The following is a 57,671-nucleotide window of genomic DNA, read 5'->3' on the forward strand; positions in this document are numbered from 1 at the left end:
AAACTAAGAATTATAAAATTCAAACAATGTCCATTCTTAGGGCATTAGGAGTAATTCCGGTTTGTTTTTTAAAGTAATTGGTAAAATAAGCGGGTTCTTCAAAACCTAATCCGTAGGCGATTTCAGCTACATTCCAGTCTGTATGTTTCAGTAAAGCATTGGCTTCCTGAATAATCCTTCCGGTAATCTGCTGACTGGTTGTTTTCCCTGTGATTTCTTTTACAGAACGGTTTAAGGAATTCACATGTATAGAAAGACTCTGAGCATAATCGTTGGGGGTTTTTAATTTTAAAAAGGCTTCAGGACTGTCGATCGGAAATTGTCTCTCCAGAAGTTCCATAAATAAGGAAGCAACCCGCTGTGAGGCATTCTGATAGGGTTCAAAACTTTCTGCCGGCTGCATTCTCATGGTTTCATGAATCATCAGATGAAGGTAAGCTCTCAGCATATCATATTTGTGAATATAATCCGACTGAATCTCCGTCATCATTTTCGTATAAATATCAGAAAGTATCCTCTGCTGTTCTTCATCCACAAAGAAAACCGGAGTTCCTCCAATCTTGAAAAGCGGAGAATCCTGCAGGTTTCCCATACGGCTTCCGTTATGCAAAAACTGATCGGTAAACAAACAAAACCAACCTTTCTGATCTTCATCATCTGCTTCCCAGGAATAAGGAATAATAGGATTTGAAAACAATAAAGCAGGCCGGTCTACTTTAATCCATTTATCTGCATAATGGAGTTTTCCCTTTCCTATGATCAGTGAAATCTTATAATAATCTCTCCTGCTGTAGGGAGTCAACGGAGAGCAGTATTCCCGTGAAAATACATTGAAGTGCCCCATTCTGCTGACCCCAATACACTGTGATGCCAGATTGGGAGCATTTCTTTCATAAAAACCTTTGATTGATTCGTGTGATTCCATGAATCAAAATTATAAAATTCAAACAAATTAATCAATAAAAACAATTCTGTTTGAAAAAATAAAATGACTGACAAAGATGCCAGCCATTTGAAAGTGAATATATAGTTGATAATAATTTTAATCCCAATCGTCGTCGTCATGACCATAACCACGGCCGTGATGTTTAGACTGTTTTTTATAGTATTTCTCCTGATTTTTATAATATTTCTCCTGTTGTTTACGATATTTTTTATAATCGTTTTTATTTCTGCCATAAACAATCACAGGATTTTGACCTCTGTAATATTTCTTTTTAAAAATGATATATTTTTCTCTACCTAGAATTCTTTCCAACTCCGAATAACGGTCGTTTCTCCATCTTCCCGGCTCTACCACATACACTCTGTTCCACGTGTTGTAATCACGATATCGGTCATTGAGTACATAAATCTGGTTTGCCTGTGTTGTAGACAGTAACAGATCGGCAACAACTCTTTGCCAGTTAACATCCGAAATACTCCTTCTGTAATCGTTATAGTAATCTGACTGGGCATAGCTCAAGCTAAATGTTCCAACCAAAAATACTGTTATAAGTAACTTTTTCATTTCATTCCCCTTTTAAATTAAACATAATGGCATAGTCAATTAAAGTGCCAAATCTCAATTGTAAATACTAATATTTGTTAAGAAAAATCATAAACAACTGATTATCTTTGAAATATTTTATACATTTTAATGAAATTATTACCTATTAATCATCCTGAAATGATAATCAGAATACAATTTTATTAAACAAAGGATTTTAGTAAACAAATGACAATCAGTAAATTGTAATTAAATTTTGAATTTTAAAGAATAAATATTGTAAGTTTGGGCTAAAGCCAATGGATGGATCATTTATTGTAGAATGGGTTAAAACCCACCTCTATTGAATTTTAGCGACAACATCTTTTATCTTTTATCTTTTATCTTTTATCTTTTATCTTTTATCTTTTATCTTTTAATCATTATGTTATAAATTTCGTTAAGATTTCTGAAAACTATTATTTCATATTATTTAATTTCGTAATTTTAGTGGAGAGAATGTTTTTTGGGAAATTCTCCAAATTATTTTTTATCAACCAAATCTTACATTATCATGGAAAATATAAAGTTTCAGGTATCACCATATCAGGATGAATTGCAGCTACTTATTGATGGAAAAAAGGCAGGTTATATGTCCATAGAAGTTGATGGAAGACTGCTTATTGTGTATTATACGAAACTTGATGAAGAGCGTGAGGGTAAAGGATACGCCAAACTGTTACTGGATGAGCTGGTACGCTACGCAGAGGAAAAAGATTTGCTTGTAGACCCGGAATGTGATTTTGTGCGACAACAGTTTGAAAACCACCCTGTAAGATATAAAGATATCTGGCATGCCTGATCAATCTTCCCACCAGGCTGTAAATTGCTGTTCATGCTGATTCAGATCTACTACCTCTCCAATCATCGGAGTGAGGATATTCAATCCTTTTTCTTTTCCAAGAGCAGTTATCTTTTGTAAAGGTTCATTCCATGGGTGAAGCGCGAGTGCAAATTTTGCTGCATGAACAGGGATGATACGCTCGGCTTTAAGATCAATACCAGCCTGAATAACATCTTCCGGCAGCGTATGAATATACCTCCATGCTTCTCCATACTGTCCGTTCTCAAGAATAGCATAATCAAAAGGCCCGTATTGTTCGCCGATAGTTTTAAAATGGCTATCATATCCACTGTCTCCACCTAAGAAAATTTTCTTTGTTGGTGTTATCAAAACATAGGAACTCCATAGCGTATCATTCTGTCTGATTCTTCTGCCTGAAAAATGTCTGGCGGGAGTAAAGACAATCTTTATATTATTCTTCAACCTCACTTCAGTTCCCCATTCTTCTTCAATAAGCGAATTTTCAGCATAACCCCATCTTTCTAAATGTGCTCCCACTCCCAAAGGCAAAATAGCCATTTCCGTTCTGTCTTTGATCGATTTTACAGTCGGGTAATCCAGATGGTCAAAATGATCGTGGGTTATTACCAGATAATCAATATTGGGAATATCTTCAGGTTTAAAGATGTCTGATCCTTTGAATGCTTTGTTAAAATATTTAAAAGGTGAACCATATAAACTCAACACAGGATCAATCAGGAAGGAAATACCATCGGTCTGTAGATAATAAGATGAATGCCCCAACCAGATAAATATATCCTGATTTTTGTCTCTGTTTTTTAAATCGGTATGAAGGGATTGAATTTCTTTAAAAGGTTTCAAGAGCGGATCTTTTTTTCCTAAAAAGAAATCGTAAGTCACTTTCGACATTTTGTAGCCTTCTGTAATAGATGGGGTATGGCTAATATTCTGAAACTGTCTTTTTTTATAGAGTTTTGACTGTTTTATACGCTTCAGCCGCTTTCCTTTTGGCACCCCGCCAAACGCCTTCATATTGATCACTATAAAAAAGGTAACTGTCAGAACAGCCACTGTCGTAATAATCCAATAAATCATCTATAGAAAATAAATATCAAATGTATTGACTTTTGCCTTTAAATGAAAATTTATTCAGTTTTAGTACATTTTTTAACTAAATTTATCATGTATTTTGGAAAATTTATTATTCATTTAAGTCATGATTAAATTTAAACTTTCTATTTTAGCATCCTAAAAACTCAGATCTATTGAAAAATTATTCGGTAATATTTCTTCTCGCAATACTTTCGTCTTGTGCCTCTATAAAAAAACACAACGAACAGCGGGCCTCATGTATTCCACCGGAGCAACTCAAAGAGGATGTGAACTTTGCTTATTCAAAATTACAGCAAATGCATCCTCAATTATACTGGTATATTCCCAAGAAGGAATTGGATCATAAATTTGATAGTCTTAAACAGACTCTCACCGAATCTCTTACTCCTCTTCAGTTTTATTTTAAACTTCAGCCTGTCATTGCGGGAATCCGGGAAGGGCATCTTTCATTGAGAATTCCCAGAAAAAAGTTTAACAAAAGAGAATTTAAAAGACTGGAACATCAGAAAGGAATGTTCAGCCGTCTCGAATATTATATATCAGGCGATCAGATGTATATTATTCAAAACAGAGATTCTATTGAGCATATACAACCCGGAACTGAAATTTTATCAATTAATAATGTTCCTGTATCAGATTATATAAAGAAGTACAGAAGTCTGATCAGCAGTGATGGTGATAATACAACTTTCCACCCCTATTTTTTAAAAGACCTTTTCTTTAATTTTTATACTGCAGAGAACGGTTTGGGGAGTAAAGCAACTCTTGAAACACTTTATCAGGGAGAAAAACGAACGTATACTTTAAGCAGGGAAATAAAATCTGATTCCGATCTTGAAAAGGATAAGGAAATGAAGAAAAAGACGCTTGAAAAGAAACTGAACGATTATGTAGTTTCAAGTAATTCTTATAACAGAAGTTTTAAATTCCTGGATAAAGACAGCACTATCGCTTATATAAAGGTACAGAGTTTCTCCCGAGATTATTCTGATGAATTTTATAAAAAAACCTTTGCCAAGATCAATGAGGCCAAAGCTCCCTACCTCATCATAGATGTCCGAAATAACTATGGAGGTTCTCTCTATGAGATCAATAACCTGTACTCCTATTTAGCGGATGCACCTTTTACCCTGATCAAACCTTCCCAGGTAACGTCAAGGGATATTCCACTGCGTACAAATTATTTCAGAAAAAGCAATGCTTTAGAATATGCTCTTAAAAGTATTGCCTATCCAAGTTATTTCTTCGCGCAGGCTTTCAGTACGTATAAAAAAGACGGAAAAGTTTTCTATAAAATGAAAGCTGATAAACCTACAAAACCTAATAAACAGGCTTTCCACGGAAAAGTTTTTGTATTGATCAACGGAGGAAGCTTCTCAGCATCTTCTATTATTACTGCCAAGCTTAAGAATGATAAAAGGGCAACTCTTGTAGGTGAAGAAACCGGTGGCGCTAACGATGGAACTGTTGCAGGTTTCTATTCTTATCAGAAACTTCCTAATTCTAAAATCAGGTTCCCAATCGGATTACTTCTGGTGCAGCCTAATATCAAATTCTCAGACTCTCGGAAAGGTGTTGTTCCCGATGTAGTAGTAACTGAAAGCATGCAGGATATTATTGACAAAAAAGATCCACAACTGGATTGGATAAAAAATGAAATTGCTAAGGAAAAAGACAATAAGGGACAATAATTTATAAAGGTTCGGCGGGCTTTCAGCCCGCCGAACTCTTTTCTATCTTTTCAACTCTTCCAAAAGATTTTCAATATGCTGCATATATCTTCCGTAATACCGGTGAAACCAGAATTTTCCGGCCAGGTAGAGTAAAAATAATCCTCCAATCACAGAACCTATTAAGATCACTGCAATTTTCAGTTCACTCAAAGGTTTTGGCCACGGGATAAATTCCAGAACAATAAGAATCTCACATACCAGAAACGGTGCAAAACTGATGTAGTATGAAAGATAATATTGTTTATTCAGATTCAGCTGCATCACCAGATCTTTCAGAGAATCGTAGGTCTTAGGTGTAGGATTACTGATTTCGTTATACAGTTTAAAGAACTTACTGAAAAAGAAAACGGTAACAATAAGCATGGAAGCAATTAAAACCGTTATATATAATTGCAATTTAAAAGGCCTGCAGACTGAGCAAACCAGAAAAGCAAAAACAAAAATCCCTATTACCCACCAGAATTCCACACGCATATTTTTACGTATTTTTTCAAGGGGAAGATTCAGTTTATTTCTTTGTTCTATACTTATTTCAGGAGTTTCCTCCATAATATCTTCATTCCAGGTATTTTTCAATTCATCGATATTCATTGGATTACTGATTTTAATGTTTGTTGGTTTTTATTTGGCTTAAGATATCTTTAAGTTTGTTTTTTGAGCGGTTCATTTTCACTCTTACATTTCCTTCAGAAATTCCCATCTGCTCTGCAATCTGTTTTCCTGAAAAATTTTCCAGATAGTAGAATATAAAGGCTTTATCAATAGGATTGAGTTGATGAATAGCCTTATACATTTCAGCCAGACGCTCTTCTTTCCGGTAATCATAATCTTCCTGTACAATGATATGATTGGAAAAATCTTCATGGGCAATAAAGCTTCTTCTTTTTTCTGATTTAAGGAAGATAATGGCCGTATTCAAAGCGATCCTGTACAGCCATGTTGAAAATTCGCTTTCCCCTCTGAAACCAGGAAATGCTTTCCAGAGCTGATAGGTAATCTCCTGAAAAAGATCATCCCGATCATCCTTTTCAGTCATGTACATTTTAGAAATCTTAAATAGGATTCCTTTATGCTGTTCAATTTGACTTATAAACTCTTGTTCTAATGAGGTCATGATTTGTTACTCTATAGAGTTAGTTTTCGTTTTAAAAAATTGTTACAGTATTTTCTACAAAAAAAACAGACCGAAAATACATGAAATAGCTCCTGTTGGATTTTAAGTCTTTAAAGATATTTTCCTTACTATTCTGAACAGTTAGTAGAAAAACAATTATAATGTACATAAAAAAAGAACCTTATGTTTCCATATCAGGTTCTTTGTATATAATATAAAGTTCAGTTTCTATTTAAAAATCTAAGAAGTCATCTTTTTCAAGATAATGGTTTAGGGCATCAATAAGTTGAGATGAAGTGATGCCTGCATACTGCCGAAAAGCAAGATCCACCACATCCTGAATATTCTCATCAGAACACATATAGCTCAGTTTATTTTGAAAAACAAAATCGGGTAAGATTTCGTTATCATTTTCACCAATATCCAAAGGATCACCGATAAAAATTTTCATTTCCGGTTCAAATTCATCTTTTGAAGAGTATACCGCATAATTATAATCAGGATCAAAGGATGTCTTCCGATCCTGTTTATTCTTTACAAGCTCAAGAAATTCCTCTATGGGATATACTTGATTTTTGATCTCATCCATATTACATTTTTTACCTCAACGTCTTTAAAGATAGGAAATAAAAGAAAATAGAGCAATTTCTAATTCAACTGGTCTAAAGCTTTCTGCAGTGCTCCTATATCAAGAAAATGAAATTTGGCGCCAACCACGATAATTATTAAAAGTACTGCTGTCAAAAATAAAATGATAAAAATATACATTGAAACAAACCATATAACGGTATTCAGAATATTTCCTTTGATACCCATTTTATTCATGAAAAATTTCTGTGAACGCTCAAACCATGTTTTTTTCTTTTCAGGTCTGGGACTTACCTCAATCTCATTCAGTTCATCTACCAGACGTACCACATCATCAATATACCTTCCGTACATATAATAGATCCAGTATTTTATGATAAAAGCAATCAGGAGCAGAGTGATCAGAAGGCTGATTCCGAAAATAGCCAGATTATATTCCATCTCAAAATGGAAATTAATTCTGATCAGGGAGAGAAGAAACCCAAGAGTAATATAGGACACATAATAGGCTATATAAATTTCTTTCGATATGAGAAGCTGGGTTTTAAGATTGAACAAATCATAATTTGTATTGATGCTATTCTTTTGAAGCAGCTTATACAGTTTCAGAAAACGGGAATAAAAATAGACGATAATAACAATGGTCAGGATGGTGACAAATGCAGATATGATTTTAATATTAGAATCTGAAGAAGCAAACGGAAAATTGGTTAAAAGTAAAGGCAGCGTTACAATCATCAGCCAGAACTCTGTTTTCATATTTACTTTGAGCATCTGTAACGGGGAATGTATTTCCTTCTGTTTTTCAAGAGAAATTTCAGGAGACTCCTGTCCTGTATCTTTATTCCAAAGTTCTTTAAAGTTTTCTAACTCCATCGTTTTATCTTTTAATGAGAACCTGTACTTTGTTTGGTAATGATCTCTTTCAGCTTCTCTTTTGCCCTTTTCAGCTTTACCCTTGTATTGATTTCGGTAATTCCTAACTGAACGGCAATTTCTTTTCCCGAAAAACCCTCCAAAAAGAAAAATATAAGCGCTTTATCAATAGGGCTCAGCTGATGAATGGCTTCATACATCCGTTTCATATTCACATCATCCGTATCATTATAAGGTTCCTGCCGGGCACTCAGCCCATCTACATTCTGATTCTGTATAAAACTACGTTTTTTTTCACTTCGCAGGAAAACAATTGCTGTGTTTAACGCAGTTCTGTACAGCCATGTGGAGAAATCACTCCTCTTTTGAAAATCACCGTATGATTTCCAGGCCTGGTAGATGATCTCCTGATAGAGGTCATTCTGATCGTCCTTATTATCCATATACATTTTAGAGATCTTAAAAACAACACCTTTGTGCTTTTCAATTTTCTCTAAAAATTCTTTTTCCGGTGAAGACATGATTTACACACTGATCCTTAGTTGATATTTCTAAAAAACATCATCTTATTATAACACAAAACTCTAATTTCTGGCATTAAGTTAAAAAAATCCTCAACAAATAAAGAAATTTATTGAGGATTTTTATTTATGTTAAATACAATAGGATCAGAAAATATAATCTGTGCTTAAAAAATTGGAATCATGTTCTCTGACAATCGTGTTGAGTAATTCTTTATTGGAGTCTGTAAGTTTTGCGGCTACCAGAGACCGGATTGAGAATGAACGGAGTGCATCAAAAACAGAAAGCGTTCCTTCTGCACTGTCTTTTCTTCCGGTAAACGGAAAGACATCCGGACCTCTTTGTGCCTGGCAGTTGATATTGACACGGCTTACGAGGTTCACGAATGGATCAATCAGCCTTGCTACTTCCTGAGGATCTTCACTGAAAATACTTACCTGCATCCCGTGTGAAGCATTCACCTGATACTCTATAGGCTCTTCTATGTCTTCAAATGGAACAACAGGAATCACCGGACCAAACTGCTCCTCATGATACAGTTTCATCTCACTGTTTACCGGATAAACTACCGCCGGAAAAACAAAAGATTCATCCGTATAGCCTCCATCTTTATTTAAAACAGTTGCTCCTTTCTGTAAAGCATCATCAATACATTCTTTCAGGTAAGGAGGTTTGTTGACTTCCGGAAGTGGAGTTACTTTTACGTCTTTTTCCCATGGCAATCCTGGTTTCAGAGCAGAAACCGCAGCACTTAGTTTTTCTGTAAATTCTAAAGCAATCTCTTTCTGAACAAATATCAGCTTCAGTGCTGTGCATCGCTGTCCGTTGAAAGAAAGTGCACCTAAAATACATTCGCTCACAGCTACGTCTAAATTTGCATTTTTGGTCACAATAGCTGCATTTTTGGCATCCAGACTCAGAATGGCTCTTAAACGATTCACTTTCGGATGCAGCTTTTTCAATCCGTTAGCCACTTTACTTGATCCGATGAAGGCCAGAACATTCACTTTTCCGCTTTCCATGATTGGCGTGATAATTTCTGATCCTTTTCCATATAATGTGTTTACAGTTCCTTTCGGGAATGCTTCTTTAAAAGCGTTTAATAAAGGATAATGAGCCAGTACACCGTGTTTCGGAAGTTTAAACAGAATGGTGTTTCCCATGATCAAGGCAGGAATCAGTGTGGTAAAAATTTCATTCAGAGGATAATTGAATGGCCCCATACTTAAAACCACTCCAAGTGGTGCTCTTCTGATCTGTGCAATGGTACCTTCTGCCTGTTGAAAGCGGGAAGATTCTCTGTCCAGATCCTTCAGGGCATCAATGGTCTGGTTGATATAATCTACGGTACGGTCAAATTCTTTGGTGGAGTCTGCAAGCGTTTTTCCAATTTCCCACATCAGTAATTTAATGATCAGATCCCTTTGCTGGATCATCAGGTACACGAATTTCTGCATACATTTAATGCGTCCTTCCACAGACATGGTAGGCCATTCCCCAAGACCGTTATCATAGGCTTTTACACAGGCTTCAAGGACATCCATGGCTTCCTTCGGGCCAATATTCGGGATACTTCCCAAAAGTTTTCTTTCTAATCCGTTTTCTGTAGGAATACATACCGGGGAATAAATTTCGGTGACATCTCCGTTCCATTCTACCAGTTCACCATTCAACAAATAAGTTCTCTGGTGGATCACCGGAACTTTATACTCTTCCGGAATTTCATTTTCACTCTTAAAAATGTGATGGAATGATGCTGTATTTTCTGAACTCATAAATCTTTCTATTTTTTTATGTGATAAGCTTCTCCTTCTAAGGAGGTTTTTGTAATATAAAGGTAGAAGTAAAATGTTTTGAAAAAAACAATCTGACAATAGATTTGATCTATTTGAATTAAAATTAATCTCAGCTCCTGAAAAAAGAATAATTTAGCTGAAAAATAAAATTTCATGTTTTCAAAATTAGTTTTCAGTACCCTGTTATTCTTTTCTGCAATAGGCTTTGCACAAAAATCTAAAGCAATCAATACAGTTTTAATGGGAGGAAAAGAAGTACATACTTATACAAAATTACCGGCGCTGAATAAGCCAGCTCCTAAATTTACCCTTACAGATGTGAATATGAATGATCAGACACTGGAATCTTACAAAGGAAAGAATGTGATCTTAAATATCTTTCCCAGTGTAGATACAGGTGTTTGTTCAGCTTCCGTACATCATTTTAATGAAGAGGCAGGGAACCTTCCCAATACAGTAGTCCTTTGTATTTCCAAAGATCTTCCGTTTGCACAGAAAAGATTCTGCGGTGCTGAAGGAATTAAAAATGTAGTGATGCTTTCAGATTTCCGTTCAGACTTTGGGTGGAACTATGGAGTGGAACTGGTAGATTCTGCCATGAAAGGTCTTCTGAGCCGAGCTGTTGTGGTAATAGATCCTTCAGGAAAGATCATCTATGAAGAGCAGGTGGCAGATATTTCTCATGAACCGAATTATGAAGCGGCAATTGCAGCGGTGAAATAATATATATTTATTTGGATATAACACAGGCTCCGGCGATCTTCGATCGCCGGAGTTTTTATTTCTTTCTTTTCTTTTTAGTAGTAATCACTACTACTCCGCCTTTGGCTTTTTCACCAAACTTTGCAGATGCAGAAGCCCCCTTCAGTATATTCATAGTTTTTATAAGATTAGGATCCAGTGTTTTTACTTTTTCATAATCGCTTATTTTTCCATCTACAATATACATAGGCTGATAGATTACTCCGCTTGAAGGAGCCCCACCAATACGTATACTGTTATTATCTTTAGGAGGCTCCCCAACAGATAATCCCGGCAATTTTGTAATGAGTTCTTTTCTTTCCTTTTCTTTGCTGTCTAATAAAGCATTAGCCGGTATTACTGAAACTGAGCCAAGCAATTTTCTGTCTCTCTGAGTACTGAAAACAATTTCCTGTACTTCTTCGGTCTTTAGGGTATCACAGGTTTTATTTTGCTGTGCATGCACACTTACAATTCCTCCCGTTGTCAGCATGGCACCTACCGCAAATTTCACAAAAAGAGAATTGATGTAAGAATAACTCAGATCTCTGTTGAGCTGTGACGGATTAAAATTCCCGCAGATCTCTTCCGAAGTCCCGGAAAAAAAATCTATAATATCATCATCCGGAGCTTTCCTGAAGTCTCGTACTGTTTTGGAACAAACAGCACAGAATCTTCCTTTTTCATCAGGGGTCATTGTATTCCAGTTTTCATGACAGGGTTTGGGTATTGTGATTTTCATAGGATCTCTTTTCTTCTAAAGATGTACTAATGACAGAAAAGGTTGGAAAGAGTTGTGAAATTTTCTAATATTTTAATTTTGTTGAAAAATCGTAAAGCTTTTTCAAATTTTTAATCTCTATTAAGATTCCTGCGGAATGACAAAGAGGACGCTAAAAAGTTTTCCGATAATTGTGTGAGTAAGATTGATCCTTTAAAAACACATTAAAATATACACCATGTTTGCCATTCAGAGCGAAACAAAGTGAAGCGTGGAATCTAAAACTACTTGATAAAGCAGAGATTCCTGCGGAATGACAAACTGTGTGGATAATCTAAGCGCTCTTTTGTCTTTCCGAAGGAATCTAAACTCTTATTGCAACAAGAAACAAAAAACCTGCTTTACAGCAGGTTTTCTTTATATCTAAAATATTTTACAGTAAATTTTCATCTACAAGGTTCGGAAGAGTCACTTTCAGATTAGGTTCGGCTTCCATCGCTCTTTTAATAGCGAAAACAGCGCCTTCATTTCTTGCCCAGCTTCTTCTTGAGATTCCATTGTTTACGTCCCAGAAAAGCATAGACTTCAATCTTCTATCGGCATCATCGCTTCCGTCCAACAGCATTCCGAAACCACCGTTGATCACTTCTCCCCAGCCTACTCCACCACCATTGTGAATGGAAACCCAGGTTGCCCCACGGAAACTGTCACCAATCACATTGTGAATGGCCATATCCGCAGTAAATCTTGATCCGTCATAGATATTGGAAGTTTCTCTGTAAGGAGAATCTGTACCCGAAACATCATGATGGTCTCTTCCTAAAACCACAGGTCCTATTTCTCCGTTTTTAATGGCTTTATTGAAGGCTTCTGCAATTTTCATTCTTCCTTCAGCATCTGCATAAAGGATTCTCGCCTGTGAACCTACTACCAGTTTATTTTCCTGTGCTCCCTTGATCCACTGGATGTTGTCTTTCATCTGCTGCTGGATCTCTTCAGGAGAGTTTTTTACCATTTCTTCCAATACTGCACATGCAATATTATCCGTTTTCTGAAGATCTTCCGGATTTCCACTGGAACATACCCAACGGAACGGTCCGAAACCATAATCAAAGCACATAGGTCCCATGATATCCTGTACATAACTCGGATATTTGAATTCTCTTCCCAATGTCGGATTTTCTGCCATTACATCAGCTCCGGCTCTGGAAGCTTCCAATAAAAAGGCATTTCCATAATCGAAAAAGTAGGTTCCTTTTGCTGTATGTTTGTTTATGGCTGCCGCATGTCTTCTTAATGTTTCCTGAACTTTTTCTTTGAATAACTCAGGATTTTCAGCCATCATAATATTAGATTCTTCGAATGTTTGGCCTACCGGATAGTAACCACCAGCCCATGGATTGTGAAGTGAAGTCTGATCTGAACCGATGTCAATTCTTAAATCTTCCTGATCGAATTTCTCCCAAACATCAACAATATTTCCAAGGTAAGCCAAAGAAACGGTTTCTTTGTCAGCCTGTGCTTCCCTTACTCTTTTCACCAATGAATCAAGATCTTCATAGATCTCATTCACCCATTTCTGATCATGACGGATTTTGGTGATTTTCGGGTTTACTTCTGCACATACAGTAATGCAACCAGCAATATTACCAGCTTTTGGCTGAGCTCCACTCATTCCTCCTAATCCTGAAGTCACGAAAAGCCCTCCTTTAGGGTCTTTTTTTATTTTTCTGAAAGCATTCAACGCTGTAATGGTTGTCCCGTGAACAATTCCCTGCGGGCCAATATACATATAACTTCCTGCCGTCATCTGTCCGTATTGAGTAACACCCAATGCATTGAACTTCTCCCAATCATCCGATTTTGAATAGTTCGGGATCATCATTCCATTGGTTACAACCACTCTTGGTGCGTCTTTATGAGACGGGAACAGCCCCATTGGGTGTCCTGAATACATCACCAATGTCTGCTCGTTGCTCATTTCCGAAAGATATTTCATGGTCAGCAGATACTGAGCCCAGTTGGAGAATACAGCTCCGTTTCCACCGTAAGTGATCAATTCATGAGGATGCTGTGCTACTGCATAATCCAGGTTATTCTGAATCATCAGCATGATCGCTTTTGCCTGCTCAGATTGTCCCGGATAATCTGTGATAGGTCTCGCCTTCATTTCATAGTCCGGACGGAAGCGGTACATATAAATTCTTCCGTAATCTTCCAGTTCCTGCTTAAATTCAGGAATCAGTTCTGCATGAAACTGAGGATCAAAATAACGTAGTGCATTCTTCAATGCCAGTTTTTTCTCTTCCTCCCCCAGGATTTCTTTACGCTTTGGAGCATGGTTGATATTGGTCTCGTATGGTTTTGGTTGTGGCAGCTGATTAGGAATCCCCTGCTGTATCTGTTCTTGAAATGTCATATTGCTATTTAAAGGTCTATGTTGAAACAATGTTTGAAGTTTTAAAGATATTCAAATTAGAAAATATAGGCAAGTGAAAGGATGAAAATGGCTTCAGCTTATGGTTTATACAAAATTATCGAATCCGGATATTAATCACAATCTCCTATTAAATACTATATTTGAATAAACGAACTTCAATTCCCCTCCTCCGGAGGGGTGGATTTCAAAGTGCGAGCTTTGAAAGACGGGGTGGTTTAAAACACAACAATGAAAGAAATCCTCACCATCATCAACGGAATTCCGATCCGCAGGAATTTCGTTGAGAACCTGTCCTACAACCCCTATTTAAAAATATTATTAAAAGAAAAACGTAAAGCCCGGATCTTGGGTGAAGTGATCTTTTGGAGAAAAGTCCGTGCTAAAAATTTTCATACAATTGATTTTGACAGACAAAGAATTATTGGAAATTATATTGTTGATTTCTATGTAAAAAATTTGGGTCTTATCATTGAGATTGACGGTTCAAGCCATGATAAGAAAGAAGTTTATGATGGGATAAGGGAGGAATATCTTGAGTCATTAGGACTGCTTATTTTCAGAATTACAGATTTTGATGTGAGGAATCATCTGAGTGTGGTGATGAAGGAGCTGGAGGATTTTATTGTGCTGTACTATGGAACCACCCCGTCTTCAAAAATTCTTTGAATTTTGAATCCACCCCTCCAAGAGAGGGGAATTGTCTTACTAAAAGAAGTCGTTATTCAACATAAAAAACCTCACTGAAATTCAGCAAGGCTAGTCTGTTATCATCAAAGTTTAGGTTAAAACATCATCATTTTCTTCTTCATGGTCATCTTCATTATCGCTGAGACTCCAGTAGTTGTTCTCTTCATCTTCTTCCCCTATTTCTTCCATTTCATCATCGTCATCGGCTCCTGGAATATCTAAGCCTTTATCTATTTTATCCTCATCAAAATCTTCATCTAAAATAGGATTGCCGTCTCCATCAAGCGAAATATGCTTTTCTCTCTTAAATATATCTTCATTAGGGTTATAATCCATCTGTTCTAACCTCTTGTTCTGTTGATTAATATTTTTCTCTGGTGCCATGATGTTTAAGATTTTAGGTTTATATAATCAGAACAAAAATAATTCCAAGTTATAATGAATGGGCAGAATAAACGTCAGGATTTGCACAATACGGCATTTTTTCATTTTTCGAAAAAGCGATGATATTTCCTGCAGCCAGTCTTGCCATCCCGTTTCGGGCTTCAATAGTGGCAGAACCAATGTGTGGCAAGATACAAACACTTGAAAGTTCAAGAATAGGATCGTCTGTTGACATAGGTTCCGGGTTGGTAACATCAAGACCCGCTCCCCAGATTTTCTGATCAACCAACGCCTGGTACAAATCTTTCTGATTGTGGAAACCACCTCTGGCGGTATTGATGAAAATAGCATCCGGCTTCATCTGTTCAAATATAGACTCATTGAATAATTCTTTATGTTCAGGAGTAAAATTGGCATGAACACTCAATACATCCGAGTTTTTGATCAGCTCTTCAAAAGAAACATAAGCTGCTCCCAATTCCTGTTCCGCTTCTTCATTATGATGACGGTTGTGATAAATGATATTCATTCCAAAAGCTTTCTTAGATTTCTCAGCCATTTCATAACCGATACGACCAAGTCCAAAAATCCCCAGGGTTTTCCCATAAAGCTCCTGTCCTAAGGCATGCAAAGGATCAAATGTACCCCAGCTTCCATCTTTTACTTTCCGGAAATTGAAGCTTGCTCTTCTCGCTACGGACTGCATGAGTAAAAAAGCAACGTCTGAAGTTGCCCTGCTCAAAACATCAGGAGTATTGCCCACCGGAATATTCCTTTGGGTAGCTTCTTTGATATCTACATGATCAAACCCCACAGAATATAAAGCAATGGCTTTCACATTGGGGCAGGCTTCAAAGAAATTCTTGTCATATTTAAATTCTGCGCCAATACTTAAAATAGTATCGGTATTTTTACAGTAATTCAGCCATTCTTTATAAGAAAGGTTTTCTTTTTCAGCAACTGTAATTTCCAGTCCTGCTTCTTCCAGCATTTTAATTCCTGTTTCGGGAATTTTTTTATTGATAAAGACTTTCATCGTTATGGATTAATGATTCTAAATAAAAAACCTCACTCGCAAAAAGTAAGGTTCCTGAACTTTAATATTAAAAATTATTTCTTTTCATATGAACGGTCATTGTTCTTCTCCCAGGCTTCAGAAGCAATTTCCTGAATTTCTGTCCAAACTTCTTTCGCAGATTTCTGAGCTTGTGTCATAAATCCCTGTTTGGTCGCTTCCTGATTCCTGCTTTTCATGTCATGAATGTAATCTTTTACCTGCTGGGAATAACTTTCTGCGTTATATCCCGGATTATTATTCAGGTTTTTCTGAAGATTACTAAAATCATGTGATGCTTTGAATCTGTTCGTATCCATAATAATAGATTTTAGTGATTGGGTTCTCATATGAGTCCAATTTTCATTCCGAAATGAGTTAAAATATTTTAAATTTTGGCTAAGCCGATAGAATGTATGTTGATAAAAAAACGGACTCCCTTCGTCTCCGCTCAGGATGATAGTCCGTTCCTATTGATAAGATTGGTATTCGATGGAACTGGTCTCAAACACCAGTTCTTCTACCAATTCCGTTATTATTGGTTGGTATTTCCAAGCATCGGCACAAATTTATAAGCCCCGAATTCTTCTTTTTCAAATTCTGTAGGGCCTACTTTTGTAAATCGGTATAAAACCTGTTCATCTGTTGGGCCCAATGGAATCACCATTATTCCTCCGACATTCAGTTGTTTCAAAAGTTCTGTCGGTAATGTGGAAGCTCCACACGTTACGATTATTTTATCAAAAGGAGCAAAAGTAGGAAGCCCGGCAAAACCATCTCCAAAACTTTGGAATTTTGGAAACAAATGAAGCTCTCTGAGCTTCTTTTTAGAAAAATCAAACAGATCTTTCTGTCTTTCAACGGTGTATACATGAGCTTTCATCGCCATCAGAACAGCAGTCTGGTATCCACATCCTGTTCCGATTTCCAGTATTTTTTCACCTGGTTTCACCTTCAACAGTTCAGACTGTTCTGCTACCGTGGAAGGATGGGAAATGGTTTGATGTGCGAGAATGGGAAATGCTCTGTCTTCATAGGCAAAGTCTTCAAAAATACTTTCGATAAAAAGGTGTCTCGGAACTTCACTCATCGCCCGAAGTACATTTTCATCCGAAATTCCAATTCTCTGTCGAAGATATTCAACTAAAATCTTTCTTTTTCCTTTATGTACAAACGAATCCTGCATTTGACAAAAGTAAGAAATTAGAAATTAGATTTTACAAATTGGAGAAAAGAATTATCCACAAAAAAGGAGCAATCAAAAAAATGACTGCTTTATTTTTGTTTCTTAATTCCATTTTATAGGATAAGGTCCGTAAAACGCGCTAAAGGTATTATCAGCACATCTTTTTCTGACGAAAAAGTTATAGTTCTGGGTTTTACTTAGTCCTGTATAGATGGCTTTTTGACCTGCAATTGTTAACTGTCCACTCGCAGGAGGTGCCGAACTTATCGTTAAAACAGTTTCATATGCAGAAACACCATCATTATCCCAGGATACTGTAGCATCAAAAGTAGAAGAAAGCGTGGAGGAAGTCGTTTTGGTATACGTTGCATACGCTGGCTGTACACAAGTTGTCGTACTACTTGCCAAAACAGTAATAGGTCCCGCCCAGTTGCTCCGGCCATTGTCTATTCCGCAGTTTTTTCTTACGTAAAGGTCATATTTATTATTCTTATACAATGGAAGACTATAGGAATTCTTATAGGTTACAACTGTGGTTCCATTTCCTAAAGTAAAACCTTGCTCTCCATACTGTATTTCATAATATCCTTCGCCCTGGCTAATCATATTCCAGGAAAGCTGGTTACTTCCTTTTTCAAATATCAGATTTTCTGGAGTTCCACATTTAGCCTGCGGGTCATATGGACTATCTCCTATACATCCGGCAGTACATAATCCTAAGATGAGTAATATCGAAATTATTCTTTTCATCGTTATTTTTCTGACCGTGAATTTACTGTAATTTCTTTAATGAATACATGCGTTCAAACTTAAATATTTCCAAGTGAAAAGTCATGTATTTTATAAATGTACATTCACTATCTTTACAAAAATTTAATACAGCTATGTTAAAAGCAGGTTTGGTAGGTGCCGGACACTTGGGGAAAATACATTTAAAACTTCTTAATCAATCAGATAGATATGAATTTGTAGGTTTCCATGATAAAGATATTGAAAACGGAAAGAAATTAGAAGCCGAATTCGGATATAAATATTTTGAAAATTTTGATGAATTGCTTGAGCAGATTGACATGCTTGATATTGTCACTCCCACAGTTTACCATTATGATTATGCTTTAAAAGCCATTGAAAAAGGGCTGCATTTCTTTATTGAAAAACCGGTAACCCAGACTCTTGAGCAGGCAGAAGAAATTTTACGTTTATGCCAGGAAAAAGGAATTAAAGCACAGGTAGGACACGTTGAGAGATACAATCCTGCTTTTATTGCCACTAAGGAATATATCAGCAATCCGATGTTTATTGAAATTCACAGACTGGCAGAATTCAATCCCCGCGGGACAGACGTTTCTGTAGTACTGGACCTTATGATCCATGATCTGGATATTCTATTGAGCATGGCTAAATCTAAGGTTAAAAACATTCACGCAAGCGGTGTTTGTGTGGTAAGCAAGACTCCGGATATCGCCAATGCAAGGATAGAGTTTGAAAACGGATGTGTTGCCAATCTTACGACTTCCAGAATTTCTATGAAGGCGATGAGAAAAAGCAGATTCTTCCAGAAAGATGCTTATATCTCTGTAGACTTCCTTGAGAAAAAGGCCGAAGTGATCAGAATGAAAGATGCTCCTGAAAACCCTACTCCATTTGATATGATCATTGAAAATGCAGATGGAGAAAAGAATCAGATCTTGTTTGAATACCCAAATATTCAGTCCAACAATGCTATTTTGGATGAGTTAAATTCTTTCGCAGATGCCATCACCAGTGGTAAAAATGTAGAGGTTTCTCTTGAAGACGGAACTGAAGCATTGAAAATTGCTTTGCAAATCATGAAGCTGATCACCTAAAAATATGCTGTTTTTATCACAGCCATACATATAGTGCTATCTTATATTCGAAAAATGATTATGAGGTAGCATTTTTAGTTTTCAAATAGGCCATTACATTTATCAGGATCTTTAAACTTTAATATTTTTTTCGTTAAAAATTACTGATTTATCAATAAAAAATCCTTTTCAAAACAAAAAAACAATATATTTGAAGAACAATTCAATACAATATTGAAAGATTTTGTTTTACATATATGGATATATGACCCCATAAATGATCTGAATACAGATTCATTTTGTAATGTCGTCATTCATTATAACCTCTAATTATCCTATTATTTTAAACCATTGAAACCATTATGAAAAGAGCTATTGTAATATCCGTACTTTTATTGTCTCAATTTGGGACATCACAATTATTAAAGACTTCAGGACAGAAAATCGTTAATGATAAAGGTGAAAATATCCAATTGAGAGGCCTGGGCCCGGGCGGCTGGATGCTTCAGGAAGGATACATGCTGAAAACAGCTGACTTTGCCGGCCCTCAGTATAAGATTAAGGAAAAAATTGCGGATTTAGTTGGTGAAGACGGAATGAATGAATTCTACAAAGCTTATCTGAAAAACGGAATCACCAAACAGGATATTGATTTTCTGGCAAAATCCGGATTCAATTCAATACGCCTTCCCATGCATTATAATCTTTACACACTTCCGATTGAAAAAGAACCTGTAAAAGGAAAAGATACATGGCTGGAAGAGGGTTTTAAAATGACCGATGACCTGCTTCAATGGTGTGCCGTTAATAAAATCTACCTCATCCTGGATCTTCATGCTGCTCCGGGCGGACAGGGAAATGATGTCAATATTTCTGATAATGATAAGTCTAAACCTTCACTTTGGGCCAATGAAGAAAATCAGAGAAAAACCATAGCATTCTGGAAAAAACTGGCTGAACGATATAAAGACAGCCCATGGATTGGCGGCTACGACCTGATTAATGAGCCTAATATTAATTTCACAGGTAAAAACCCTAATGGTACAGATGAAATGTCTAATGCCCCGCTTTGGAAACTTCAGAAGGATATTACAGCAGCAATCAGAGAGGTTGATAAAAAGCATATAATTTTCATTGAAGGAAACGGCTGGGGGAATAATTATAACGGGCTGCCGGCTATCTGGGACAACAATATGGCTTTCAGCTTCCATAAATACTGGAACTACAATGATGATCAAACACTGAAATTTGCACTGGATCTCAGAGAAAAGCATAATATGCCTATCTGGCTGGGTGAAACAGGTGAAAATTCCAATGTTTGGTTTACTGAGCTAATCCAACTTTTGGATAAACATAATATCGGGTATGCATTCTGGCCGATGAAAAAGATTGATAATATTGCAGGAATTACCAATGTCAGGATCACACCTGAATATGAAAAACTACTGGATTACTGGAAAAACGGTGGTGAAAAACCGTCTAAAGAGTATGCAAAAAAAGCTTTACTACAGATTGCTGACAACTATAAACTGAGCAATACAGAAGTCAAAAAAGATGTTATTGATGCGATGTTCAGGCAGACAACTGATGCTTCAACAAAACCTTTTAAAAATCATCAGGTTCCGGGAAGGATATTTGCTTCAGAATATGATCTGGGTAAAATGGGTTCTGCCTATCTGGATAAAGATTTCATTAATCTATGGGTAAGTGACCCTGCCAAAAGATCAGAATGGAACTCCGGACAGCAGATGAGAAATGACGGTGTAGACATTTATAAGTGTAATGATCAAATCACCAATCAGTATTATGTGGGGAAAACAGAATCCGGGGAATGGCTCCAGTATACTGTTCAGTCAAAAGGAGACAAAAATTATACATTTGACATCCGCTATGCGGCAGCCAGTGATTCAAAAATAAGGATTGAGACAGCTTCCGGAAAAGTTTTAGCTACCATATTATTAGCTTCCAGTGGAGGAAATGAGAACTGGAAAACGGCTTCTGTTAAAAACATCAGCCTTCAGAAGGGGGAAAACAAGATCAGAATATTCTTTGAAAATGATGGGGTCAATCTGAATTATTTTGAAGTAAAATAGTAATAAATATCTTAAATTGCAGCTCTCTTTTGGTCTTCAAAGGAGAGCTTTTTAATTTCGGTATTATGAAAAAAACAGCATTTCTTTTTCTTCTGATTTCTGCATTTACATTTGCTCAGACATCGCTATTGGAACAAAAAATACATTCAATTCTTAAAAACAAAAAAGCAACAGTGGGAGTTGCTGTTCTGGGTTTTGAAAATGGTTTTACCTATGATAAAAATGCAGATAAGAATCTTCCGATGCAAAGTGTCTTCAAATTCCACATTGCAGCTGCAGTTCTGAATGCTGTAGATCAGGGAAAGCTTTCGTTAGATCAGAAAATTGTACTGAACAAATCAAATTTACTTGAAAATACATGGTCGCCGTTTCGTGATAAGTATCCGGGAGGCAATGTTGAAGTTCCGTTAAGTGAAGTGATTGAATATACTGTTGCCAAAAGTGATAATAATGGCTGCGATATTCTTCTTAAGTTATTGGGAGGAACCCAGCCCGTACAAAAATTCATGGATTCCAAAGGGGTGAAGGGTTTTCAGATCAAATATAATGAAGAGGGAATGCATAAAGACTGGAAGGCTCAGTATGAAAATTATAGCACTACAAAATCTGCAGTTCATGTCCTGAAAAAGTTTTATGATGGAAAATTATTATCAAAAAAATCAACAGATTATCTGATGCAGGTAATGCTGTCTACTTCAACAGGATTAAACAAAATGGTAGAACAACTTCCAAAAAACACTCCTGTGGCCAGAAAAACGGGAGCTTCCGGAAAAAATAAGGCTGGTTTAACAGGGGCGGAAAATGAAATTGGCATCGTTACTTTACCAAATGGGACACATTATGCATTAGCTGTATTTGTCAGTAACTCAATGGAAACGGATGCGGTAAACTGCAGGATGATTTCTGATATTTCTAAGGAGGTTTGGGAATATTTTAATAAATAAAATTTTAAGCTTATTTTTAAAGCGATTTTTAACATGAAAAAAATAATAGTAACAACGGCTCTGCTGGCTTTCACATTCTTTTACTCACAGAAGAATCAGAATTATTTAGAGATCAGCTATGGAAGTGTATGCTGCGGCCCGCCATCTGATAAACCTGTCATCAGCTATCTGAAGGAATTCAAGAACAAAAGCAGGGTAAAAAGCCTGGAAATTCTTTTACAGAAAGGCAGAGGCAGAGAAGGTGAATTTACATTATATGTTGGTACTGACTATCTTACAAAAAATCAAAAAAGCCGTCTTATAAGAGGATTAACGGCTACTGTTTCTAATCAGAACAACAGTAAGAAAACCCAAAATACAGGAAACGTTTTCTTTGATTCGGCAACTGTTGTTTCTCAAACAGATCTTATTGACGTAAAAAATTTAACTATCTATAAAAAATAAAGGAAAAATGATCAAAAACATTGTAGTTATCGGAGCGGGAACCATGGGAAATGGTATTGCACATACTTTCGCACAAAGCGGTTTTAAAGTAAATCTTGTAGATGTATCTCAGGAAGCTCTGGACAGAGGTTTGAAAACCATTACTACCAATCTTGACAGAATCATTGCTAAAGGAAATCTTACAGAAGAGCAAAAAGCTGAAACGCTGGGAAACATCACTACTTTCACAGCATTGAATGATGCAGTAGGCGCTGCAGACCTTATTGTAGAGGCTGCTACAGAAAACATGGACCTTAAACTGAAGATCTTTGGCCAAATGGATGAACTGGCTCCTGAAGGCTGTATCCTTGCAACTAATACTTCATCTATATCTATCACAAAAATTGCTGCTGCTACAAAAAGAGCTGATAAAGTAATCGGGATGCACTTCATGAACCCGGTTCCGATTATGAAACTGGTAGAAATCATCAAAGGATATTCTACTTCTAAAGAAACTTTTGATGCAATCTATGAAATGAGCAAAACTTTGAGTAAAGTTCCTGTAGAAGTGAATGACTATCCAGGTTTCGTGGCCAACAGAATTTTGATGCCAATGATTAATGAATCTATCGAAACTCTTTATAACGGAGTGGCTGGTGTAGAAGAAATTGATACAGTAATGAAATTGGGAATGGCACATCCAATGGGCCCGCTTCAGCTGGCAGACTTCATTGGTCTTGATGTATGTCTTGCCATCCTGAATGTAATGTATGATGGTTTCAAAAATCCAAAGTATGCCCCTAACCCATTGCTTGTAAATATGGTAACAGCAGGGAAACTTGGTGTAAAATCAGGGGAAGGATTCTACGATTATTCTGAAAGCAAAAAAGCTGAAAAAGTTTCAAAAATGTTTTTGAAGTAATTTTAAAGTCAATAATTTTATTTATCTTTGAGAAAGTTAAAACATTAAAAAAATGAAATTACCAAAGTTTTTATTAGCAGATAATTCGGAGTTTCCAGAAGATCTATTCGTAGTTCATACAGAATACCCAAGATTTATCTTAAACGTTGAGGAAGAAGAAGTTGAGTGGTTAGATGATCTTGAAGGTGATGATGAAGAAACTATGGCAGACGAAGCTACTAAAGTAGTAGAAGCAGCGTTTAAATGGTGCGACGAAGAGTTGGCTAAGTACGACGAAGAAGAGGAAGATTAATAACACTCTAAACATAAAAAAGGAACTCAATTGAGTTCCTTTTGTTTTTTATTCTGATTTAGTGAATTTCAATAGCAAGAGATTGTCTTTATACAATTCTAAAGTATTTCCGGAAATCACATATTTATTTGCTTTTCCCATCATATCCATAAAGTTCTGCTCAACTCCGATGTTGTTGCACATCATTTTTGTAGATCCCATTTGCCCGGCTGTAAAACCACCTGTAGACGGATCTATTGAAGCTGTTCCGAAATAGTTGTTACACCCTGCATTTCCTGTAATTTTCTCTCCTTCAATATTTAATGTCGGAACCTTACCTTTTACACTTTCAGCCAGAGTCCATTTTGTATTGGCAAGAGCAGGCTGAGCCTTTCCTACTTTAGATGCAGACGGGCTTGTCATGGATCCACATGATGCCAGTACTGCTGCTGCACATATACTTAAAAAAAGATTTTTCATTTTTTTCTTTTTGAATTAATCCAAATTTACGGAAATTATATTATTTAAACGGGCTGCGGTGAATTTTATTATTCTTTAACAGTTGACATTTTGAAATTTTTTCTGTTCTAATTTTAGCAATAAAAAGGAGTATTCATTATCATAAACCGGCATTGTAAAGCTTAACGCAATGGTGCAAATGGTTTTAATCAGGAACGCTTCTAAGGCGCAAGGATTTTATCTTTGATGAAATTTCAACGGTAACTTTGTCATTTTGAAAGAATCTATATTATGCTTAGTATCTGAAAACATACTGTGCCGAGACTTCTACGGAGTGACAAGGATTATGGATAGACCAAATATCGAATCATAAGAAAATATACAATACAATTCAATTCAATAGGAATCGGTTATAATCCTGAGCGTAGACGAAGGAAGCCCCCTTTTACATTCAAATGGCTTTAGCCAAACCCTAACAACATTCTTAAAACAAAAAAACGGACTTTAAAAAGTCCGTTTCTATTATATTGTGAAATATATATTTTCAAGTATTAAGATCTCAATTCTGCATTGAATTCTTTCTGGAAAGCTTTGATCAGAGAATCCATTACTTCTGTGATTTCCTTTTCTTCCAATGTTTTTTCTTCGTTTAACAGCTCGAAGCTCATTGCATAAGACTTCTTACCTTCAGGAAGATTCTTACCTTCATACACATCGAATAGATTAACACTCTTAATGAATGGAGATTTATTCTTTTTAGCAGTCTGATATAAATCCTGATAGTTTACATTTTTATCAATCAATAAAGCTAAGTCTCTTCTGATTTTGTTGAATTTCGGAATGTCTTTAAATTTCAATTCGTTTTTAGAACGCAGTTCCTGAGCATATTCCAGTTCAATTTCTGCATAGAAACAATCCTGATCAATATCAAAGTCTTTTAACAGAGCTGGTGCCACTTTTCCGATTCTTACCAAAGCTTTGCCATCCACTTCATATACCAATGCATCAGAGAATCTCTCATCAGACAAAGCACCTTCTTTATAATCTACAGCAAGTCTTTCCAATAAAACTTTTACATAAGCCTTAAGGTTATAGAAACTTACAGCAGACTTAGGCTGAAGCCAGTTTTCTGCAACATCTCTTCCGGAAACCAACAAAGCCAATTGTTTTCTTTCTTCGTATTTATCTTTTTTGTGATAAATTTTTCCTAATTCGAAGAATTTGATATCTTGATTCTTTCTGTTGATATTGTATACTGTATTCTGAAGAAGTCCTTCCAATAAAGACTTTCTCATGAATGCTAAATCCCCGCTTAAAGGATTTAACAGTTTTACGGCATCAGTTTCATCTTTTACAGAAGTCAATGAGTTATTCATTACTTCATTGAAACCAATGCTTTGTAAAGATCTTGCCCAGTTATTTTCCAGTTCATCCTGATCGTTAGTACTAAGCTTAACTGGCGTAAATGAAAACTTCTGTGGAGCATCAATTTTATTGTATCCGTAGATTCTTAAGATTTCTTCAATGACATCAATTTCTCTTGTCACATCTGCTCTGTAAGCAGGAACAGAGATTTCAAAACCGTTAGGAATTTCATTTAAAACCTGAATTTCCAGTGCTTTCAAGATTTCCTTTACTTTTTCTCTGTGAATTTTTGTTCCTAAAATCTGCTCAATTTTAGAGAATCTAATAATCACATAGTTATCTTCTATTTTCTTAGGATATTCTTCCAACAGGTCTCCTACCAATTTTCCTTCAGCTATTTCCTGAATCATTTTAATAGCATGAGTAATTGCCGTTCTTGTAAGGTTCGGGTCTACTCCTCTTTCAAATCTGAAAGAAGCATCTGTATTCAGGCTATGGGCTTTTGCTCCTTTTCTTACTGCAATCGGATTGAAATAAGCACTTTCAAGGAATATGGTTTTTGTAGTTTCCGATACTCCGGAATTTTCACCACCGAATACTCCGGCGATACACATTGGATTATCTTTACCGTCTTTGATCATGATTTCAGAACCATTCAATGTTCTTTCAACCCCGTCTAAAGTGGTAAATTTCGTTCCCGGTTTTACGACACCTACTTTCACTTTCTTGTCTGCAATTTTATCTGCATCAAATGCGTGAAGCGGCTGTCCGTACCCATGAAGAATATAGTTTGTAATATCTACAACGTTGTTAATCGGGCTTAGCCCGATCGCTTTTAGTCTGTCTTTTAACCAAGATGGAGATTCTGCTACTTTTACGTCTTCAATAACGGCTCCAATATATCTTGGACACAATTCAGCATCTTCAATTTCCAGTTTGAAATCATGAGTTCCCTCATTATTCAAAACTTCGGAAGCTACTTTATTGAATTGAGACTTCAGTTGGTTTGTAGAAAGATAAGCATGTAAATCTCTTGCAACCCCATAGTGAGACATGGCATCTGTTCTGTTCGGTGTTAACCCGATTTCAAATACCTCATCATTAGTCAGCTCAAAATAGTCTGCAAAGTTTTTCCCTACCTCATATTTGGTTTCGTCCAGCACCATAATTCCTCCGTGATCATCGCTCAGACCTAATTCATCTTCTGCACAGATCATTCCCTGAGAAACCTCACTTCTGATTTTTGCTTCTTTAATTTCAAAAAAGTTTCCGGTTTTGTCATAGATTTTTGTTCCGACAACGGCTACAGGAACGGTTTGCCCTGCTTCCACGTTAGGAGCTCCGCAAACAATATTCAATATTTTTCCGTTTCCTACGTCTACTGTTGTCTTCTTCAGTTTGTCAGCATTCGGATGCTTTTCGCAGGTTAATACTTTACCTACAACAATTCCTTCAAGGCTGCCTCTTACGCTTTCAAATTTATCTATCCCTTCAACCTCAAGACCTATATCTGTAAGGAATTCACCGATTCTTTCAGTTTTTGATTCCGTTTTTACAAAGTCCTTCAGCCAGTTGTTTGATATTTTCATTTGTTTATCTATCTACTTATTTAATTCGTCAAATGAGCCTTAAGGTTTCATCTGCTCTATTTTGAAACTTTTATTTGAAATTCCACCCCTAATTCCGGTGTGATTTTTCGAGCTACAAATGTCGTGTTTTTTTGAGAAATAGAGAAATTTAGAAGCGACTTTAAGATAATTAATTTTCATTAATAGTTCCGCTTCTGATTGATGAATCTATTGGTCAGATGGTCTCATTACTTTCTTCAGGCTATCAGAAAATAGTACCAGCCCTCCGGTCATCATGATAATATCTTTCAAGACCAAACGTCCTGCTCCGGACAAATAGGGAAATCCAAACTGAGGAGTCGGATAATCTCCACCCAGATTCGGCACATACACTTCGGGAGTGGTTCCCAAAAATGACAGGGTAACCAATGACATCAAAAACGTTAAAGCACCTCCCACTGCTCCGATTTTAGGAAACCAGATCCCCAGCAGCACCAAAAGTCCGATTATTACGATCATTGCCCCCAAACCATAAGAAAATGTATATGTTCTATTTTCTTTATGCCAATCAATATTTTTCCGGATAACCTTCCCTTCCGGATTTTTGTACAGGGTATATTCTGCAACAAGCTTTTTGTCTTCATTAAGAACTTTATTCCCGGCATTTTTGTAGAAAAAACTCATCAAAGGGCTATTGGCAACGAAAGGGACAATTCCTTCAGCTTCATAATGAAATGCTTTCAAGCCTCCAATCCAGGCCATAACGATAAAAACTGAAATTCTGAGAAAATTGAAAAAGTACGTATCCAATTGTAATAAGCGGTGGTAAAGTCTGTTGTCTTGCATGTGATTTATTTTTTAACAAAGGTATTCACGCGCTTACAGCCCTAACATAGATATTTGAGGACATTACATGGACATTTTCGCCACCACAGAGATTCCTACTTGCTCTCTATATTTTTTGGGGGAACATCCTACCGATTTTTTAAAATACCTGCTGAAATAAAATTCGTCGGTAAATCCAAGCTCTGAAGCAATTTCCTTTACAGACCTATAGGTTAAATGCAGCAATTTTTTGGATTCCAGGATGATTCTTTCGTTGATAAGCTGAGTAGGTGTTTTTGCAAATTCTTTCTTTACAGCCTTGCTTAGTGTATTATTGGTTATGCTCAATCTGTCACTGTAAAATGACAGCTCCTTTTCATTTTTAAAATGGGCCTCCAGCAGTTTCTGAAATTCAGCAGCATTTTTATTGGGTAATTTATCCTGAGAAAGCATACTATTCTCAATACTGCTTTTCTGTTTGCTTCCAATGGCAAGGATAAGCTGTATATAAGTTTTGATAATGGATTCTGAAAACTGATGCTTTTCGGATTCTTCTTTTTTGATATGATTAAAAAGTTCGAGAATATAGTTATAGTTTTCTTCTGACAGTTCAACCCCCGGGTTCAGGTAAATATTATTGAAAAGAAACCCGTTGCAGGCCACTTCTTCTTTATGATATTCTATACAGTAATAATCACCATGGAAGAAAAGGACATGAATAGTCTCATCAGATTCTGAAACCAATTTAGCCTTCTGGTAAGGGGAAAGAAACAGTATATTGTATCCGCTGTAAGAATAATTAATATCATCCACGGAGAAAACACCGGAACCTTTCCATAGAACAACACTGTAATTTTCAGTGGTAAATTCTGACGGAAGATTTGAGGTGTGGTAAGACTGTATTTTTATTTCCATGATATACTGTTTAAACACGAATCAATCAAATAATTTATAAATGAAATGATTTGACACTATCTAATATTCTTTTGAATAGGTTTTCTTCTCTGTCAAATACTCGCCTTTACTGCCATTCCCTGTTCTGAAAAGAGTTTTGAGAGTTTCCCTATATTTTTCATTTTCTACTCTTGGAAGATAGCATACAAAATGTAAATGAGGGCCTTTACTCCAACCTGTATTTCCGCTTAGCCCAATAACATCTCCTTTTTTCACCTGATCCCCAATGTGTATTTTGACTCCGTTTTGCTTTAAATGGTAATATTGTGCAAAGGTTCCGTCCGGATGTAAAATAGTGATATAATTTGCTTTATCTACACAACTTCTTGTTGGACATCCAATATTACTGGTACTTACCAGATCTGTTACAAGTCCGTCTCTCGCAGCAACGACTTCGGTTCCCTCGAGCATTGTAAAATCTAAAGAATTTTCATTCTGATGCGAGAAAGTTCCATTATATCCCTGATAAATATTAAATGATCTGCCCTTTTTAAAAGGTAAATCATAGTGATAATCTTTATCGTAATTTTTTAATGTAACATCTCCGATATACATCATATAACCTGGGATATTTTTCACCTTCCAGCTTTTCATTTTGTCTGCAACAACAAAAAAGCCTATCTTATTTTTCACCGATTTTGCAGGAATCACTTGAGTTGTTTTAAAAGGTTTAGGAATTTTCATATTCTCTACTTCCGGAACTCCTGCAAACACTAAGGACATTGGATAAATTGCCTGATTATCTGCATAAAGGCTTAAAGTATCCCCTTTTTTTTCATGATAAACCTTAATAGTATTTTGTGAAAATAAAGCAATAGATGGTAGTAGTACAATAAGAATTGTTATTTTTTTCATGTTTATTAAAATGTTTTTTCTTACTACAACTATGTGTAGGAAAGGAATACGGGATTACAAAAAAAGCCGGAAAAATCCGGCTTTCTATTATTTGTTATCTTACTATTACAACCCGATAACCGGCATTGATAACATTAGGATATTTTCATTTTCTTCAAGACCGTCAAGTGGTTCAATGATCCCTGGTCTGTTAGGTTGAGACATTTTCATAGTGATATCGTCAGATCCTAAAATCGTCAGCATTTCAGTTAAAAATTTAGAGCTGAATCCGATATTGATATCTTCTCCGTTGTAGTCACAAGGAATCTGCATGTCTGCTTTGTTTGCATATTCAGTATCTTCTGCATGAAGGTGAAGAATATTACCGGAAAGCTTGAATCTTACCTGATTGGTAGATTTATTGGACATGATAGATGCTCTTTTGATCGCTCCTAATAAAAGGTTTCTGTTGATCGTCAATACATTTGGATTTTCCTTTGGAATTACCGCTGTATAGTTTGGATATTTACCATCGATCAGTCTACAGATCCAGATATGTTTATCAAAAGTAAACTTGGCCATATTCTCATTGAAGTCAATCGTAACGTCTTCGTTGGAACTTGCCAGGATATTTTTGAAAATGTTAAGAGGCTTTTTAGGCATGATAAACTCCATCGGCTCAGCATTCATCAGATCAGCTCTTTTGTATACCACCAATCTGTGGGAGTCTGTAGATACGAAATTGGTTTCGTTTTCTCCAAACTGGAAAAGAACTCCTGTCATTACCGGACGAAGAGAATCATTACTTGTAGCAAATAGGGTATTCGTCAAAGCTTCAGACAAAACTCCAGCTGGCATTGTAACACTTTGTGAAGCGTCAAATTCCGGCAATTCAGGATAATCATCAGCATTGTCTAATGCTACTGCGAAATTATCTTTTTCATCTAAAATCTCAAGCTGGCTTCCCGTACCTTCGGCATTGTCTTTTACAACAAATGTCAGAGGCTGTTCGCCATATGTCTTGATAAAATCCTGAAAAATTTTAGCAGGAACAGCAAATTTACCTGTATCATCAGACTTTACTTCCAGAGAAGTAACAAGAGTTGTCTCGCCGTCAGATGCTGTAATGGTAACATTATTTCCGTCTAATTCAAAAAGATAGTTTTCTAAAATCGGTCTCGATTGAGAGCTTGATATTACGCCACTTACAGTTTGCAACGCCTTCTGCAGTTCACCACTTGAAATAATAAATTTCATAGATTTATAAAATAAGTTTCTACAAATATAATAAATAGATACAATAAAGAAAAGAATAATATGGAGGAGTTTTTCACAAATATCCTTAATCTGTTTTGAGCCTTGATATTATGCTTAAAATTCTTTTGATCTTGTAATATTCATTAAAATATTCACCTTATCCGGATTTCTATTTGTACTTTTTTTCTTCAAAACGTATTTAAAACATCGGTATTGGAGACAAAAGAGGGTAAATATTGATTATTTTCTTTGATAATATCCTGTTTCGAATATAAAAGATAATTCATACCAATCAAAATACAAATCCTATCTTTGTCTGAAAAGTTTCAGAATCATGCAAAAACCTCCCATTCATAAAAGTTTTCTCAATGCTTTCCGGGGTGTTTTCATGATGATAAAAACGGAAAGAAATTTCCAGATTGAGCTGCTCGCTTTCTTCGTCAATCTCTTCTTTATTTTTTATTTCAAATTAAGCAGTACAGATGCTGCATTGGTTCTTATTGCTTCTTTTGCTGTTTTAAGTGCTGAAATTTTCAATACGGCTATTGAAAAGATCTGTGATATCATCCAGCCTGATTACGACAAAAGAATTGGCTTTATTAAAGATATTGCTGCAGGAGCCGTTGTGTTAACAGCTGTTGCCTCAGTGATTGTTGGGATTCTGGTGTATGGAAAATATATTTTAAGATTGATAAGAACAATAAAACACCTGTTTTTATAAATTCAAGATACTTCTGAATATTTTTTATTATGTTCGCGAAAAATTAACTTATGAAAAAGATTTTGACAGGAGTTCTGGGCTTGGTACTTCTTTCATCATGTAGTAACGACAGCGATACTTTACCTGTTGACAACAATGGAAATACTACAAGTAATGTTATCGGAACATGGAAAATACAAACTGAATATACCGTTTCCGGCACTGATAAAACAACGGTTATAAAAGAATATGCTCCCGATGACTGCAAGAAGAAGAGCACTTATGAATTCAAAAATGATGGGAAATATTATATGACAGACTATAACAGTGTGAATTCCGAATGTCAAAAGGCTGAAGCTACTCTTAGTTATACCTATTCTTCTGCGAATATGGACATTACAATAGGAAATAATACGGCAAAAGTACTTGAACTTTCTGCTAACAAATTCATTTTCCTTGTGACTGATAATGAAGATCATAACAACGATGGAATTAATGATTATACAAAATATATTTTATATAAGTAATCAATAGTGAAATAATAAAAGCCTGCCCATATGAATGTGGCAGGCTTTTATTATTGACCAGTCTATATTTTCTTTCTGATTTTATTTCACCGCGATTAAGATATCAACTTCCGCATCTGACGGATTCTGTGCTTTTTCTCCATAGATTTCAAAATCAGCTGTAAATATTCTTCCCAGGTCCATTTCCCATATTTTCAACCATTCATTGATTACCAACCCTTTTGAAAGGTCTCCTTTTGTGGTAAATTTTACGTAATCTCCACCGTCAAAAGAATACCCAACCATTCCTTCAGGGATATTGTCAAGGTTTTCCACTTTACATCCCAAAACTGTTGTATAAGGCTTTGTATGGTCTTTTTCGTAATCCGTATAAATGGAATAAATGGTCTTATCTATCCTATTCGGAATTGAATTGAGAATATCCTCATTGATCATTTTTTCCCATAATACAGGGATATCCTTTGCTGCCTGTTCATTTTCATTGGTTGTTCTTACTGAGATTCCGATGACCTTAAAAGGTTCCACTTTCACGTTATTCATTTCTTGATTTTTGTTGTAGGACAAATATAAGGACAGGTTGTGACAAGGGTATGTCAGGAGTATTGGTGTATTTTAAGTTTTGGCTAAAGCCGTGGATTTGTGTTTTATGGAAAGGGTGGGCTCCCTTCGGCTACGCTCAGGATAATAACCCACTCCTATTGAATATTTAATTACTAACTTTTTATTGAGATTGCTTCGCTTTGCTCGCAATGACTATTTTCCGACGTAAATAAATCCTTTCTTCCCGGATTTAAAAACAGTTTCAATTCTTTTATAGTCATCCACTTCATATGCATCTGCCTGTAGGATTTCCGCTTCTGTTACCTCAAAAAGCACTCCTTCTATCTGATCGTCATCGTTTCCTGAAAACTCTAGGACAGGATGGTATTTCTGACCGCTTTTCCGCAGTACTTCAGGGTCTGTAATTTCTAGACTGTTCAGTTTATATCCTGTTAAAACATCTTTCTCACCTTGCAAAAGTCTTCCGAAGGTTTCAAGCTGTACCTGTTCTTTCTGCAGAGTTCCGTAAGAAAATAAATTTGCCATTATAAATATTTTTCAATGATTGGGATGGCAACCTCAGCCATCATTCCATAGCCTTTTTCGTTGGGATGTACTCCGTCTGCAGATAATAAAATTTCTTTATCTTCCAGAAAAGCAGCATAAAAATCAATATATCCCAGTGAATGTTCTGCCGCAAGATCTTTAAGTATTTTATTATATACAACAACATCTTCATTGATTCTTTTTTTACCGGAACTTACTACCACTCCATCAATTTTTTCAGAGAAAGGGAGAATGCTCACAAGATAAATTTCGTTGGAATATTCTTTGGCATATGCGATGGCAGCACTCATATTGCTTTTAAATTTTTCAGGATCTACGATCTGTACTCCTTCTTTTACGGCAAGATCATTGGCTCCATGGCTTATAAAAACAATGTTTCCGTCAGCTGAATTTCTGGCGTTGAGTTCGTGGGGAATTCTTTTCAGCAATCCTTCTGTAGTTTCTCCTCCAATTCCTAAATTGAATAAGATGAGTTCGTCTCCATTTCCTTCGTGAAATTGCTGCAAGGCATATCTTTTCAAAATATCTACCCAGCCTCCAAAAACGCCGTCATATTCCCCGTAAGTAATGCTGTCACCGAAGAACAGCCCGTAAATAATTTTCTTCATTCAAATCTTATTATTTCCTGTTTTATTTAAGTAAAAGTATTAAGAAAAAACTGTTTAAGAGTAATACTTTTCTTCAATCTGCATGATTTTCAACGCAAAGTTTTGTTATATATACTATGTATTAAAGGGAGCAAAGAAGGAATCAACAAATTGATTTTATGAAGCTGATGTAATAACTTTAATGATAAAATTATTTCAACCATTAAGATTTCATAAGGAGTGAAGAATTATTAAGGCAACAGCTGAAGCTATTATTTAAACAGACTGTTTATTCATCTTGGATGAATCTTAACTAGCCTTAAGATCTTTATTCTTCTTAATGGTTTAAAACTCCTCAATTACTTATTACTCATTATTCATCATTCCAGCTTCAGCACAATATTCCTATGTGACTCGATAATTTCCACCAGGATTTCAAAAAGAGTCTGCCCTTTTCCTTCAGTCAAATCATCTAATTTCTGCTGAATTAATTCTATATTGAATGGTTTTCCCTGCCTGATTTTGTTTTCGTAGAATTCACGAGTGGTTGTAAAGCCAAGATCTTCTTTTGATTTCTGTGATTCTTTCCAGATGATTTCAATTTCTTCTTTGTTTTCAAATACTCCGAAACCACCGTAGAGAATATCATCAAAGCCATCCAGCGTTCCTACTTTCCAATCCACATCCTTCATCAGAACATTGGAAATTTCTTTGTAGAAACCAGCTAAAGACGAAAAATGACCGCCATGGATGACGATCATTTTTCTTGTATTATTATTTGAAGTATTCAACACCGTTTTTGAATATATTGTGATAATTCGCGGTTGGTATATTTTTCATGAGGCCTTCAGCAAATCGTTCCGGGTGTCCCATTCTTCCGTAGATTTTTCCACATGGGCTGGTGACACCTTCGATTCCGAATAATGAGTTATTCGGGTTGAACGGCATTCCGTGAGCAATGTTTCCATCGAAATCGATGTACTGAGTCGCAATCTGTCCGTTTTCATATAACTTTTTGATTTCTTCTTCTGAAGCCATGAAACGTCCTTCTCCGTGGGAAATCGGAATGGTGAAAGTCTGACCTTTCATTCCTTTTAACCAAGGGCTTTCATCATTTACCACTTTTACCGTTACCATCTGAGAGATGTGTCTTCTGATGGCATTATGAGCCAGCGTCGGAGAGTTTTCATCAAGATCTTTAATTCTTCCGTAAGGCAGCAATCCTGATTTAACAAGAGCCTGGAATCCGTTACAGATACCGATAATCATACCGTCTCTGTCTAACAATTCATGAACTGCATTTTTCATCTTCTCGTTTTTCAGAACGTTAACAATGAATTTTGCAGAACCGTCCGGCTCGTCACCTGCGGAAAAACCTCCTGAGAATGCCAGAATCTGAGAGGTTCTGATCTCTTCTACCCATGCATCAATGCTTTCCTCCAATAACTTGTGGTTGATATTGATCAAAGGCAGGCTGCTAACTACAGCACCTTCTTTCTGGAATGCATTCAGCGTGTCATATTCACAGTTGGTTCCCGGGAATACCGGAGCAAACACTTTCGGCTGTGCGATTCCGTGTTTTTTAATGATGATATTTCTTGGATGGATTGAGTTTGATTTTTCATCAATTTCAACCGTGATCTTTTCTTTTTCTACTGTCGGGAAAAGGTTCTCGAATGTATTTGTATTGGCAGATACAAGGTCTACGATATTGGATTCAAGACCATTGATTTTTACAATCCCTGAATCTTTTACTTCCCCAATAAGCTGAAGAGCAGCTGAGCTTAATTCTTCTTTTGCTTCAATGATTAAGCTTCCGATATTTTTAGCCAATAAAACGTTTTCATCAGCATTGATCTCAGCACCTAATCTGTTTCCGAAACTCATTTTTGCTAAAGCTACTGCAAGACCTCCTTCTTTCACTGTTTTCACAGAAACAATTTTCCCAGCTTTAATATTTTCGAAAATGAATTCAAAAACTTCTTTTAAAGCATTATAATTCGGAAGTCCGCTTTCCTGAGCAATATGATTAAAGAAATACAATTTATTTCCAGCATTTTTTAATTCAGGAGAGATGATATTTTCTTTATCTCCGTTGGCACATGCAAAAGAAATCAAGGTTGGCGGAACATTAAGATCCTGATAAGTTCCACTCATGGAATCTTTCCCTCCGATAGCCGCAAGACCCAAATTGATCTGTGCATCATAAGCTCCTAAAAGTGAAGCTAAAGGTTTACCCCATTTTTCCGGGTTTTGTCCTAGTTTCTCGAAGTATTCCTGGAAACTTAATCTGATGTTTTTGTAATCACCTCCCATCGCTACAATCTTCGCCACACTCTCTACTACAGCGTAAGATGATCCTAACAGTGAATTTTGTTTTGAAATTTCAGCATCGAATCCCCAGCTCGCCAAAGAAACTGTTTTAATATCTTTTGCTCCTAAAACAGGTAATGTCTGCACACTTCCTTCCATCAGGGTCTGCTGGTATTTTCCTCCTAAAGGCATTGCTACTGTAGTTCCTCCTACTGAAGAGTCGAACATTTCAAGCAGTCCTTTTTGGGAAGCTACATTTTTATCTTTTAAAATGTTCAGGAAGTTTTCTGCTGTGAAAGCTTTGGTTTCTTCTTTTACGTCTTCAAGGTGAGTGATTTTCACTTCCTGAGACTTTGAACATCCATTGGTATCTAAGAAAGCTCTTGAAAGGTCTACAATTTTGTCTCCTTTCCAGAACATCTGCATTCTTCCTGAATCTGTTACTTTTGCTACTTCTACAGCAACAATGTTTTCAGCTTCACAGAATTTAATGAATTTTTCTTTATCCTGAGGATCTACGACCACTGCTATTCTTTCCTGAGATTCAGAAATAGCCAGTTCAGTTCCGTTTAATCCTTCATATTTTAAGGGTAATACATCAAGGTTTACTTCTAAAGAGTCTGCAATTTCGCCGATTGCCACAGAAACACCTCCTGCTCCAAAGTCGTTTGATTTTTTGATCAGCTTCGTCACTTCAGGATTTCTGAATAGTCTCTGAATTTTACGTTCTTCTACTGCATTTCCTTTCTGAACTTCAGAACTCATGGTGTGGATTGAAGTCTCATCCTGTTCTTTTGAACTTCCGCTTGCACCTCCAACTCCGTCACGACCTGTTGCGCCTCCTAAAATAATAATTGAATCACCATTTTCAGGTTTTTCACGTCTTACCCAGTCTACAGGAACAGCTCCGGTAACGAAACCAACTTCCATTCTCTTCGCTTTGTACCCTTCGTCATAGATTTCGGAAACCATTGTCGTCGCAAGACCGATCTGGTTACCATAAGATGAATATCCGTTGGCAGCCTGTTTTGTAATGGTTTTCTGAGGTAATTTGCCTGGTAATGTTTTGTCAACCGGCTCCAAAACGTCCGCAGCACCCGTTAATCTCATTGCCTGGAAAACGAAAGATCTTCCGGATAATGGGTCTCTGATCGCTCCTCCTAAACAAGTGGATGCTCCACCAAAAGGTTCAATTTCCGTTGGGTGATTGTGGGTTTCGTTTTTGAATAATAAATACCAAGGCTCTTTTTTACCATCATATTCGGCTTCGATCTGGATAGTACATGCATTGATCTCATCAGAAATGACAAGGTTATCAAGATTCCCCGTTTTATGGAAATATTTACCGCATACTGTTGCCAGATCCATTAGGGAAATTGGCTTTAATTCACGGCCTAAGAATTTTCTTTTTTCAATATAGTCATTGAAGATCGTTTCCAATGTATGTTTGAACTGACCTTCAAACTGAATGTCTGACAATTCTGTTTCAAACGTAGTGTGACGACAGTGGTCACTCCAATACGTGTCTAATACTTTTAATTCTGTTTCCGTAGGATTTCTTTGCTCAGTTTTGAAGTATTCCTGAATAAATTTCAGGTCATCCAACCCTAATGCAAAACCATGATTGTTATAGAAATTCTCTAGTTCCGCATCATTGAAACTGATGAAATTTTCGTGAATGATTACTTTTGATGGGGTTTCATCTGCAGGAATATCCAAAATTGATAAGTCTTTTTCCTGAGATTCCACTTTGTTGATCAAAAGGTCTTTGATTTTAACCAAATCTGCTTCAGAAACTCCTTCAAATTCGATTAATTTTCCACTTCTTACTTTTGATTTTTCATTTTCTGTAAGCAATGCAATACACTGCTGCGCAGAATCTGCTCTCTGATCATACTGGCCGGGCAAAAACTCCATTCCGAAATGAACAGCTTTTGATGGGTTTTCTGTATGTAAAATATCAGTAACAGGGTCTACGAAGGTATTGTTTACCACTTTTTCAAATTCTCCGTCATTCAAATTGAAAATATCATACACATTGTATACTTTCACGCTTTGAACTGCCGGAACAACCGCTTTTACTTCATCAAAAATTTTTGGACTTTCAACATCGAAAATTCCTCTTTTTTCTACGAAAATTCTTTTGTTATTAGACATTAGATGTCAGATTTTTAATATTAGATTTATTTTTTATTGTCAAATTTATTTCTTGCTATCTCTATTGAACGATGCAATTTTTCAAGCAAAATTTTTTCAGAAGGTAAGATAAGTAAATATTCTGCTACTTTTATATTATCCCCTTCCAGATTCATAAGTTCAATATGTTCAGAATTTTTTCCTGAACAAAGGATTAAACCAATGGGTGGATTTTCCCCTTCTACTTTTTCATATTTATTAAGATAGGATAGATAAAGCTCCATTTGTCCTTTATGACTGGCTTCAAATTCGCCTAATTTCAATTCGATAACCACTAAAGATTTCAGTTTTCTATGATAGAAAAGCAAATCCAGGTAGTAGTCTCTATTATCTATTGTGATTCTTTTTTGTCTTGAAAGAAATGCAAAATCAGTTCCCAACTCAGAAATGAATTTTTGCAGTTCCACAATAATGGCTTCTTCTAAATCTTTTTCAGAAAAGGTATCTTTCAATTCTAAAAAATCAAGAAAATAGGGATCTTTAAAAACTAAGTCAGGGTTTAAAATATTATTTTCAGACCAGTTTTTCAGTTCTTTATCTATTATTTCTTCGGGCTTTTTGCTTATGGCAGTACGCTCAAAAAGCAGAGAATTAATTTTGTCTCTTAAAGTTCTCACACTCCAATTTTCAATCTTACAAACTTCAAGATAAAATTTTCTTTTAGTATCTTCAGAAATGGGGATTAGGAGCAGGAAATGAGTCCATGATAATTGTCGCATCGCTGATGCGACAATTTCAAAATCATCAAAAACAGACGCAAACTGCATCATTTTTCGGATATTTTTTTCAGAAAAGGAATTTCCAAACTCTAAAATAAGTTGTTGAGAAATTTGAAAAATAATCTCTTTACCATACTCCGCTCTTTTATTTCCTAAAACATCTTCATTTATTCTTTGTCCGATTTTCCAGTACAAAACCACCATTGCCGAGTTTACCTGAGCCGCAACCTGATACTTAGTCTTATCAACCAGCTCTTTCAGATCGGTAATTAATTGTTGATGGTTCTGATTTTGTAACATCACTTAAAAATTAAATATCAGATTTTTAATATTAGATTTATTTTTCTTTTTACTTTTCTGAACTTAAAGTTTCTTTCTTTAAATCCGTCTCTATTGGAAAATTTTGAAAGAGATTTTCCCTTCAACCATTATTCCGTACAAATTTAAAGGAATAAGTCTATCTTCTTCAAATTTGAGTCCTGGAATTTCCAATTTTATTTATTTGTTTCTAAATTTATTCGGATTATCCTTATGTTCTTTCTGATAGTCCTCCGCATTTTTTATTTCTTCTTTCAGCCAGTTTTCAAAAGAAATCTTCTTTTCATTAAAATCCCCTATTGCATAAAATATTTTGCCATCTTCTGAAACCAGGAACTTAAAACGGTAAAGCATATCCAGGTCCTTCTTTCTGTGATTATAGGTATTTACCTGATAATACGGGAAATTCTCTTTTGGTCTTTCTACAATTTCAAAAAACAGATTCTTTTCATTTTCAGATAACTTATTGTAAAAGTTTACATAATAAAGATCTGAAAGTTTTTTCTTCTGTTTTTCAAAGAACTGAAGGATGTTTTTTTCTTTTTCATTATACTGAAATGGATTCAGATAATATTTGCCATCAATTTCAACTTCATTACCGGATCGTTTTGCAACAGGCTGAACGGTTTGTCCTTTGGTATTCATGACTCCCCATTTTCCACCTACAATGGATCTGTGCTCGTCATTTGTTTTCTCCCAATCGCAGCCATCACAAAATGCGGCGTAACCATAATTAAAAGGTGAAGCGAAATCATGCTCAGCCGGAATCACAATCTTTCCGTTTCGGTCTGCAAATCCTACTTTACCATTTTTAACCAGTCTTCTCAGTCCTTCAGAGAAATAATCCGGTCCATTATCATACAGGAAAGGCTTGTAAAGGAATGTACCTTTTCTATCATATACATTTCCCCAGGCATTTTTTTCCGGTTTTTCCCCTTCCTTATCCCCATCAAAAAGAATGGTTTCTCCTTCTACAGGATCTCCATCTTTAAGGTATGAAAAGACTTTGAACTGCGCGGGAACAATTATTTTTCCCGCTTTATTTTTTACTCCAACCAGAGAGTCTTTGGATTTAAAATAATGCAAATCGTCTTTACCCTGAGAAAAGGATATGATTGGTGTCAATAAAATGGTTACCAGTAGTTTTTTCATATTAATTGGGGTTGGAAATAAAATATGCAGCCGAAAAGACTGCATATTGTTTTATACTTTAAGATCAGCTTCCAATCCTATTAAGTCTTTGTTTTGGTCAATAATCGGCTGTACCTCGTTCTTGACGAATTCTTCCGTCTGAATCGGCGCGAAACCAATAAAGTTCTTAGGATCTAAAACTTCTTTTAATTTTGATTTGTCTAGTTTTAAAGAATCATCATTCAGGATTCTTTCGATAAGGTCATTTTCTTTTCCTTCTTCTTTCACTTTTTTGGAAGCTTCCATAGAGTGAACTCTGATCACCTCGTGGATTTCCTGGCGGTCACCCCCAGCTTTCACTTCTTCCATGATGATATATTCTGTTGCCATGAAAGGAAGTTCTTCCATAATGTGCTTGTTGATTCTGTTCGGATATACTACAATTCCGTTCATGATGTTGTTCCAGATCAATAGAATTGCATCCACCGCTAAAAACGCCTGAGGAATTGTTAATCTCTTGTTCGCAGAGTCATCCAAAGTTCTTTCAAACCATTGTGTAGAAGCTACCATTGCAGAACTTGTTGTCAGAGACATCACGTATTTTGCCAACGCTCCGATTCTTTCACTTCTCATTGGATTACGTTTGTACGCCATTGCAGAGGAACCAATCTGGTTTTTCTCGAATGGTTCTTCAATTTCCTTAAGGTTTTGAAGTAAACGTAAGTCGTTTGTAAATTTGTGTGCAGACTGTGCAATATTTCCTAATAAAGCAACTACTTTCGCATCAATTTTTCTATCGTAAGTCTGTCCGGAAACTCCGAAAACTTTATCGAAACCGAATCTTTTTGAAAGTTCTTTATCTAAGTGTTTTACTTTAGAATAATCTCCGTTGAAAAGTTCAAGGAAACTTGCAGCAGTTCCTGTAGTTCCTTTTACTCCTCTAAAACGAAGGGTTTCAAGGAAGAAATCCAATTCTTCGATATCAAGAACCAAACTCTGTAACCAAAGTGTCGCTCTTTTTCCAACGGTTGTCAACTGAGCCGGCTGGAAGTGAGTGAATCCTAAAGTAGGAAGGTCTTTATACTGAATAGCAAAATCTGCTAAATTCTTCATTACGTTAACCAACTTTTTCTTTAAGATTAAAAGTCCGTCACGGATCTGAATTAAGTCTGTATTGTCTCCTACAAAAGCCGAAGTTGCTCCCAGGTGGATAATTCCTTTTGCTGAAGGCGCCACATCCCCATAAGCGTGAACGTGGGCCATTACATCATGACGGAATTTCTTTTCATACTCTGCTGCTTTCTCATAATCGATGTTTTCAGCATTAGCTTTTAACTCAGCGATCTGCTCGTCTGTAATTTCAAGCCCAAGGTCTTTTTCGATTTCAGCAAGAGCTATCCAAAGTTTTCTCCAATTCTGGAATTTGTTATTGTGTGAGAAGTTAAATAACATTTCTTCACTGGAGTAGCGCTCTTCCAATGGATTTTTGTAGGAATTCATTCGTTCTTTTACTTTTTAGATGTACAAAAATACGGTTTTTCAGTGAGAGATAAAAATCCTGTTTTGATGATTTTCATTCATGATTTTACTTATACTTTTGTCTTGAAACAAAAGTATACAAAAGTTCAAGACGGGAATCATCCGCTAAAAATTTGATTGTACTCCTAAAATTTCCAAACTCGCATGGATCATATGGTTCTGCTTCGGTTCTATCTTATAACCCATGCTCAGACAGTGGAAATTTTTTAACGGATTACATTCAAATTTTCCTAACGCTCCTGATTCCTGAGTCGATTAATAAACAACACATCACATTCAACCTTATTCCAACCCTAGCATTGAATTGTTATCATCATAAAAGCCAGAAAAATTCCTAAAACAGCTATAAACATTCCTAATATATTCAATAATAATATTATGAATTTATAACTTAAATTTTTAAAAAATGTTGCGACTGCAGGAATGATAAAAGTATTTGAAATCATTAGCATTATTGAAAAATTAAATCCTCCTTCAAGCGGAGAAAATCCTTTTTTAATAATGTATATATTGGCTGACAGTGTCAGTATATTTAAGATAATGATACTAATAGCTAGTATATAATTTATTCTTGATCGCACGAAAGTTCTGTAATTAGGACTACAAAATAACATTTTTTTCACTTATACTTTTACCTTGAAGCAAAAGTATACAAAAGTTCAAGACGGGAGTCATCCGCTAAAAATTTGATTGTACTCTTAAAATTCCCAAACTCGCATAGATCATACGGTTTTGCTTCGGTGTTATCTTATAACCCATGCTCAAACAGTGGAAATTTTTTAACGGATTCCACTCAAATTTTCTTAACGCTCCTGATTCCTAAGTCTATTGATAAAAGTACATAAAAAAGGCTGCCACATTTCTGAAGCAACCTGTTTTTACATTATTTTCATGAATCAAATTAATCAATAAGTCCACATGGTGATCCTACTGAGATACATTTTTTTACAAATGAACACCAGAAGTATCCTGGCAGACACATTGGGATACCTCCCTGAACAGTTTTTAATTCTCTTTTTGAAAGTTTTCTTAGATTTTTCATAGTCTTATTTTTCTGATTTTTTCCTACTCTATATGCTTTTCGGATTACGCTTTAATTTGGTAACACCAATATACATTTTTTTCAGATACAAAAATATAAACCACTCATTTTATATAGTTTACAAATAAATCATTTATCAATATTATACTTTATTTTGAATTTAAAGATTCAACAACATCAATAAAAAATGCCCGGATGCATCTTAAATTTTAATGATTTTATCGTAGAATATTATCAAAGCCAAAATACTATTTTTGAAGTCTCCCAGAAAAAATAAATAATATCCAATATAGAAAACCAAAAATAATATCAAATATTATGTTAGCTGATTTTAATTGATGAGAAACTATAATATTATATATAATATCAATTACTATGATTATTCCACAAAACATCACTAAATATATAATTGCTCTTATAATAATTCTACTATTCATACATATCATAAATTACTTTAGTATTGTTTTTTTATAAACAGTAAAGTAAGTAACGTCCTTATTCTTCGCTATAGAATCTCCTATTTTAATTAATGAAATTATTTTTAAATCTTCCAAATAAACTTTATTACCATCTGATGATTTGACAATATTAAAATGAGTCATAAGATCATATGAGTTTGAAATAACTTGTCCATTACAGTGCTGATTAAAATATTTATATTTAGATAGGTTGGGATCAAATATTTTTTTTATAATTTTCCCACAAAGCACAATTCCGAAGAATAATAAAATAATTTTGTTAATATTTCTTTTTAAAAATCCCATACAGATGTTTTAGATCATTTATAAAAGACTCCTTATGGAATACAAGTCCCGCTCATTTCCATATCTCAATCTTATATATTTCCATGTTCAATACTCAATTATAGATCGAACCAAATTGATTTATATCCAAAGCTTAAAAGTAATAAAACTTATATTATAAAACAGAATTATATCAACAAAGCTCACAACAAAAAAACCACTCTTCCGAGTGGTTTGCCTATTCTTAGAATCTGATCTTACTGATAGATTATTTCATCATTCTTTTTGATTTGGTAGCTTTTTTTATAGGGAGTTAAAACATAGCTGTCTTTAATATAATCTCCACTTTTCCATATTTTCCCTTTTCCCTCTTTATTCAGGATAATACTTTTCGCTGCTCCATCCGGAATAAAAACTTCAGCTTTTTTCATGTCTTTCGTGAAAATTATGGCTGTCATTGAGGTATAACTTTTATCTGAATTTACTTCTTTGAGTTTTATTTTCTGATTAAATGTTTTTATACAATTATTTTTTAACTGTGAATAAGTATATCCTGCAGAACCGATACAACCGTGAACATCTCTATCACCTCCTAGAACAGGAGCCTGTTTTTGTGCAAAAACTAAAGTAGCAAGGAACATTGCACTGAATAAAATTGTTTTTTTCATATGTAAAATTTTTGTTTTCTGGTTGGTAGAACTATATCCCAAAATAGGGTATTAGTTAATTCTTCTAAGGTACAAAAAAAACCACTCTTCCGAGTGGTTTTTCATTTTGAAATCTGATCTTACTGATAGATCACAATATTATCCTTTTTAAGCTGGTATCCGCTTTTTTTATAAGGTACCAATACATAACCATCTTTTTTCCAGGCCTTAGCTTTACCTCCTGCTCTGGTAAGAATGATGCTTTCTGCAACGCTATCTTTCACAAAAACCTCAGCTTTTTTCATGTCTTTGCTGAAAATAACTGCAGCTATTGAAGTATAACTTTCTTTTGGAGCTACTTCTTTCAATTTAATTTTCTGTTCAAAAGTTCTTACACAGTCTTTCTTGATTTGAGAATAGGTATATCCTGCAGAACCAATACATCCGTGTGCATCCCTGTCTCCACCTGCTACAGGTGTTTTTTGAGCGAATGCTAAAGAACCAAGGAACATAGTACTCAATAAAATTGTTTTTTTCATGTCGATTTGCATATAATAGTAATTACCGAGGTATTATTAAAAATCATGCCAAAAAAGACATAATACACATTTCTGTGAGTAACTTTTTTAAATTATTTAGTCCAGTTAATTTTTGAGTGTTGAACATTATCAGAACTGGTTCCAATCATGATATCAAACTCACCTGATTCCCAGTCGTATTTCAAATCTCCGTTGTAGAACTTCAGATTTTCAGGAGTAATGTCGAAGGTTACTTTTTTAGTTTCACCTTTTTTCAGAAATACCTTCTGGAACCCTTTCAATTCTTTTACCGGTCTTGTAATGCTTCCCACCATATCTCTGATATACAACTGAACTACCTCAGCACCATCAAAGTTTCCATTATTAGTTATGGTAATGGATGCCTGAACAGTCTGATTTCCTTTCGGATTGGTACTGGATACTGCAATATCAGAATACCCGAATTTTGTATAACTTAAACCAAATCCAAACGGATACAATGGTGTATTACACTCATCCATATAGTTGGAACGGAATCTTTGATATTCACATTTATCAGTTAATTCCTGGCTTAGCGGACGTCCTGTATTTTTAGCATTATAGTAAATAGGAACCTGTCCCAGACTTCTTGGGAAAGTCATCGGCAACTTTCCTGATGGGTTTACTTTTCCGAATAAAACATCGGCAATCGCATTTCCAGCTTCAGATCCTGCAAACCATGCATTAAGGATGGCATCAGGAGCATCTTTTACATTGGTTAAAGCCAATGGACGGCCTGTGAAAAGTACCATTGCAATAGGCTTCCCGGTTTTCTTTAACTCATTTAAAAGATCAACCTGAGACTGAGGAATGGTAATTTCTGTTCTTGAAGAAGATTCACCGCTCATTTCCGCAGATTCTCCGATTGCCAGAACAATCACGTCGGCTTTGTTTGCAATATCTACCGCTTCTTTTAACAATTCTTCTTTTGAACGGTTATCCCTATCTGTTTTTTTACCATGAGCTGCATAGATGTCCTCCAGCTTAGCATCATAATCAATATTAGCACCTTTAGCAGAAAGGAATTTCACCTCTTTACCGTAGTTAGCCTGGAGCCCCTGCATAAGGTTTACTGCTTTATCATGTTTTGCAGCAACACTCCATGTTCCAGCCATGTTTAATGAATTGTTCACCAATGGTCCTATTACTGCAACAGTTCCTGAATTTTTCAAAGGAAGCACCTGGTTTTCGTTTTTCATCAAAACCATAGACTGAGCTGCAGCACTTCTTGCAATATTTCTGTTTTCCATGCTGTAAACTTCTTTTGCCGCCAGTTTTGCATCACCATATTTATACGGATCTGTAAATAATCCTAAGTCATATTTTGATTCAAGAACTCTTTTTGCTGCCAAATCAATTTCAGCTTGTGTTACTTTCCCTTCAGATAAAGATTTTTTTAATGTTGTTAAAAAGCCTTCCCCTACCATATCCATATCAACACCTGCTTTCAGAGCTAGTGCAGAAACCTGCTGGAGATCTCCCATACCATGGTCAACCATTTCATTGATCCCGGTGTAATCCGTTACCACAAAACCTTTAAACTTCCACTGATTTCTTAAAACCTCAGTTTGAAGCCATCTGTTTCCGGTTGCAGGAACTCCGTCCACTTCATTGAATGAGGCCATCACAGAAGCTACACCAGCATCTACCGCTGCTTTGTAAGGTGGGAAATATTCGTTGAACATTCTCACATGGCTCATATCAACCGTATTGTAATCTCTTCCTGATTCACCTGCTCCGTATAATGCAAAGTGCTTTACACAAGCCAGAATGGTATTTCCAACAGACAAATCTTTACCCTGATAACCATACACCATGTTTTTTGCAATTTCACTTCCTAAATAAGGATCTTCACCAGAACCTTCCGATACTCTCCCCCATCTTGGTTCGCGGGAAATATCTACCATCGGAGAAAACGTCCAGTTGATACCATCAGAAGAGGCTTCTTTTGCCGCTACTCTTGCTGACTGCTGAATCAGATTCATATCCCATGAAGCAGCTAAACCTAATGGAATCGGGAATGTTGTTTCATAACCATGAATAACATCCATCCCGAAGATCAAAGGAATTTTCAGACGGCTGTTTTCCACGGCTACTTTCTGAACTGCTCTGATTTTTTCTGCTCCTTTTATATTGAATAATCCACCCACTAAACCTTGTTCAACTTTTTTACCGATGTCTGAGCTTTTAGCAAGACCTGTCGTAAAATCACCTGAACTTGGTAAGTTAAGCTGGCCGATCTTTTCATCTAATGTCATTTTTGACAAAAGATTGTCTACAAATGCTTTCTTTTTAGCCTGATACTGAGCCGTCTGATAGGACTGAACGGGCTTCGTTACCATTTCCTGTGCGGAAAACACAGGTGCCAATGCTAAAGTGGCGATTACAATTAACTTTTTCATAAATCTATCTTCTTAAATTATTGTTTATATTTTTAGTTTTAATTCGATGGGTTTATCTTTCGATCATTGTGTGTCAGGTCATTTTTGCTTCTTTTTAGACAGCATCCATTCATAAAGCAGCGGATTTGAATAGGCAGAATCCCACGAGTTATGATTATCATTCGGGAAAATAACCAATTCCGCAGATGGATTTACGGGATGCAGTTTTTGATAAAAATTAAAAGCATTGGCAGGCAGAACAATATCATCCATTCCGCCATGAAATATTTTCATATTCAAATCCTTAAACTGATTAATATTGGCCGTCATTACCTGATCTGTAGGAGCGCAGACTGAAGCTACCGCTGCAAACATTTCAGGATGCTCCATGGCCAGCTTCAAAGTTCCCCATCCTCCCATAGAAAGTCCTGTAAGGTAAATACGGGAAGCATCAATTTTATATTTTTTCTGAATTTCCTTGATCAGATTATAAACGGTAACGGTATCCCACCATGATCCCTCCGGACATTGAGGTGCCAGAATAGCAACGGGTTCTTTGATCAGGTTTTTATAGGTAAACGGGCTGTGTGCCTTTACCAGATCAAGATTATTTCCGCGCTCTCCTGAACCGTGAAGAAAAACAATCAAAGGCACATTCCCTTTTGCATTCTGAGGATAGTCCAGAATGTAGGATATTTTTTCCTGCCTTTTAATTTCTTGATTCAGTTCTGCTTTTATTTCCTGTCCGCTCAGCTGTAATGAGAACGGCAGCAGTAAAAGAGGAATATATTTCAGTTTTAGTTTCATATTATTAAGTTTTGGCTAAAGCCATGGATTTGAATCTTTTTATTTTTAAACGGGCTAAAGCCCGTTTCTATTGAATTTACTTAATTCCATATTTAGCTGACTGGAAACTTAATTTTTTCAATCCCTGCTGAATTTCAGGAGCATTCATAAACAGCTTCCAAAGGAATCCTGATCTGTAGTTTTCGATCATTGGAGCTATTGTTCCCTGATCTATCGCCAGATATCTTGGTGTAAACCAGTTGTCGTAATTGACTGAAGTAGCATCATAAGGTCCCGCAGATCCTATGAATTCAGGTTTTTGGGTATAAATGAATCTCAGGAAAGCCATTGATTCTTTCGGAGTGTAGGGAAAACTACTCAATGCGGCTGTAGGTGTTATCACACCGTTGTCATTATTACCCGGCATATGAGCTGTATAACCAGTGCTTCCATCCTCATTTCTGGTATAACCGGCTGTAAGTCCCCAGTAGTTAGGTCCATAACCTTTCCATTGTTTTGGGTTTTCAACACAGTATTTGTAGTCGATAAGAGTTTGATTTTTATTGATGTCAAAGTAGTTTTTTACAAGCTTATCAGATAAGCCTGTAGGATCTAGTCCGATATATGAATATTGAGCCCAGAAAAGAGGTCCACCATATTCTTCAGCGTAGTTGTGTTTTACATACAAAGGTAATCCGTATTTTGTTTTGTCTGTAAGGTAGGTTCCGTTTCTCGTCCAGCCTTTATAATACGTTTCTGCATCAATGGAATATGTAGGTGAAGATGCGGCCAGAATATAGGTAATAAGACATTCATTATATCCTTCCAGAGGAAAATTCATTTCCCATTGGTATTCCGGTGACCAATGCCAGTAAAGAACTTTTTCGCCTCCTTTGGTATACCAGTTCCACTGAATTCCTTTCCATAGTTCATCACATTTTGCTGCCAGTGCTTTTTCTTCTGCATTTCCGTTTTTAAAGTATTCACGGACCATCAGTATTCCCGAAGTAAGGAATGCGGTTTCCACAAGATCTCCGCCATTATCTTTTTTGCCAAAAGGAACCGTCTTTCCGGTTTCCCCATTGATCCAGTGTGGCCAGGCTCCTTTGTGACGGTCTGCCTTGGCCAGGAAATCCATGATATGAGTAAGCCTTTTTACCGCTTCTTTTCTCGGAACAAATCCTCTTTCTGTTCCCACAAGAATAGTTGCCAGCCCAAAGCCTGAACCTCCTGTAGTGATAACATGTTTATCATTATCCGGATAGATATTATCTTCGTGATAACGCTCTCTTCCTAACATTGAATTAGGTTCTGCATAATCCCAGAAATATTTCAGAGCATCTTTTTGTACTCTATCCATAAGCTGTTCATCAGTAATATTACTTTTTACAGCTTCAATTTTTCCAACTTCCTGTTTTACTGCAGGAGCATTTTTACAGGAATACACAAAAAATAAAGAGGTGACAGCAATTGATAATATGTTCCTTTTCATGAGATCTCTTGTTATAGGTTCTAAAAGAAGAGGAGAACTTTCATTCTCCTCTAATGTTTATGATTTATTTTTTTAATATCCAGGGTTTTGAGCCGACAATCCACCTGATTCCATAATAAAATCTTGTGGAAGTGGGAATAATTCGTGCTTTCCAACCTTGAAAACTTTTCCTCCATCGGCAGCCATTGCAGCCTGAGCCTGACCTGTTCTTACTAAGTCAAACCATCGGTCATGTTCAAAAGCCAATTCCAGTCTTCTTTGCTTCCAGATATCTAATCTTACATCTGCCTGAGAAGAAGAAGGAGTATTACCGATATTAGCTCTGTTTCTTACCTGATTCAGGAAAGGAATAGCAGCAGAAGTTTGTCCCAATTCGTTCATTGCTTCAGCTTTGATTAATAATACCTCAGCATATCTCAAGTAACGAATATTCACATCTGTTGAAGCCTGATCTCTGTAATTTGAAGAGTAAGCTTTATAGTTATAGAATTTATTTTCGGTATTTGGACCTACATAATATCCATCATATAATGTCATATCTCTATGGATAATTGTAGCATCTCTTCTCGAATCTGTTGCGGAATAAGCATCATATAAACCTTGGGTAGGTGTAGCAAATCCCCAACCCCAGCCTGTAGTACCTCTTGCACCCTGAACCTGGCTATACTGCTGGATTGCTCTTCCTGCTGTTCCACCACTACCATTAATTTCAAAGATAGATTCAGCGTTATTTTCTCCAGAAACTTTATAAATTTCCTGGAAAACTGGTGTCAACGAATAACCTGTAACCAAATTAGTTTCATCTACAGCCAACTGCCATTTCTTCTGATATAAATAAACTTTAGCTAAAAGCGCATGAGCAGCTCCTTTTGTTGCTCTTTGACCTCCGGTTCCGGCTGGTAAAACTGCAGCAGCATCTTTAAGATCTTTTTCTATAAATGCGTAAATTTCTTCTTTACTTTTTCTCGTAAGTGTCATCAATTTATCTGCTTCAACTCCCGTTACTGGAACGTGATCTACCAAAGGAACCCCTCCAAAAGATTTCACTAAAGTAAAATACATGAACGCCCTTAAAAATTTAGCTTCACCTGCTAATCTTTCACGTAATTGTGGATCAGCTTTATCTAATTGAGGAAGATATTTCAATGCCTGATTACATCTATTAATTCCCTGATAATTAGAAGCAAATAATTCTTTAAACGATGGCGTTGATGATGTAAATGTCAAAGCATCTAAAATATCTTTATCTGAACCTGAATCACTCGCACTTGAACCTTTATCTGCATCATCAGAAACAATTGATGTAACTCCTATCCAGGCAAACGTACTCATGTTCCAGTCTAAAAACTTAGCGTAAATAGCCGTAACTAAGCTATTTGCTCCTGCATCGTTATTGTAAATTTCACCCAATGCAGACTCAGGAATTGCTTCTGTAGGTGATACATCTATAAAGTCATTACTACAACTTTGGTTAACAGCTCCTAAAATTAAAAACGCGGCTGCTATGATATATTTCTTATTCATTTTTTAAAAATTTAGGTTAACACCAAATACAAAAGATCTCAATGTAGGGTAAGCATCCAATTCTACCCCTGCACGTTTATATGGATCTCCTTCTGCAGTAGGATCCGCAGGATTATATCCGGATAATTCTGAAGAATATCCTGAGTATTTCTGGAACACAAAAGGATTAATTGCACTTACATAAAGTTTAATTGATTTTACATAATCAGTTAAGTTCTTAAATGTATATCCTACTGAGATATTATTAATTCTGAAATAATCTCCGCTTTCTAAATAGAACGTTGATGCAATTGGAATATTTGCAGGATTTACAGGATTTGCTGCATTAGTGTTTGTTGGTGTCCAGAAATCATTCGCTACAGATGCTTCAACATTTTCTCCACCATTTCTTTGTGCTTTTTTACCGTTGTAAACTTTAAAGCCAAAAGCTCCATAACCGCTTAGGGCAAAATCCCAATCTTTATAAGACATTGAAATATTAACACCTAATGTTGATTTTGGTATGTAAGAATCAAAGAAACGTCTGTCTCCCGGATCTGCACTTCCTGTAACACCATTACCATTTAAGTCTTTAAATTTCAGGTTACCGTTTGCATCATAACCATCTGCTTCCCATAAATAGAAGCTTCCTAATGCGTATCCAACAGCATTAGCGTTGAAAAGTTTTGTGTCTTGTCCGTTTCCAAGATTTCCTCCCACGATTTGAGAAACCGGCTTAGAAAGATCAATGCTGGCAAGTTTATTCTTATTATAAGAATAATTAGCACCAATTGAATAGGTAAAATCCTCACCTACTTTATCTGCCCAGTTTAAACTTACCTCAGCACCTTTATTTACAACACTTCCCATATGGGAATAATTCAAATCAGAAATTCCGGTTGCCATATATGGAACAACACCCAAAATAAGATTTTTGGTTTTCCTATTATAGATATCAAAAGTACCTGTTAATCTTTTATCCAGGATACCAAAGTCTAATCCTAAAGACGATTCTTCTGTAACTTCCCATCCTAAATCCGGATCGTAACCTTTATTAACAGTAACTCCATTGCTTACCGGAGAACTTCCAAACGCATAATTATAAGTTGCTCCCATTGAAAGCGGTAAATAATTCAAAGGAACATTCTGGTTACCAATTTTACCCCAACCTCCTCTAACTTTCAACAAATCAAAGAAGCCATCTTTCATAAAGTTTTCTTCAGAAACAATCCAACCTGCTCCGAATGATGGGAATGTACCCCACTTGTTACCAGCCGCAAATTGAGAAGAACCGTCTCTTCTAATCGTTCCGCTTAATAAGTAACGGTTCATAAATTTATATTGGAATCTTCCGAAGTAAGAAATTGTAGTATTTCTGTTTCCTTTTATAGATTCAAGAGCTTTTGTATCACTATCACTATATAGGTTACCATAGTAATCAACTCCGCTAAGGTTCCAGTAATCTTTTGAAATTGGAACATCTTTTCTGTTAATAATTAAAGTCTCCAGACCGTTCTTTACTGAAGCTTCTGTACCTACAACAACTTCAATATCATGGTTTTCAATTTTCTTTGTATATGTTAAATAGTTATTGAGCAACCAGTTGAAGTAGTTCTGACTTTTATTAGTTAACCTTGTTAATGGTGATGTAGTTGAGTATTGGTTATCCGTTCTCATCGGGTCACTATCTAACCAGAAAGATTTAGAATTTACGAAATTATAGTATTTATAATTTCCATATTCTCCACTAAACTGAGAAGTAAACTTTAAATCTTTATAGATATCTATATCCAATTTTAATCCACCCTGTAGTAAAAAATTTCTACCTCTTTGATTGTCGTAAGCAAGCTGCATTACAGGATTACCTACATTATTAAATCTTCCTCCTTCATAATCGATATTTCCGGTAGTTTTATTATAAATTGGCTGACCATATTTTCCATTCGGATAATATACAGGTACTAATGGCGATTGTTTATAAGCATTTGTAAAAGCGCCATACGATTTAGGAGTATCATTAGTAAAAGTAGCACTTAAGGTTTGAGCTAATCTGATACCTTTGGTAATTCTGAACTCGTTATTCGTTCTTACTGTAGTCCTATTATAATTCGTCCCTTTAAGGATAGACTGTTCATCATAATTGCTTAAACTTAAAAAGTATTTTGCAACTTCTGAAGATCCGGAAATGGATAAGTTATGTTGGTTGTAAATACCTGTTCTTGTAATTTCTTTAAACCAATCAGTATCGTATGGCTGATTAGGATTCAAATAATTACTTGCTGTACCTGCATTATTGTAATTTGCAAATTCAGACCCATTAGCCATTTTGATGGTTTTTAAAGGGGTTCTAAATCCAACCAATCCATCATAAGAAACACTTAACTTCCCTCTACCTGACTTTGTAGTAATGATGATTACCCCATTGGCTGCTCTGTTACCATAAATCGCCAATGCTGCGGCATCTTTCAATACATCATATGTCAGAATATCATTTGAGTTGATATTATTAATATTATCAGTAAACATACCATCAACTACATACAAAGGAGTTCTTCCTCCAAGTACGGTTCCAAGTCCTCTGATCATCACCGTAGGTGTCGATCCGGGTGCATCGGAAGCAATTACCTGTACCCCAGCTGCTTTACCCTGGATAGCCTGTGATGCATTCAATACCTTTGTTCTTGTTACTTCTTCTGCACTGATAGAACTAATAGAAGTGGTGTTATCCACTTTTTTACGGCTACCATATCCAATCATAACGACTTCGTCAATTTTCTGGACTTTAGCAGAATCCTGCGTAACCTGCGCATTCACGTTCATCCCAAAATATAATACGGCAATGAGACATGAATACTTTAAATTACTTTGTTTCATATAGTTTCAATTTTATTCAAATAAATTCAATTTTGTACCTGTCTCTAAATAGTGGAGTTATTTAAAATCTCAAAAAAAGACATTAGCCAAAAATAGAAAAAATATTGAACAATGTTAAACTATCTTAAATATTTAAAAATTATAAAGTTTTACTGTATTAAAATTGACAAAGTTCTAAATTTTATAATTTTATATTTAAAATAATTATTAATTATCAATCATTTTATTAATTATAAATTAACATTTTCAATACAAAAAATCACCAAATCCTGTTGCAAGCTTAATATTTTGTTAAATAGAGAATAGTAATTACCTTTGGTGCAGTTTTTGAGAAAAAAGCATTTAGAAATCAATAATAAAAAGATCAATGAAAAAATATATCATTGCAGCCGCTCTTATCATAGGAACCGGTGCTGTTATTACCACCAGTGTACAATCATGTACAACATTGGCCACATCAGACATGGGGCTTTCTATTATTAAAAGAATTCTGCTTAATGGTATTGATAAAGGAATGGGTATTTATGGAAATAAGGAAGCCTTTCTGCAGAATAACATGGTAGATAAAGCACTTCCCAAAGAGCTGAGAGACATCAATTCTATGCTGGAAAAGGTGGCCCCGTCATTGGTTGCTAAAGAAAGAGATTATATTGCACAGGCAGCAGCTTACACGGTAAATACTTCAAAACCTATTCTGGAAGGTGCCGTCAACAGTCTGAATGCTCAGGACGTAACAAGAATCATGCAGGGAACTACCGCGACACAGGTTCTGAAAGAAAAAACATCCCAGCAGCTTATTGCAGCAATCGCTCCGAAAGTGGATGAGAAACTGAATGAATACGGGATTGTAAAAACCATCAACTCCGCATTATCTGGAAGCAATTTTCTGGGCAGTCTTTTAGGGGGAAATAAAAACACGGTTAATTCAGGCGGACTGAGTCAGCTAGCTTCCGAACAACTGGTAAACGGGCTATTCAATATCATTGAAGATTACGAGCATCAGAACTCCAAATCTCTTCTGGGACCATTTGGAAAATAGGAGAAATTTCGTTATATTTATATTATATTAATAATTGCAGATGGATATATTACAAGGAAATCAACACGCAAATCCTGAAGAGTTTTACAAGTCTTTGAAGGATAAACTGGAGGATCATCATGATTTTCCGGAAGATTATTTATTTAAATTTATTATTCCTACAGACCAGTCAAAACTTACTGAAATATACAGAGTTTTTGACGGCATTAAATTTACACTGGGAAACCGCGAAAGTAAAAATGGAAAATACACTGCCTGCAACATCAATGCATTTGTTTTGGATGCAGACCAGGTTGTGAATATTTATAAAGAAGTAGCAAAAATAGAAGGCGTTATTCTATTGTAAAAACAGGAACCGTTTTATAGTAATGAAGCGGTTTTTTATTGTTTAAAAATGTAAATAAAAACACTATGAACATCCAACTGATCCTATTTAATATTGTTTTAATCACATCTGCAACAAGCTGTGTTCACAAAAACAGCAATGAAAACAGCACAACAACTATCACCACTGCAGTACAGCAGCAAAAGATTGAACAGATTCAGTTAGCAGAAAGAACGAGAGGGTTTAGTAAGAGCATTGTTTTTACTCCTTCATTAAAAACAACAAATACAAACGAAGACATCGTCAATACCAAGGTATCTTCTGCTGAATGGAAAGCAGTTTCCAAAATTGCTGAAACCCTTGATTTATCTAAGATATCAGATCTTAAATCTCCTACTACAGGCAGACATTCTGACCGTGCCATGGCTGCTTCTATTATTATTACTTCTAACGGAAAAGAGTATACTTCTTCAAGTTTTGATTCCGGGCATCCGCCAAAAGAACTGGAAGCTTTATATAATGCAATCAACGGAACTGAGAAAACAAAAGCTCAATAAAATAAAAATCCGCTCTTTTACAGAACGGATTTTTTTATGTTTGTATATTTATTATTTTTCAATAAAAAATTTCACATTTTCAATAGGCCTTCCCAGCATCGCGACTGAACCTTTTACCAAAATTGGTCTTTGGATCAGAGAGGGATTTTCGGAGAGAATTTTCAGCCATTCTTCTTCTGAATAATTTTTATCTGCATAATTCTCAACATACAGCTTATCTGTCTTGCGGATGATATGAAAAACACTTTGGTTAAGCTTTTTCAACACAGTTCTGATCTCAAGAATGCTTAGTGGATCTTCAACAATATTAATGATCTCAAAAGACACTCCGTTTTCGTCAAGATACTCCAGTACGGCATTGGACTTTGAACAGTTCCCATTATGTAAAACTTTAACTACCATGATATAATTATTCAAAAAGTTAAACTTGCTATAGACAAATTTAAAAAGAATTAAACTGAGTCTGTCTTAATATTCTGATAAAAATATGTTAAAACAACCCGTGAAGTTCTGCTTCAATTTTCTCCAGAATGAGTCCGAAATCTTCCGGCTTTTCAACAAAATCAAGGTCATCTACCTCAACAATAAGAAGTTTTCCTTCAGTATAATTGGAAATCCATTTTTCATATTTCTGGTTCAGTTTTGAAAGGTATTCAATACTGATAGAAGCTTCATATTCCCGACCTCTTTTATAGATTTTTTTAACCAGATTGGGAACATCAGATTTCAGATAGATCAGTAAGTCCGGAGCCGATACAAAAGACTTCATCAGATTGAAAACCGATGAGTAATTATTGAAATCCCTGTCCGAAAGAAGATTCATATCATTTAAGTTTTCTGCAAAAATATGGGCATCTTCGTAAATGGTACGATCCTGAATGATATTTTTACCACTTTCTCTGATCTCCTTTACCTGACGGAATCTGCTTCCCAGGAAATAAACCTGCAATGCGAAACTCCACTTACTCATATCTGAATAGAAATCTTCAAGATAAGGATTATGATCTACGTCTTCAAATTGTGCATCCCATCCGTAATGCTTGGAAAGCATCGTTGTCAAAGTTGTTTTTCCCGCTCCGATGTTTCCTGTAACTGCAATATGCATAATATTCTTTTTCCTTGTATTTACTGATTAGTTGATAAGTTTTTCGATCCCTTCAGTCTGAACTTTGGAAGTCTCTTCAAGCAATTTCTGCAGCGTATTGTCTGAAGGCTTTTCATCCTTATTCTCATCGGGTTTTTCTTCAGTTTTTTCTACTGGTTTTTCTGTAGATTGCTGTAGAGATTCCGGCTGAGCTTCAAGCTGTTTCTGCTGTTTGGCTTTCTTTACTTTTTCAAGGCTGTAAAGATAGAGTTTGTTCCCCTTGATTTCAAAATAAGAAAGGATATTTTTATCCACAATTTGCGCCTCCGGATCTTCAAAAACCGTTACCATTCCTTTTTCAGGAACGTATTGTGAAATGAAATTACTGGCAACAACCAAAATTGCATCATTCTCTCTTCGAAACCGTTTTCCGTTTTCTAAAGGGGCTTCAAAAAGTTTTTCAAATTTCAGGCTG

At 35.8% G+C, this 57,671-nt stretch carries 57 protein-coding genes (1 of these 57 cut by a window edge); 15 read left to right on the plus strand and 42 right to left on the minus strand.

What is annotated here, in order from left to right:
• Positions 1-19: 19 nt before the first annotated feature.
• Positions 20-925: a helix-turn-helix domain-containing protein gene (locus ACTJIP_RS00320; protein WP_077416462.1), complete on the minus strand. Its 906-nt coding sequence runs from the start codon at positions 923-925 to the stop codon at positions 20-22.
• Between the two features lie 117 nt (positions 926-1,042).
• On the minus strand, positions 1,043-1,510 hold the full coding sequence (locus ACTJIP_RS00325) for a hypothetical protein (RefSeq protein WP_440703938.1): 468 nt from the start codon (positions 1,508-1,510) through the stop codon (positions 1,043-1,045).
• Positions 1,511-2,042: 532 nt separating this feature from the next.
• Here ACTJIP_RS00325 and ACTJIP_RS00330 point away from each other — a divergent pair.
• A complete protein-coding gene (locus ACTJIP_RS00330) occupies positions 2,043-2,330 on the plus strand; it encodes a GNAT family N-acetyltransferase (protein WP_047385514.1) in 288 nt (95 codons plus the stop codon).
• On the opposite strand, the gene ACTJIP_RS00335 is transcribed toward ACTJIP_RS00330, so the two are convergent.
• Positions 2,331-3,428: an MBL fold metallo-hydrolase gene (locus ACTJIP_RS00335; protein ID WP_077416458.1), complete on the minus strand. Its 1,098-nt coding sequence runs from the start codon at positions 3,426-3,428 to the stop codon at positions 2,331-2,333.
• A 314-nt stretch (positions 3,429-3,742) separates the two neighbouring features.
• Here ACTJIP_RS00335 and ACTJIP_RS00340 point away from each other — a divergent pair, with 314 nt between their 5' ends.
• Positions 3,743-5,137, plus strand: a complete 1,395-nt coding sequence (locus ACTJIP_RS00340; protein ID WP_440703939.1) for a S41 family peptidase — start codon at positions 3,743-3,745, stop codon at positions 5,135-5,137.
• A gap of 42 nt (positions 5,138-5,179) precedes the next feature.
• Here the strand turns inward: ACTJIP_RS00340 and ACTJIP_RS00345 are convergent, their stop codons facing one another.
• The 6 genes from ACTJIP_RS00345 to ACTJIP_RS00370 all read right to left on the minus strand — a co-directional run bounded on the left by ACTJIP_RS00345 (position 5,180) and on the right by ACTJIP_RS00370 (position 10,054).
• Positions 5,180-5,770 (minus strand): hypothetical protein, encoded by a 591-nt coding sequence (locus ACTJIP_RS00345; RefSeq protein WP_440703940.1) that lies wholly within the window; start codon positions 5,768-5,770, stop codon positions 5,180-5,182.
• Between the two features lie 13 nt (positions 5,771-5,783).
• Positions 5,784-6,293: an RNA polymerase sigma factor gene (locus ACTJIP_RS00350; protein ID WP_440703941.1), complete on the minus strand. Its 510-nt coding sequence runs from the start codon at positions 6,291-6,293 to the stop codon at positions 5,784-5,786.
• Between the two features lie 232 nt (positions 6,294-6,525).
• Positions 6,526-6,882: a DUF7716 domain-containing protein gene (locus ACTJIP_RS00355; protein WP_077416451.1), complete on the minus strand. Its 357-nt coding sequence runs from the start codon at positions 6,880-6,882 to the stop codon at positions 6,526-6,528.
• A 59-nt stretch (positions 6,883-6,941) separates the two neighbouring features.
• A complete protein-coding gene (locus ACTJIP_RS00360; RefSeq protein ID WP_440703942.1) occupies positions 6,942-7,757 on the minus strand; it encodes a hypothetical protein in 816 nt (271 codons plus the stop codon).
• Between the two features lie 11 nt (positions 7,758-7,768).
• Positions 7,769-8,278: an RNA polymerase sigma factor gene (locus ACTJIP_RS00365; protein WP_219072882.1), complete on the minus strand. Its 510-nt coding sequence runs from the start codon at positions 8,276-8,278 to the stop codon at positions 7,769-7,771.
• A 147-nt stretch (positions 8,279-8,425) separates the two neighbouring features.
• Positions 8,426-10,054 carry an NADP-dependent glyceraldehyde-3-phosphate dehydrogenase gene (locus ACTJIP_RS00370; RefSeq protein WP_440703943.1) on the minus strand — a complete coding sequence of 543 codons (1,629 nt, stop codon included), beginning with the start codon at positions 10,052-10,054 and terminating at the stop codon, positions 8,426-8,428.
• Positions 10,055-10,228: 174 nt separating this feature from the next.
• Here ACTJIP_RS00370 and tpx point away from each other — a divergent pair, with 174 nt between their 5' ends.
• Complete coding sequence (tpx, locus tag ACTJIP_RS00375) at positions 10,229-10,798, plus strand: thiol peroxidase (RefSeq protein ID WP_440703944.1); 570 nt, start codon at positions 10,229-10,231, stop codon at positions 10,796-10,798.
• Positions 10,799-10,853: 55 nt separating this feature from the next.
• Here tpx and ACTJIP_RS00380 read toward each other — a convergent pair whose 3' ends face one another.
• Complete coding sequence (locus ACTJIP_RS00380) at positions 10,854-11,558, minus strand: TonB-dependent receptor plug domain-containing protein (RefSeq protein ID WP_077416442.1); 705 nt, start codon at positions 11,556-11,558, stop codon at positions 10,854-10,856.
• Between the two features lie 412 nt (positions 11,559-11,970).
• Positions 11,971-13,956: a urocanate hydratase gene (locus ACTJIP_RS00385; protein WP_440703945.1), complete on the minus strand. Its 1,986-nt coding sequence runs from the start codon at positions 13,954-13,956 to the stop codon at positions 11,971-11,973.
• 249 nt (positions 13,957-14,205) lie between these two features.
• On the opposite strand from ACTJIP_RS00385, the gene ACTJIP_RS00390 reads away from it, so the two are divergent.
• Positions 14,206-14,643, plus strand: coding sequence for an endonuclease domain-containing protein (locus ACTJIP_RS00390; RefSeq protein ID WP_440703946.1), 438 nt, complete (start codon positions 14,206-14,208; stop codon positions 14,641-14,643).
• Between the two features lie 111 nt (positions 14,644-14,754).
• Here ACTJIP_RS00390 and ACTJIP_RS00395 read toward each other — a convergent pair whose 3' ends face one another.
• The 5 genes from ACTJIP_RS00395 to ACTJIP_RS00415 form a co-directional block, all read right to left on the minus strand.
• Positions 14,755-15,048 (minus strand): hypothetical protein, encoded by a 294-nt coding sequence (locus tag ACTJIP_RS00395; RefSeq protein WP_077416437.1) that lies wholly within the window; start codon positions 15,046-15,048, stop codon positions 14,755-14,757.
• Positions 15,049-15,097: 49 nt separating this feature from the next.
• Positions 15,098-16,084: a 2-hydroxyacid dehydrogenase gene (locus tag ACTJIP_RS00400; protein WP_428168437.1), complete on the minus strand. Its 987-nt coding sequence runs from the start codon at positions 16,082-16,084 to the stop codon at positions 15,098-15,100.
• Between the two features lie 74 nt (positions 16,085-16,158).
• Positions 16,159-16,422 carry a prevent-host-death protein gene (locus ACTJIP_RS00405; RefSeq protein WP_077418015.1) on the minus strand — a complete coding sequence of 88 codons (264 nt, stop codon included), beginning with the start codon at positions 16,420-16,422 and terminating at the stop codon, positions 16,159-16,161.
• Between the two features lie 215 nt (positions 16,423-16,637).
• Positions 16,638-17,288, minus strand: a complete 651-nt coding sequence (locus ACTJIP_RS00410) for a protein-L-isoaspartate(D-aspartate) O-methyltransferase (protein ID WP_077416433.1) — start codon at positions 17,286-17,288, stop codon at positions 16,638-16,640.
• Positions 17,289-17,390: 102 nt separating this feature from the next.
• A complete protein-coding gene (locus ACTJIP_RS00415) occupies positions 17,391-18,038 on the minus strand; it encodes a hypothetical protein (protein ID WP_180564004.1) in 648 nt (215 codons plus the stop codon).
• Positions 18,039-18,172: 134 nt separating this feature from the next.
• On the opposite strand from ACTJIP_RS00415, the gene ACTJIP_RS00420 reads away from it, so the two are divergent.
• The 6 genes from ACTJIP_RS00420 to ACTJIP_RS00445 all read left to right on the plus strand — a co-directional run bounded on the left by ACTJIP_RS00420 (position 18,173) and on the right by ACTJIP_RS00445 (position 23,788).
• Entirely contained in the window at positions 18,173-19,135 is a 963-nt protein-coding gene (locus ACTJIP_RS00420; RefSeq protein WP_219072887.1) for a Gfo/Idh/MocA family protein, read from the plus strand.
• A 341-nt stretch (positions 19,136-19,476) separates the two neighbouring features.
• A complete protein-coding gene (locus ACTJIP_RS00425) occupies positions 19,477-21,207 on the plus strand; it encodes a cellulase family glycosylhydrolase (RefSeq protein ID WP_440703947.1) in 1,731 nt (576 codons plus the stop codon).
• 65 nt (positions 21,208-21,272) lie between these two features.
• A complete protein-coding gene (gene bla-A / locus ACTJIP_RS00430) occupies positions 21,273-22,151 on the plus strand; it encodes a CGA/CIA family class A beta-lactamase (RefSeq protein WP_440703948.1) in 879 nt (292 codons plus the stop codon).
• A gap of 33 nt (positions 22,152-22,184) precedes the next feature.
• The gene (locus ACTJIP_RS00435) at positions 22,185-22,595 is read left to right on the plus strand and encodes a hypothetical protein (protein ID WP_077416421.1); all 411 of its coding nucleotides are present in this window, start codon (positions 22,185-22,187) and stop codon (positions 22,593-22,595) included.
• Between the two features lie 10 nt (positions 22,596-22,605).
• Entirely contained in the window at positions 22,606-23,496 is an 891-nt protein-coding gene (locus ACTJIP_RS00440; RefSeq protein WP_180565750.1) for a 3-hydroxybutyryl-CoA dehydrogenase, read from the plus strand.
• Positions 23,497-23,548: 52 nt separating this feature from the next.
• Complete coding sequence (locus ACTJIP_RS00445) at positions 23,549-23,788, plus strand: hypothetical protein (protein WP_002977986.1); 240 nt, start codon at positions 23,549-23,551, stop codon at positions 23,786-23,788.
• Between the two features lie 48 nt (positions 23,789-23,836).
• Here the strand turns inward: ACTJIP_RS00445 and ACTJIP_RS00450 are convergent, their stop codons facing one another.
• From ACTJIP_RS00450 to dnaN, 6 genes are all read right to left on the minus strand, one after another.
• Positions 23,837-24,247, minus strand: a complete 411-nt coding sequence (locus ACTJIP_RS00450) for an META domain-containing protein (RefSeq protein ID WP_180564008.1) — start codon at positions 24,245-24,247, stop codon at positions 23,837-23,839.
• A gap of 530 nt (positions 24,248-24,777) precedes the next feature.
• Positions 24,778-27,180, minus strand: coding sequence for a phenylalanine--tRNA ligase subunit beta (gene pheT, locus ACTJIP_RS00455; RefSeq protein WP_180564009.1), 2,403 nt, complete (start codon positions 27,178-27,180; stop codon positions 24,778-24,780).
• Positions 27,181-27,387: 207 nt separating this feature from the next.
• Positions 27,388-28,005 carry a DUF417 family protein gene (locus ACTJIP_RS00460; protein ID WP_440703949.1) on the minus strand — a complete coding sequence of 206 codons (618 nt, stop codon included), beginning with the start codon at positions 28,003-28,005 and terminating at the stop codon, positions 27,388-27,390.
• A 63-nt stretch (positions 28,006-28,068) separates the two neighbouring features.
• The gene (locus ACTJIP_RS00465) at positions 28,069-28,899 is read right to left on the minus strand and encodes an AraC family transcriptional regulator (RefSeq protein WP_077416415.1); all 831 of its coding nucleotides are present in this window, start codon (positions 28,897-28,899) and stop codon (positions 28,069-28,071) included.
• Positions 28,900-28,959: 60 nt separating this feature from the next.
• Positions 28,960-29,793, minus strand: a complete 834-nt coding sequence (locus ACTJIP_RS00470) for a M23 family metallopeptidase (RefSeq protein ID WP_077416413.1) — start codon at positions 29,791-29,793, stop codon at positions 28,960-28,962.
• A gap of 105 nt (positions 29,794-29,898) precedes the next feature.
• Complete coding sequence (dnaN, locus tag ACTJIP_RS00475) at positions 29,899-31,029, minus strand: DNA polymerase III subunit beta (RefSeq protein ID WP_077416411.1); 1,131 nt, start codon at positions 31,027-31,029, stop codon at positions 29,899-29,901.
• A gap of 334 nt (positions 31,030-31,363) precedes the next feature.
• Between dnaN and ACTJIP_RS00480 the strand changes: the two genes are divergently transcribed.
• Both ACTJIP_RS00480 and ACTJIP_RS00485 read left to right on the plus strand, forming a co-directional pair.
• Complete coding sequence (locus ACTJIP_RS00480; protein WP_077416409.1) at positions 31,364-31,750, plus strand: diacylglycerol kinase family protein; 387 nt, start codon at positions 31,364-31,366, stop codon at positions 31,748-31,750.
• A 50-nt stretch (positions 31,751-31,800) separates the two neighbouring features.
• Positions 31,801-32,256 carry a lipocalin family protein gene (locus tag ACTJIP_RS00485; protein WP_077416407.1) on the plus strand — a complete coding sequence of 152 codons (456 nt, stop codon included), beginning with the start codon at positions 31,801-31,803 and terminating at the stop codon, positions 32,254-32,256.
• A gap of 81 nt (positions 32,257-32,337) precedes the next feature.
• On the opposite strand, the gene ACTJIP_RS00490 is transcribed toward ACTJIP_RS00485, so the two are convergent.
• The 17 genes from ACTJIP_RS00490 to ACTJIP_RS00570 all read right to left on the minus strand — a co-directional run bounded on the left by ACTJIP_RS00490 (position 32,338) and on the right by ACTJIP_RS00570 (position 54,191).
• Positions 32,338-32,796, minus strand: a complete 459-nt coding sequence (locus ACTJIP_RS00490; RefSeq protein ID WP_077416405.1) for a GyrI-like domain-containing protein — start codon at positions 32,794-32,796, stop codon at positions 32,338-32,340.
• Between the two features lie 213 nt (positions 32,797-33,009).
• Positions 33,010-33,342, minus strand: coding sequence for a gamma-glutamylcyclotransferase family protein (locus ACTJIP_RS00495; RefSeq protein ID WP_440703950.1), 333 nt, complete (start codon positions 33,340-33,342; stop codon positions 33,010-33,012).
• Positions 33,342-33,971 (minus strand): SGNH/GDSL hydrolase family protein, encoded by a 630-nt coding sequence (locus tag ACTJIP_RS00500; protein ID WP_440703951.1) that lies wholly within the window; start codon positions 33,969-33,971, stop codon positions 33,342-33,344. The genes ACTJIP_RS00495 and ACTJIP_RS00500 overlap by 1 nt, the downstream gene beginning before the upstream one ends.
• A gap of 359 nt (positions 33,972-34,330) precedes the next feature.
• Entirely contained in the window at positions 34,331-34,744 is a 414-nt protein-coding gene (locus tag ACTJIP_RS00505) for a ribonuclease inhibitor (RefSeq protein ID WP_428168478.1), read from the minus strand.
• Complete coding sequence (locus tag ACTJIP_RS00510) at positions 34,725-38,420, minus strand: phosphoribosylformylglycinamidine synthase (RefSeq protein ID WP_440703952.1); 3,696 nt, start codon at positions 38,418-38,420, stop codon at positions 34,725-34,727. Before ACTJIP_RS00510 ends, ACTJIP_RS00505 begins: the two co-directional genes overlap by 20 nt.
• Positions 38,421-38,446: 26 nt before the next feature.
• Complete coding sequence (locus ACTJIP_RS00515) at positions 38,447-39,478, minus strand: PDDEXK nuclease domain-containing protein (protein ID WP_440703953.1); 1,032 nt, start codon at positions 39,476-39,478, stop codon at positions 38,447-38,449.
• Between the two features lie 198 nt (positions 39,479-39,676).
• Positions 39,677-40,648, minus strand: coding sequence for a WG repeat-containing protein (locus ACTJIP_RS00520; RefSeq protein ID WP_232538972.1), 972 nt, complete (start codon positions 40,646-40,648; stop codon positions 39,677-39,679).
• A 51-nt stretch (positions 40,649-40,699) separates the two neighbouring features.
• Complete coding sequence (gene purB / locus ACTJIP_RS00525; RefSeq protein ID WP_047377647.1) at positions 40,700-42,127, minus strand: adenylosuccinate lyase; 1,428 nt, start codon at positions 42,125-42,127, stop codon at positions 40,700-40,702.
• A gap of 940 nt (positions 42,128-43,067) precedes the next feature.
• A complete protein-coding gene (locus ACTJIP_RS00530; RefSeq protein WP_153816321.1) occupies positions 43,068-43,208 on the minus strand; it encodes a bacteriocin-like protein in 141 nt (46 codons plus the stop codon).
• Between the two features lie 449 nt (positions 43,209-43,657).
• Complete coding sequence (locus ACTJIP_RS00535) at positions 43,658-43,972, minus strand: hypothetical protein (RefSeq protein ID WP_077416386.1); 315 nt, start codon at positions 43,970-43,972, stop codon at positions 43,658-43,660.
• 236 nt (positions 43,973-44,208) lie between these two features.
• Entirely contained in the window at positions 44,209-44,619 is a 411-nt protein-coding gene (locus ACTJIP_RS00540; RefSeq protein WP_077418012.1) for a hypothetical protein, read from the minus strand.
• A 119-nt stretch (positions 44,620-44,738) separates the two neighbouring features.
• Positions 44,739-45,137 carry a hypothetical protein gene (locus ACTJIP_RS00545; RefSeq protein WP_440703954.1) on the minus strand — a complete coding sequence of 133 codons (399 nt, stop codon included), beginning with the start codon at positions 45,135-45,137 and terminating at the stop codon, positions 44,739-44,741.
• Positions 45,138-45,229: 92 nt separating this feature from the next.
• A complete protein-coding gene (gene bglX / locus ACTJIP_RS00550; protein WP_180564017.1) occupies positions 45,230-47,557 on the minus strand; it encodes a beta-glucosidase BglX in 2,328 nt (775 codons plus the stop codon).
• A gap of 78 nt (positions 47,558-47,635) precedes the next feature.
• Positions 47,636-48,343 carry a prolyl oligopeptidase family serine peptidase gene (locus tag ACTJIP_RS00555; protein WP_077416382.1) on the minus strand — a complete coding sequence of 236 codons (708 nt, stop codon included), beginning with the start codon at positions 48,341-48,343 and terminating at the stop codon, positions 47,636-47,638.
• A gap of 76 nt (positions 48,344-48,419) precedes the next feature.
• Complete coding sequence (locus ACTJIP_RS00560; protein ID WP_077416380.1) at positions 48,420-49,814, minus strand: glucoamylase family protein; 1,395 nt, start codon at positions 49,812-49,814, stop codon at positions 48,420-48,422.
• Between the two features lie 72 nt (positions 49,815-49,886).
• Complete coding sequence (locus ACTJIP_RS00565; RefSeq protein WP_077416378.1) at positions 49,887-51,338, minus strand: RagB/SusD family nutrient uptake outer membrane protein; 1,452 nt, start codon at positions 51,336-51,338, stop codon at positions 49,887-49,889.
• 3 nt (positions 51,339-51,341) lie between these two features.
• Positions 51,342-54,191: a SusC/RagA family TonB-linked outer membrane protein gene (locus ACTJIP_RS00570; protein WP_077416377.1), complete on the minus strand. Its 2,850-nt coding sequence runs from the start codon at positions 54,189-54,191 to the stop codon at positions 51,342-51,344.
• Positions 54,192-54,558: 367 nt separating this feature from the next.
• Between ACTJIP_RS00570 and ACTJIP_RS00575 the strand changes: the two genes are divergently transcribed.
• The 3 genes from ACTJIP_RS00575 to ACTJIP_RS00585 all read left to right on the plus strand — a co-directional run bounded on the left by ACTJIP_RS00575 (position 54,559) and on the right by ACTJIP_RS00585 (position 56,112).
• Positions 54,559-55,230 (plus strand): DUF4197 family protein, encoded by a 672-nt coding sequence (locus ACTJIP_RS00575; RefSeq protein WP_077416375.1) that lies wholly within the window; start codon positions 54,559-54,561, stop codon positions 55,228-55,230.
• A gap of 40 nt (positions 55,231-55,270) precedes the next feature.
• Positions 55,271-55,576 carry a DUF493 family protein gene (locus ACTJIP_RS00580; RefSeq protein ID WP_047388428.1) on the plus strand — a complete coding sequence of 102 codons (306 nt, stop codon included), beginning with the start codon at positions 55,271-55,273 and terminating at the stop codon, positions 55,574-55,576.
• Positions 55,577-55,641: 65 nt separating this feature from the next.
• Positions 55,642-56,112 (plus strand): hypothetical protein, encoded by a 471-nt coding sequence (locus ACTJIP_RS00585; RefSeq protein ID WP_077416373.1) that lies wholly within the window; start codon positions 55,642-55,644, stop codon positions 56,110-56,112.
• Between the two features lie 51 nt (positions 56,113-56,163).
• Here the strand turns inward: ACTJIP_RS00585 and ACTJIP_RS00590 are convergent, their stop codons facing one another.
• The 3 genes from ACTJIP_RS00590 to ACTJIP_RS00600 form a co-directional block, all read right to left on the minus strand.
• Complete coding sequence (locus ACTJIP_RS00590) at positions 56,164-56,514, minus strand: ArsC/Spx/MgsR family protein (protein ID WP_047388424.1); 351 nt, start codon at positions 56,512-56,514, stop codon at positions 56,164-56,166.
• Between the two features lie 88 nt (positions 56,515-56,602).
• Positions 56,603-57,217 (minus strand): deoxynucleoside kinase, encoded by a 615-nt coding sequence (locus ACTJIP_RS00595; RefSeq protein ID WP_047388422.1) that lies wholly within the window; start codon positions 57,215-57,217, stop codon positions 56,603-56,605.
• Between the two features lie 27 nt (positions 57,218-57,244).
• Positions 57,245-57,671 carry the 3' portion of a hypothetical protein gene (locus ACTJIP_RS00600; protein WP_077416371.1) on the minus strand. The gene runs 536 nt beyond the window's last position, so 427 of the gene's 963 nt are visible here — the last part of the coding sequence; its start codon lies off the right edge, out of view — the gene reads right to left on this strand; the stop codon is at positions 57,245-57,247.

Origin of the sequence: Chryseobacterium sp. 22543, assembly GCF_052044565.1 — a bacterium.
GTDB lineage: Bacteria > Bacteroidota > Bacteroidia > Flavobacteriales > Weeksellaceae > Chryseobacterium.

Bases quoted from the DNA above. Each gene is read 5' to 3' on its own strand.
- dnaN (WP_077416411.1), bottom strand. From the start codon at position 31,029: ATGAAATTTATTATTTCAAGTGGTGAACTGCAGAAGGCGTTGCAAACT.
- ACTJIP_RS00485 (WP_077416407.1), top strand. From the start codon at position 31,801: ATGAAAAAGATTTTGACAGGAGTTCTGGGCTTGGTACTTCTTTCATCA.
- ACTJIP_RS00320 (WP_077416462.1), bottom strand. From the start codon at position 925: ATGGAATCACACGAATCAATCAAAGGTTTTTATGAAAGAAATGCTCCC.
- ACTJIP_RS00395 (WP_077416437.1), bottom strand. From the start codon at position 15,048: ATGGCACCAGAGAAAAATATTAATCAACAGAACAAGAGGTTAGAACAG.
- ACTJIP_RS00410 (WP_077416433.1), bottom strand. From the start codon at position 17,288: ATGCAGGATTCGTTTGTACATAAAGGAAAAAGAAAGATTTTAGTTGAA.
- ACTJIP_RS00565 (WP_077416378.1), bottom strand. From the start codon at position 51,338: ATGAATAAGAAATATATCATAGCAGCCGCGTTTTTAATTTTAGGAGCT.
- ACTJIP_RS00560 (WP_077416380.1), bottom strand. From the start codon at position 49,814: ATGAAAAGGAACATATTATCAATTGCTGTCACCTCTTTATTTTTTGTG.
- ACTJIP_RS00540 (WP_077418012.1), bottom strand. From the start codon at position 44,619: ATGAAAAAAACAATTTTATTCAGTGCAATGTTCCTTGCTACTTTAGTT.
- ACTJIP_RS00470 (WP_077416413.1), bottom strand. From the start codon at position 29,793: ATGAAAAAAATAACAATTCTTATTGTACTACTACCATCTATTGCTTTA.
- ACTJIP_RS00555 (WP_077416382.1), bottom strand. From the start codon at position 48,343: ATGAAACTAAAACTGAAATATATTCCTCTTTTACTGCTGCCGTTCTCA.
- ACTJIP_RS00460 (WP_440703949.1), bottom strand. From the start codon at position 28,005: ATGCAAGACAACAGACTTTACCACCGCTTATTACAATTGGATACGTAC.
- ACTJIP_RS00590 (WP_047388424.1), bottom strand. From the start codon at position 56,514: ATGGTAGTTAAAGTTTTACATAATGGGAACTGTTCAAAGTCCAATGCC.
- bla-A (WP_440703948.1), top strand. From the start codon at position 21,273: ATGAAAAAAACAGCATTTCTTTTTCTTCTGATTTCTGCATTTACATTT.
- ACTJIP_RS00490 (WP_077416405.1), bottom strand. From the start codon at position 32,796: ATGAATAACGTGAAAGTGGAACCTTTTAAGGTCATCGGAATCTCAGTA.
- ACTJIP_RS00530 (WP_153816321.1), bottom strand. From the start codon at position 43,208: ATGAAAAATCTAAGAAAACTTTCAAAAAGAGAATTAAAAACTGTTCAG.
- ACTJIP_RS00335 (WP_077416458.1), bottom strand. From the start codon at position 3,428: ATGATTTATTGGATTATTACGACAGTGGCTGTTCTGACAGTTACCTTT.
- ACTJIP_RS00380 (WP_077416442.1), bottom strand. From the start codon at position 11,558: ATGAAAATCACAATACCCAAACCCTGTCATGAAAACTGGAATACAATG.
- ACTJIP_RS00545 (WP_440703954.1), bottom strand. From the start codon at position 45,137: ATGAAAAAAACAATTTTATTGAGTACTATGTTCCTTGGTTCTTTAGCA.
- bglX (WP_180564017.1), bottom strand. From the start codon at position 47,557: ATGAAAAAGTTAATTGTAATCGCCACTTTAGCATTGGCACCTGTGTTT.
- ACTJIP_RS00405 (WP_077418015.1), bottom strand. From the start codon at position 16,422: ATGGATACGAACAGATTCAAAGCATCACATGATTTTAGTAATCTTCAG.
- ACTJIP_RS00435 (WP_077416421.1), top strand. From the start codon at position 22,185: ATGAAAAAAATAATAGTAACAACGGCTCTGCTGGCTTTCACATTCTTT.
- tpx (WP_440703944.1), top strand. From the start codon at position 10,229: ATGTTTTCAAAATTAGTTTTCAGTACCCTGTTATTCTTTTCTGCAATA.
- ACTJIP_RS00535 (WP_077416386.1), bottom strand. From the start codon at position 43,972: ATGGGATTTTTAAAAAGAAATATTAACAAAATTATTTTATTATTCTTC.
- ACTJIP_RS00345 (WP_440703940.1), bottom strand. From the start codon at position 5,770: ATGAATATCGATGAATTGAAAAATACCTGGAATGAAGATATTATGGAG.
- ACTJIP_RS00360 (WP_440703942.1), bottom strand. From the start codon at position 7,757: ATGGAGTTAGAAAACTTTAAAGAACTTTGGAATAAAGATACAGGACAG.
- ACTJIP_RS00385 (WP_440703945.1), bottom strand. From the start codon at position 13,956: ATGACATTTCAAGAACAGATACAGCAGGGGATTCCTAATCAGCTGCCA.
- ACTJIP_RS00420 (WP_219072887.1), top strand. From the start codon at position 18,173: ATGTTAAAAGCAGGTTTGGTAGGTGCCGGACACTTGGGGAAAATACAT.
- ACTJIP_RS00330 (WP_047385514.1), top strand. From the start codon at position 2,043: ATGGAAAATATAAAGTTTCAGGTATCACCATATCAGGATGAATTGCAG.
- ACTJIP_RS00350 (WP_440703941.1), bottom strand. From the start codon at position 6,293: ATGACCTCATTAGAACAAGAGTTTATAAGTCAAATTGAACAGCATAAA.
- pheT (WP_180564009.1), bottom strand. From the start codon at position 27,180: ATGAAAATATCAAACAACTGGCTGAAGGACTTTGTAAAAACGGAATCA.
- ACTJIP_RS00370 (WP_440703943.1), bottom strand. From the start codon at position 10,054: ATGAGTTCAGAAAATACAGCATCATTCCATCACATTTTTAAGAGTGAA.
- ACTJIP_RS00415 (WP_180564004.1), bottom strand. From the start codon at position 18,038: ATGAAAAGAATAATTTCGATATTACTCATCTTAGGATTATGTACTGCC.
- ACTJIP_RS00510 (WP_440703952.1), bottom strand. From the start codon at position 38,420: ATGTCTAATAACAAAAGAATTTTCGTAGAAAAAAGAGGAATTTTCGAT.
- ACTJIP_RS00340 (WP_440703939.1), top strand. From the start codon at position 3,743: ATGCATCCTCAATTATACTGGTATATTCCCAAGAAGGAATTGGATCAT.
- ACTJIP_RS00365 (WP_219072882.1), bottom strand. From the start codon at position 8,278: ATGTCTTCACCGGAAAAAGAATTTTTAGAGAAAATTGAAAAGCACAAA.
- ACTJIP_RS00515 (WP_440703953.1), bottom strand. From the start codon at position 39,478: ATGTTACAAAATCAGAACCATCAACAATTAATTACCGATCTGAAAGAG.
- ACTJIP_RS00445 (WP_002977986.1), top strand. From the start codon at position 23,549: ATGAAATTACCAAAGTTTTTATTAGCAGATAATTCGGAGTTTCCAGAA.
- ACTJIP_RS00520 (WP_232538972.1), bottom strand. From the start codon at position 40,648: ATGAAAAAACTACTGGTAACCATTTTATTGACACCAATCATATCCTTT.
- ACTJIP_RS00570 (WP_077416377.1), bottom strand. From the start codon at position 54,191: ATGAAACAAAGTAATTTAAAGTATTCATGTCTCATTGCCGTATTATAT.
- ACTJIP_RS00585 (WP_077416373.1), top strand. From the start codon at position 55,642: ATGAACATCCAACTGATCCTATTTAATATTGTTTTAATCACATCTGCA.
- ACTJIP_RS00465 (WP_077416415.1), bottom strand. From the start codon at position 28,899: ATGGAAATAAAAATACAGTCTTACCACACCTCAAATCTTCCGTCAGAA.
- ACTJIP_RS00495 (WP_440703950.1), bottom strand. From the start codon at position 33,342: ATGGCAAATTTATTTTCTTACGGAACTCTGCAGAAAGAACAGGTACAG.
- ACTJIP_RS00390 (WP_440703946.1), top strand. From the start codon at position 14,206: ATGAAAGAAATCCTCACCATCATCAACGGAATTCCGATCCGCAGGAAT.
- ACTJIP_RS00575 (WP_077416375.1), top strand. From the start codon at position 54,559: ATGAAAAAATATATCATTGCAGCCGCTCTTATCATAGGAACCGGTGCT.
- ACTJIP_RS00595 (WP_047388422.1), bottom strand. From the start codon at position 57,217: ATGCATATTGCAGTTACAGGAAACATCGGAGCGGGAAAAACAACTTTG.
- ACTJIP_RS00355 (WP_077416451.1), bottom strand. From the start codon at position 6,882: ATGGATGAGATCAAAAATCAAGTATATCCCATAGAGGAATTTCTTGAG.
- ACTJIP_RS00580 (WP_047388428.1), top strand. From the start codon at position 55,271: ATGGATATATTACAAGGAAATCAACACGCAAATCCTGAAGAGTTTTAC.
- ACTJIP_RS00425 (WP_440703947.1), top strand. From the start codon at position 19,477: ATGAAAAGAGCTATTGTAATATCCGTACTTTTATTGTCTCAATTTGGG.
- ACTJIP_RS00450 (WP_180564008.1), bottom strand. From the start codon at position 24,247: ATGAAAAATCTTTTTTTAAGTATATGTGCAGCAGCAGTACTGGCATCA.
- ACTJIP_RS00480 (WP_077416409.1), top strand. From the start codon at position 31,364: ATGCAAAAACCTCCCATTCATAAAAGTTTTCTCAATGCTTTCCGGGGT.
- ACTJIP_RS00500 (WP_440703951.1), bottom strand. From the start codon at position 33,971: ATGAAGAAAATTATTTACGGGCTGTTCTTCGGTGACAGCATTACTTAC.
- ACTJIP_RS00400 (WP_428168437.1), bottom strand. From the start codon at position 16,084: ATGAAAGTCTTTATCAATAAAAAAATTCCCGAAACAGGAATTAAAATG.
- ACTJIP_RS00325 (WP_440703938.1), bottom strand. From the start codon at position 1,510: ATGAAAAAGTTACTTATAACAGTATTTTTGGTTGGAACATTTAGCTTG.
- purB (WP_047377647.1), bottom strand. From the start codon at position 42,127: ATGAATTCCTACAAAAATCCATTGGAAGAGCGCTACTCCAGTGAAGAA.